47 protein-coding genes (1 of these 47 only partly in view) are annotated in these 57,671 nt (G+C 67.6%); 25 read left to right on the top strand and 22 right to left on the bottom strand.

Translation table 11 applies throughout. From position 1 onward, the window contains the following. A protein-coding gene (locus ASD66_RS19700) for a PA domain-containing protein (RefSeq protein WP_056891967.1) crosses the window boundary here: on the bottom strand, positions 1–2,282 show its 5' portion. 91 nt of this gene lie to the left of the window's left edge; 2,282 of the gene's 2,373 nt are visible here — the first part of the coding sequence; its start codon is at positions 2,280–2,282; the stop codon falls past the left edge of the window. A gap of 151 nt (positions 2,283–2,433) precedes the next feature. Between ASD66_RS19700 and ASD66_RS19695 the strand changes: the two genes are divergently transcribed. The 8 genes from ASD66_RS19695 to ASD66_RS19660 all read left to right on the top strand — a co-directional run bounded on the left by ASD66_RS19695 (position 2,434) and on the right by ASD66_RS19660 (position 11,129). Next, on the top strand, positions 2,434–3,192 hold the full coding sequence (locus ASD66_RS19695) for an ArsR family transcriptional regulator (protein WP_056891966.1): 759 nt from the start codon (positions 2,434–2,436) through the stop codon (positions 3,190–3,192). 13 nt (positions 3,193–3,205) lie between these two features. Further along, on the top strand, positions 3,206–3,613 hold the full coding sequence (locus ASD66_RS19690; RefSeq protein WP_056891965.1) for a VOC family protein: 408 nt from the start codon (positions 3,206–3,208) through the stop codon (positions 3,611–3,613). A gap of 39 nt (positions 3,614–3,652) precedes the next feature. Next, a complete protein-coding gene (locus tag ASD66_RS19685; RefSeq protein ID WP_056891964.1) occupies positions 3,653–5,512 on the top strand; it encodes a helix-turn-helix domain-containing protein in 1,860 nt (619 codons plus the stop codon). Positions 5,513–5,624: 112 nt separating this feature from the next. Then, a complete protein-coding gene (locus ASD66_RS19680) occupies positions 5,625–6,893 on the top strand; it encodes a hydroxymethylglutaryl-CoA reductase, degradative (protein WP_056891963.1) in 1,269 nt (422 codons plus the stop codon). Beyond that, positions 6,890–7,861, top strand: a complete 972-nt coding sequence (locus ASD66_RS19675; protein WP_056891962.1) for a hydroxymethylglutaryl-CoA lyase — start codon at positions 6,890–6,892, stop codon at positions 7,859–7,861. The genes ASD66_RS19680 and ASD66_RS19675 overlap by 4 nt, the downstream gene beginning before the upstream one ends. Then, the gene (locus tag ASD66_RS19670) at positions 7,861–8,277 is read left to right on the top strand and encodes a hypothetical protein (protein ID WP_056681929.1); all 417 of its coding nucleotides are present in this window, start codon (positions 7,861–7,863) and stop codon (positions 8,275–8,277) included. The genes ASD66_RS19675 and ASD66_RS19670 overlap by 1 nt, the downstream gene beginning before the upstream one ends. Further along, positions 8,274–9,644, top strand: a complete 1,371-nt coding sequence (locus ASD66_RS19665; protein ID WP_056891961.1) for a tripartite tricarboxylate transporter permease — start codon at positions 8,274–8,276, stop codon at positions 9,642–9,644. Before ASD66_RS19670 ends, ASD66_RS19665 begins: the two co-directional genes overlap by 4 nt. Before the next feature lie 243 nt (positions 9,645–9,887). Continuing rightward, on the top strand, positions 9,888–11,129 hold the full coding sequence (locus ASD66_RS19660; RefSeq protein WP_082599622.1) for a mechanosensitive ion channel: 1,242 nt from the start codon (positions 9,888–9,890) through the stop codon (positions 11,127–11,129). Positions 11,130–11,420: 291 nt separating this feature from the next. On the opposite strand, the gene ASD66_RS19655 is transcribed toward ASD66_RS19660, so the two are convergent. Then, positions 11,421–12,617: a DUF6895 family protein gene (locus ASD66_RS19655; RefSeq protein ID WP_156388803.1), complete on the bottom strand. Its 1,197-nt coding sequence runs from the start codon at positions 12,615–12,617 to the stop codon at positions 11,421–11,423. Beyond that, entirely contained in the window at positions 12,614–12,838 is a 225-nt protein-coding gene (locus tag ASD66_RS19650) for a hypothetical protein (protein ID WP_056681940.1), read from the bottom strand. The genes ASD66_RS19655 and ASD66_RS19650 overlap by 4 nt, the downstream gene beginning before the upstream one ends. A gap of 246 nt (positions 12,839–13,084) precedes the next feature. On the opposite strand from ASD66_RS19650, the gene ASD66_RS19645 reads away from it, so the two are divergent. Beyond that, a complete protein-coding gene (locus ASD66_RS19645; protein WP_056891959.1) occupies positions 13,085–13,786 on the top strand; it encodes a hypothetical protein in 702 nt (233 codons plus the stop codon). Further along, positions 13,783–14,178, top strand: a complete 396-nt coding sequence (locus tag ASD66_RS19640; RefSeq protein WP_056891958.1) for a hypothetical protein — start codon at positions 13,783–13,785, stop codon at positions 14,176–14,178. The genes ASD66_RS19645 and ASD66_RS19640 overlap by 4 nt, the downstream gene beginning before the upstream one ends. Positions 14,179–14,322: 144 nt before the next feature. On the opposite strand, the gene ASD66_RS19635 is transcribed toward ASD66_RS19640, so the two are convergent. The 8 genes from ASD66_RS19635 to ASD66_RS25650 all read right to left on the bottom strand — a co-directional run bounded on the left by ASD66_RS19635 (position 14,323) and on the right by ASD66_RS25650 (position 21,252). Further along, positions 14,323–14,721: a type II toxin-antitoxin system VapC family toxin gene (locus ASD66_RS19635; protein WP_056891957.1), complete on the bottom strand. Its 399-nt coding sequence runs from the start codon at positions 14,719–14,721 to the stop codon at positions 14,323–14,325. Next, on the bottom strand, positions 14,718–14,960 hold the full coding sequence (locus ASD66_RS19630) for a type II toxin-antitoxin system Phd/YefM family antitoxin (protein WP_056891956.1): 243 nt from the start codon (positions 14,958–14,960) through the stop codon (positions 14,718–14,720). Before ASD66_RS19630 ends, ASD66_RS19635 begins: the two co-directional genes overlap by 4 nt. Positions 14,961–15,005: 45 nt before the next feature. Beyond that, positions 15,006–15,995 (bottom strand): hypothetical protein, encoded by a 990-nt coding sequence (locus tag ASD66_RS19625; protein WP_056891955.1) that lies wholly within the window; start codon positions 15,993–15,995, stop codon positions 15,006–15,008. A 296-nt stretch (positions 15,996–16,291) separates the two neighbouring features. After that, entirely contained in the window at positions 16,292–16,846 is a 555-nt protein-coding gene (locus tag ASD66_RS19620) for a dihydrofolate reductase family protein (protein WP_056891954.1), read from the bottom strand. Positions 16,847–17,045: 199 nt separating this feature from the next. Then, on the bottom strand, positions 17,046–17,204 hold the full coding sequence (locus ASD66_RS24565; RefSeq protein WP_156388802.1) for a hypothetical protein: 159 nt from the start codon (positions 17,202–17,204) through the stop codon (positions 17,046–17,048). Continuing rightward, the gene (locus ASD66_RS19615; protein ID WP_056891953.1) at positions 17,192–18,241 is read right to left on the bottom strand and encodes a nuclease-related domain-containing protein; all 1,050 of its coding nucleotides are present in this window, start codon (positions 18,239–18,241) and stop codon (positions 17,192–17,194) included. Before ASD66_RS19615 ends, ASD66_RS24565 begins: the two co-directional genes overlap by 13 nt. Before the next feature lie 156 nt (positions 18,242–18,397). After that, on the bottom strand, positions 18,398–18,880 hold the full coding sequence (locus tag ASD66_RS19610) for a hypothetical protein (RefSeq protein WP_156388801.1): 483 nt from the start codon (positions 18,878–18,880) through the stop codon (positions 18,398–18,400). 119 nt (positions 18,881–18,999) lie between these two features. Next, a complete protein-coding gene (locus ASD66_RS25650; protein WP_162254296.1) occupies positions 19,000–21,252 on the bottom strand; it encodes a sigma factor-like helix-turn-helix DNA-binding protein in 2,253 nt (750 codons plus the stop codon). A gap of 115 nt (positions 21,253–21,367) precedes the next feature. Here ASD66_RS25650 and ASD66_RS19600 point away from each other — a divergent pair, with 115 nt between their 5' ends. Genes ASD66_RS19600 through ASD66_RS19585 form a run of 4 tightly spaced genes read left to right on the top strand, consistent with a single transcriptional unit; the run spans position 21,368 to position 28,726 of the window. Beyond that, positions 21,368–22,882 (top strand): ATP-binding protein, encoded by a 1,515-nt coding sequence (locus ASD66_RS19600; protein WP_056891950.1) that lies wholly within the window; start codon positions 21,368–21,370, stop codon positions 22,880–22,882. Then, the gene (locus ASD66_RS19595; RefSeq protein ID WP_082599620.1) at positions 22,879–25,704 is read left to right on the top strand and encodes a Z1 domain-containing protein; all 2,826 of its coding nucleotides are present in this window, start codon (positions 22,879–22,881) and stop codon (positions 25,702–25,704) included. The genes ASD66_RS19600 and ASD66_RS19595 overlap by 4 nt, the downstream gene beginning before the upstream one ends. Continuing rightward, the gene (locus ASD66_RS19590; protein ID WP_056891948.1) at positions 25,701–26,681 is read left to right on the top strand and encodes a PD-(D/E)XK motif protein; all 981 of its coding nucleotides are present in this window, start codon (positions 25,701–25,703) and stop codon (positions 26,679–26,681) included. Before ASD66_RS19595 ends, ASD66_RS19590 begins: the two co-directional genes overlap by 4 nt. Further along, positions 26,678–28,726 carry an AIPR family protein gene (locus tag ASD66_RS19585; RefSeq protein ID WP_056891947.1) on the top strand — a complete coding sequence of 683 codons (2,049 nt, stop codon included), beginning with the start codon at positions 26,678–26,680 and terminating at the stop codon, positions 28,724–28,726. The genes ASD66_RS19590 and ASD66_RS19585 overlap by 4 nt, the downstream gene beginning before the upstream one ends. Before the next feature lie 49 nt (positions 28,727–28,775). On the opposite strand, the gene ASD66_RS24255 is transcribed toward ASD66_RS19585, so the two are convergent. From ASD66_RS24255 to ASD66_RS19570, 4 genes are all read right to left on the bottom strand, one after another. Next, positions 28,776–29,186, bottom strand: a complete 411-nt coding sequence (locus tag ASD66_RS24255; protein WP_321163513.1) for a very short patch repair endonuclease — start codon at positions 29,184–29,186, stop codon at positions 28,776–28,778. A gap of 16 nt (positions 29,187–29,202) precedes the next feature. Continuing rightward, positions 29,203–30,678, bottom strand: a complete 1,476-nt coding sequence (locus tag ASD66_RS19580; protein ID WP_056891946.1) for a DNA cytosine methyltransferase — start codon at positions 30,676–30,678, stop codon at positions 29,203–29,205. 269 nt (positions 30,679–30,947) lie between these two features. Then, positions 30,948–31,481 carry a hypothetical protein gene (locus ASD66_RS19575; RefSeq protein WP_056891945.1) on the bottom strand — a complete coding sequence of 178 codons (534 nt, stop codon included), beginning with the start codon at positions 31,479–31,481 and terminating at the stop codon, positions 30,948–30,950. 50 nt (positions 31,482–31,531) lie between these two features. Further along, the gene (locus tag ASD66_RS19570) at positions 31,532–33,097 is read right to left on the bottom strand and encodes an HNH endonuclease signature motif containing protein (protein ID WP_056891944.1); all 1,566 of its coding nucleotides are present in this window, start codon (positions 33,095–33,097) and stop codon (positions 31,532–31,534) included. Positions 33,098–33,396: 299 nt separating this feature from the next. Between ASD66_RS19570 and ASD66_RS19565 the strand changes: the two genes are divergently transcribed. The 5 genes from ASD66_RS19565 (at position 33,397) to ASD66_RS19545 (ending at position 38,559) form a co-directional block, all read left to right on the top strand. Further along, positions 33,397–34,173 (top strand): DUF2182 domain-containing protein, encoded by a 777-nt coding sequence (locus ASD66_RS19565; RefSeq protein WP_056891943.1) that lies wholly within the window; start codon positions 33,397–33,399, stop codon positions 34,171–34,173. Between the two features lie 19 nt (positions 34,174–34,192). After that, positions 34,193–34,822, top strand: coding sequence for a DUF1326 domain-containing protein (locus tag ASD66_RS19560; protein WP_056681987.1), 630 nt, complete (start codon positions 34,193–34,195; stop codon positions 34,820–34,822). Positions 34,823–35,050: 228 nt separating this feature from the next. Further along, on the top strand, positions 35,051–35,845 hold the full coding sequence (locus ASD66_RS19555; protein ID WP_056891942.1) for an SDR family NAD(P)-dependent oxidoreductase: 795 nt from the start codon (positions 35,051–35,053) through the stop codon (positions 35,843–35,845). A gap of 57 nt (positions 35,846–35,902) precedes the next feature. Next, entirely contained in the window at positions 35,903–37,030 is a 1,128-nt protein-coding gene (locus tag ASD66_RS19550; protein ID WP_056681994.1) for a DUF5938 domain-containing protein, read from the top strand. Further along, positions 37,030–38,559: an acyl-CoA synthetase gene (locus tag ASD66_RS19545; protein WP_056891941.1), complete on the top strand. Its 1,530-nt coding sequence runs from the start codon at positions 37,030–37,032 to the stop codon at positions 38,557–38,559. Before ASD66_RS19550 ends, ASD66_RS19545 begins: the two co-directional genes overlap by 1 nt. 28 nt (positions 38,560–38,587) lie before the next feature. On the opposite strand, the gene ASD66_RS19540 is transcribed toward ASD66_RS19545, so the two are convergent. Next, positions 38,588–39,271 (bottom strand): DUF2848 domain-containing protein, encoded by a 684-nt coding sequence (locus tag ASD66_RS19540; protein ID WP_056891940.1) that lies wholly within the window; start codon positions 39,269–39,271, stop codon positions 38,588–38,590. Between the two features lie 100 nt (positions 39,272–39,371). On the opposite strand from ASD66_RS19540, the gene ASD66_RS19535 reads away from it, so the two are divergent. Then, positions 39,372–40,730: an MFS transporter gene (locus ASD66_RS19535; protein ID WP_056891939.1), complete on the top strand. Its 1,359-nt coding sequence runs from the start codon at positions 39,372–39,374 to the stop codon at positions 40,728–40,730. 6 nt (positions 40,731–40,736) lie between these two features. Here the strand turns inward: ASD66_RS19535 and ASD66_RS19530 are convergent, their stop codons facing one another. Then, complete coding sequence (locus ASD66_RS19530) at positions 40,737–41,384, bottom strand: GntR family transcriptional regulator (protein ID WP_056892339.1); 648 nt, start codon at positions 41,382–41,384, stop codon at positions 40,737–40,739. Positions 41,385–41,437: 53 nt separating this feature from the next. On the opposite strand from ASD66_RS19530, the gene ASD66_RS19525 reads away from it, so the two are divergent. After that, positions 41,438–42,223, top strand: coding sequence for a carbon-nitrogen hydrolase family protein (locus tag ASD66_RS19525; RefSeq protein WP_056891938.1), 786 nt, complete (start codon positions 41,438–41,440; stop codon positions 42,221–42,223). 153 nt (positions 42,224–42,376) lie between these two features. On the opposite strand, the gene ASD66_RS19520 is transcribed toward ASD66_RS19525, so the two are convergent. Then, positions 42,377–46,069: a S8 family serine peptidase gene (locus tag ASD66_RS19520; protein WP_056891937.1), complete on the bottom strand. Its 3,693-nt coding sequence runs from the start codon at positions 46,067–46,069 to the stop codon at positions 42,377–42,379. Between the two features lie 81 nt (positions 46,070–46,150). Here ASD66_RS19520 and ASD66_RS19515 point away from each other — a divergent pair, with 81 nt between their 5' ends. Then, a complete protein-coding gene (locus ASD66_RS19515; protein WP_056891936.1) occupies positions 46,151–47,188 on the top strand; it encodes a helix-turn-helix domain-containing protein in 1,038 nt (345 codons plus the stop codon). 94 nt (positions 47,189–47,282) lie between these two features. Next, complete coding sequence (locus ASD66_RS19510; RefSeq protein WP_056891935.1) at positions 47,283–47,807, top strand: DinB family protein; 525 nt, start codon at positions 47,283–47,285, stop codon at positions 47,805–47,807. 2 nt (positions 47,808–47,809) lie between these two features. On the opposite strand, the gene ASD66_RS19505 is transcribed toward ASD66_RS19510, so the two are convergent. Beyond that, on the bottom strand, positions 47,810–51,109 hold the full coding sequence (locus ASD66_RS19505) for a DEAD/DEAH box helicase (RefSeq protein WP_056891934.1): 3,300 nt from the start codon (positions 51,107–51,109) through the stop codon (positions 47,810–47,812). 129 nt (positions 51,110–51,238) lie between these two features. Further along, positions 51,239–51,412 (bottom strand): hypothetical protein, encoded by a 174-nt coding sequence (locus tag ASD66_RS24560; protein ID WP_156388799.1) that lies wholly within the window; start codon positions 51,410–51,412, stop codon positions 51,239–51,241. A 119-nt stretch (positions 51,413–51,531) separates the two neighbouring features. On the opposite strand from ASD66_RS24560, the gene ASD66_RS19500 reads away from it, so the two are divergent. Then, a complete protein-coding gene (locus ASD66_RS19500) occupies positions 51,532–53,613 on the top strand; it encodes an elongation factor G-like protein EF-G2 (RefSeq protein WP_056891933.1) in 2,082 nt (693 codons plus the stop codon). A 28-nt stretch (positions 53,614–53,641) separates the two neighbouring features. Beyond that, on the top strand, positions 53,642–53,908 hold the full coding sequence (locus tag ASD66_RS19495; RefSeq protein WP_056682029.1) for a hypothetical protein: 267 nt from the start codon (positions 53,642–53,644) through the stop codon (positions 53,906–53,908). A 94-nt stretch (positions 53,909–54,002) separates the two neighbouring features. Here ASD66_RS19495 and ASD66_RS19490 read toward each other — a convergent pair whose 3' ends face one another. Beyond that, positions 54,003–56,885, bottom strand: a complete 2,883-nt coding sequence (locus ASD66_RS19490) for a vitamin B12-dependent ribonucleotide reductase (protein ID WP_056891932.1) — start codon at positions 56,883–56,885, stop codon at positions 54,003–54,005. 140 nt (positions 56,886–57,025) lie between these two features. After that, a complete protein-coding gene (nrdR, locus tag ASD66_RS19485; RefSeq protein ID WP_056682035.1) occupies positions 57,026–57,505 on the bottom strand; it encodes a transcriptional regulator NrdR in 480 nt (159 codons plus the stop codon). Positions 57,506–57,671: the final 166 nt, after the last annotated feature.

Genomic DNA, 57,671 nt, shown 5'->3' with positions numbered 1-57,671 from the left:
GTGCCGCGTGGCAGCTCGACGTGCCAGCGTCCACCAGCACGCCCGGTCGCCCGGGCCGCGCGCCACGTGCGCCCGTCGTCGTACGACGCCTCGACGGTGAGGTCGCTGATCGGCGACGCCGCCGCGCCCGGCGCGTGGGCCAGCCGGACGTCGAACCCGACCGGTCGGGGACCGCGGGCGAGCACCCGGTTGCGCAGGTCGACATCGACGTCGTAGTCGGCCAGGATCACCGGCTGCGTCACGACCTCACCGGCCGGAACGGTCGTCGACGCGAACGTCCAGACCGACTCGGTGTGCGTGGAGAGCTCGGCCCACGGCTGCGGGTTGTCGGCGACGAACGACACCTCGACCCGTGAGTCACCCGCCGGCAGCACGGCGACTCCGGAGGGCAGGTTGTCGGTCTCCCCCACGAGCTCGCCGTCCGCACGGATCTGCAGCAGTGTGCTCATCCCGCTGTTGGTGGAGTACGACGTGCCGTGGTTGCCGTCGGCGTCGACGAAACCGTCGATCGCCACCCGCATCTGGTCGCCGGAGCGCTCCATGGGCCGGAACGTGCTCGGGGCCGCGGTGACCGGCGCCGTGCCGACCGGCTTGGTGGTGCGCCCGGCCGACTCGTAGGCGACCAGGTCCGGGTCACTGAGCGTCATCGGCAGCACCGGAGGGTGCGGGAAGAGCGCGTTGTACGTCGTCTGAGGCGTCACCGTCGCGTAGGTCCACCGGGTGTCCGGGTCGGGCACGCGGTGTTCGACGCGGTTCCGGGCACCGCCGCGGAACGGGTACATCGTCGAGATCGAGAAGGTGTCCTCGGGCTGGTACTGGTAGGCCGCCTCGGAGAACGTCGAGTCGACCGTCGGCTGCCCGTGGATCTCGCGCACCTGGGCGGCCAGGTCACGGTCCCGGAACACATGGGTGAGCTCCTTCGGGATGCTGCCCTGCTCCTTGAGCACGAGGTCGTAGAGGTAGGGACTGGCGGTCTCGCCGCGCACTTCGACCCGCCCACGTGCCGCCTTCAACGCCTCGCCCTCCGCACGGTCCAGTCGCAGCGTCGGCACCTGCAGCTTGGTGCCGGTGCCGTTGGGGTCGTCGTTGTCGCCCGGCCCGTCGTTGTGCACGACGACCAGCGCCGCACCCGCCACGGCGGCCGCGTTGGACTGCTCGGCGACGGAGAGGTCGTCCGTGCGCTCGGCGACCGCGATCGCCCCGCGCAGGTTCTTGCCGGCCAGGTCCGCCGGGGTGGCGTGGCCGACGTCGACGACGCGCAGGCGGTCGTGGCCGTCGTACATCGGGAAGTCGGTGATCACGTCGGAGAACCACACCTGGTCGTAGTACTCCGGGTGCAGCGCGCGGCCGGCCACCGTCAGCTCGATGTCGGGCGCCTCGAGGCGCAACCGGGTCAGGGTCTCGAGCGCGCCGTTGCGCACCGGTGCCGCGGCCTCCATGAAGAACTGCTGGTCGAGCATGGCGGAAGGCCGGTACTGCCGGACGATCTTCCTCCCGTTCGCCGCGGTCCGTGAGTAGCCGACCTGCATCGCGCCGTCCGCATTGACCTTGGTGCGGTGGTCGGGGGTGCGGACCTCGACCGGCCGCGCCCGGCGGGCATCGAAGGTGAAGTCACGCGACGCCTCGACCGCCACCTCCGGATCACCGACGAGCGACACGTTCTGCACCGTCCGCTCGCGCGCCGTGCCGGGGCGGGCGGCCGGCATCGTGTTCACGAACGCCATCACCGAGTAGGTGCCGGGCGGGACCAGCACGCAGGAGCTGTCCTCGAACGACTTGGTGCTGCAGGCCGCGTCAGGATCACCGGGGATCCGGCGCACAGCCTGGGTGGCGCCGGTGACCACGTCGTAGACGGTCACGTCGGCGCTGGCGGCGCGACCGTCGCGGGCGATGGCGTCGAGGTTGAGCTCGACCAGGTCGGCTGCGGTCGCCCGCGTCGTGGTCGGTGCGGTGCCGTCGACCAGGGTCGGCTCACCCGAGCCGTCCGTGGCCCGCAACGTGGTGCCGTGGTCGTCGGTGCTGACCAGCAGCCCCGGCGTCGTGCCGTCCTGGCTGCGCAACGGCTCGATGACCTGCCGACCGTCCTGGCCGAGCGGGGTCAGTCGGACCCGGTCGCCCTGACCGAGCCCGACGACGGCGCTGCGGGACGCGGGTCCGGTGAGCCGGTCGGAGCCCGCCACACCCGAGGCGCCGCTGGCACCCGAGAGTGGAAGCTGGCCGGCAGCGGACAGGGCGGCGCAGAGGGCCGCGACGCCGATCAGTCGAGGCGTACGTCGGTTCATGGGGACTCCCGGGAGAGATGAGAAGGGGCGCGTCCTCCCTTCGTAGTGGACCCGCCAGCCATCCGAACAGCCCTGGCCGTGGCGGTGTGCGGACATGGCGTGTGCACGACATGGACGATTCCAACAATCTGGATTGATGTAATATCGAAAGATGGCTCGAGCCGCGACCCTCACCCCACCGGTCACGGTGCCGGCGTTCCTGCGCCTGAGCGGGCATCCGGTCCGGTGGCAGCTGCTCAACGAGCTGGCCCGCGGCGACCGTCAGGTGCGGGAGCTCACCGCGTCGGTCGGCCAGCGGCAGAGCCTCACGTCGTACCACCTGAAGCTCCTGCGCGACGGCGGTCTCGTCACGATGCGGCGCAGCTCGGCCGACGGGCGCGACACCTACTACAGCCTCGACCTGTCCGCCTGCCGCGAGCTGCTCGGAGCGGCTGGCGGTGCCCTGCATCCCGGGCTGGCCCCGCCCGGGCCCCCGCCAACGAAGGGCAGGCGGAGGACGCCGGCCCGCGTGCTGTTCCTCTGCACCGGCAACAGCTCGCGCTCACAGATGGCCGAGGCGATCCTGCAACACCTCGGCGGCGCCGCGGTCGACGTGGCCAGCGCCGGGAGCCACCCCAAGCCGATCCACCCGTACGCCGTCCGCGTGATGTGCAAACGCGGACTCGACCTGAGCGACAAGCGCAGCAAGCACCTCGACGACTACGCCGGGCAGCGGTTCGACCACGTGATCAGCCTCTGCGACAAGGTGCGCGAGGTGTGCCCCGACTTCCCCGGAACTCCGTCGGTGGCGCACTGGAGCATCGCCGACCCGGCGGCCGAGGGCCACCCGGCGTTCGTGCGCACGGCGGAGGAGCTGGAGACCCGCATCCGGTTCCTGCTGTCGGCGCTCGGCTGCCAACCAACAGAATGAGAAGGGAATCGACATGCCTGGCACGACATCCACGCCGGACGTCGCCGATCTGGTGAGCGTCCGCTACATGGTCGACGACGTCGAGAAGTCGATCGCGTTCTACACCGAGCACCTCGGGTTCACCGTGCGCACGGACTTCGCGCCGGCCTTCGCCGACTTGGTGCGCGGCAACCTGCGGCTGCTGCTGAGCGGTCCCACGAGCTCGGCAGGCCGCCCCATGCCGGACGGCGCGCAGCCGGTGCCCGGCGGGTGGAACCGCATCCACCTGATCGTCGACGACCTCGTCGCCGAGGTGGAGCGGCTGGGCACTGCCGGGCTCACGTTCCGCAACGAGATCGTCTCCGGACCTGGCGGCCAGCAGATCCTGCTCGGGGACCCGTCCGGCAACATGGTCGAGCTGTTCCAGCCGGCCGCTCGCTGACCGTCCTCCCCGCCCCGGCCGGGCCGCTATCGTTCGCCCATGAGCACGCCGGACCTGCGGGCCCTCGCCGAGCTGGTCATCGCCGACCGGCCCGTCTCCGATGACCAGCTGCGTGACGCCGCTGCGGGGCTCGACGACGACACCACACGCACCCTGATCGCCGCCCGCGGCCGGCTCGACCGACTGCGGTCCCGCGACCGCGAGCTGTCGGCGCTGATGTCCAGCATCCGTGAGCTCGTCGGCGTGCGCGACGTACAACCCCTGCTGCAGAAGCTCGTCGACCGCGCACACGAGTTGATGGGCACCGACGTCACCTATCTCTCCGAGTACGACGCCGAGACCGACGAGCTCTTCGTGCGGGCGAACCGCGGCGCCGTCTCGGCCAACATGCGCGGCCTCCGCGTTCCCGCGGGAGTCGGCCTGGCCAGCAAGGTCGTGCAGACCCGCAGCCCCCAGTGGACCGACGAGTACGACGAGGGCGCGTTCCCCCGCGACTCGGAGGTGACCGCCGCGGTCCAGGCCGAGCACATGCGCTCGATCCTCGGCGTGCCCCTGATCTCCTCCGACCGGGTGTTGGGCGTCCTGTTCGCCGCCGACCGCTCCACCCACGGCTTCAGCACCGACCAGGTCGCCCTGCTGACCGCGTTCGCCAACCACGGCGCGGTGATCCTGCAGACGGCGCGGCTGCTCGAGGCCGAACGCACGGCCGCAGCGAAGGCCGCCACGGCCAGCGCCGAGGCCGAGCGTCGCGCGGCAGCCATGGAGGCGTCCGCCGCCTTCCACGAAGAGCTGACCCGGCTCGTGCTCGCGGGCGAAGGCTCGTCGGCGATCGTCGAGTCGCTGGCCCGCGCGCTGGGCCGGGAGGTCTCTGCCGCAGACCGCGACCTGGTGCGCGTCGCCGGCACCGGCCTCGACGCCTGGTGGGTCGACGACCAGCTGCGTCCCGAGATCGTCGCCGCGGTCGAGGAGAGCCGCAACACCGCGCACTGGGTCGGACTCGACTCCCCCGACCTTCCCGACGGCGTGGTCGCCGCGATGGCCGGGTCCACGCTCCTCGGCGCACTCCTCGTGGGTGGCGGCGACGAGCTCGACGACGTGCAACGCCGCACCATCGAGCGCGCGGCCCAGATCCACGCCCTGGTCACGATGCAACGCGACGCGATGGCCGACGCGGAGGAGCGGGTCCGCGGCGAGTTCGTGGGCGACCTCGTGTCCGGGCGGGCCGACTGGACGGCGCTGCAGCAACGCGCCAAGCAGCGCGGCGTGGTGCTCGACGGCGACTGGTTGCCGGTCTACGTCGACGGCTGGGACCGGCAGCGCTGGAGCCTGACCCGCTCGCTGGCCGCGATGGACACGCAGTGGCTGGTGGCCCAGCACGGCACCGGGGTGCTGGCCCTCGTGCGCTCCGACGAGGATGCGCAGGAGCTGGCCGACCGGGTGGCCCGGCGACTGACCGGCACCGAGTCGCCGGGGCTGGTCGTGGCCGGCGACCCCGTGCCGATGCGCGAGATGCCGGCCGAGGTCGACACCGTGACCTCCCTGGCCGAGGCGCTCCCGGGCATCGGCGTCACGAAGGGCGCGGTCACCGCCAGGGCCTACGCGCCGTACCTCGTGCTCTTCGGCGGCGGCGCGCAGCGCGCCAGCGGGTTCATCACCGACCAGTTGCAGCCGCTGATCGCCTGGGACTCCACGCACGCATCGGCCCTGGTCGCCACCCTGGCGACGTACCTCGAGCAGCACGCCAGCGTGACCCGGACGGCCGAGGCCCTCTTCGTGCACCCGAACACGGTCAAGCAGCGTCTCGAGCGCATCGGCACCCTGCTCGGCGACGACTGGCGCACCCCGGAGCGCCAGTTCCGGCTCGGCATCGCACTGCGCCTCCATCAGCTCAAACGCTGAACGGCCACACGAACCGCCCCAAGTGTGTCCAGTTCGGACATGTGCCTCACGATCAGGCCGGGCTTTCCTAGGAAGGTCGAAGAACTTGACCCCAACTTTCGAGGAGCAGCACGTGGCCACCAGCAGAATTTCCGGATTTCGCGACCTGACCGTCGACCAGCGCCGTGACGCGGTCGCCGAGGTCGCCGGCATCGACGTGACTGAGCTGGACGCGTTCGACGCCGCCGGGTTCTCGGTGGACGCTGCCTCCCACATGAGCGAGAACGTGATCGGCACCTTCTCGCTGCCGATCGGTGTCGCCGCGAACCTCACCGTCAACGGCCGCGACGTGCTCGTCCCGATGGTCACCGAAGAGGCCTCGGTGGTCGCCGCGGCCAGCAACGGCGCCCGGATGGCCCGCCCCCTCGGCGGCTTCCACACCAGCAGCACCGGTCCGATCATGCAGGCCCAGATCCAGGTCGTCGACGTGGTCGACCCCTCGGCCGCGCGCCTGCGCATCCTCGAGGCACGCCACGAGCTGATGGAGCTGGCCGCCGAGCAGGACCCGAAGCTGGCCGAGGTCGGCGGCGGCGTGAAGGACCTGATCGTGCGCACCGTCGAGTCGGTCGACGAGACGTACGTCGTCGCGCACCTCGTCGTCGACGTACGCGACGCGATGGGCGCCAACGCGGTGAACACGATGGCCGAGGCCGTCGCCGACCGCATCGCCGAGATCGCCCGCGGCCGGGTCGTGCTGCGCATCCTCACCAACAAGGCCGACCTGCGCCTGGCCCGGGCCCGCGCCGTGCTCGACGCCGAGTCGCTCGGTGGCGCGAAGGTCGTCGACGACATCGTGCATGCCTACCGGCTGGCCGCGGCCGACCCCTACCGCGCCGCCACCCACAACAAGGGCATCATGAACGGCATCTCCGCCGTCGTCCTCGCCACCGGCAACGACACCCGCGCCGTCGAGGCGGGCGCCCACTCCCACGCCGTCGGTCCCGACGGCCGCTACACCTCGCTGTCGACGTTCGAGAAGGATGCCGACGGCAACATCGTGGCCACTCTCGAGCTGCCGATGCCCGTCGGCCTGGTCGGCGGGGCCACCAAGACCCACGCCGGCGCCCGTGCCGCCGTCGCGATCACCGGTGTGCAGACCGCCGCCGAGCTGGCCGAGCTGGTCACCGCCGTCGGCCTGGCCCAGAACATCGCCGCCCTCCGGGTGCTGGCCAGCGAGGGCGTCCAGCGCGGCCACATGTCGCTCCACGCGAAGAACATCGCGATCGCCGTCGGCGCCACCTCGGACGAGATCGGCCCGCTCGTGGCCACGCTGATCGCCGAGAAGGCGTTCCGCCACGACCGTGCCGAGGCCGTGCTCGCCGAGATCCGGGGCGCCGGATGACCTCCACCGTCCATCTCGGACTGCCGATGGCGGTCCCGGATCCCGAGCTGCCGTCAGCGGTGCGCATCTACGAGGTGGGCCCGCGCGACGGACTGCAGGCCGAGAGGGTGCCGGTGCCCGTCGAGGTGAAGGCTGAGTTCGTACGCCGACTCGTCGGCGCCGGCCTGTCGACGGTCGAGCTGACCAGCTTCGTGTCACCCAAGCGCATCCCGCAGCTGGCCGACGCCCGCGAGCTCGCCGCCCTGACCGACTTCGACGCCGGCATCCGCCACCCCGTGCTGGTGCCGAACGCGCGTGGGCTCGAGGACGCGCTGGCCGCCGGGGCCCGTGAGGTCGCGGTCTTCGCCAGCGTCACCGAGTCGTTCTCGAAGGCCAACCTCGGCGCTCCTCGCTCCGACGTGGCTGCCGCCCAGGCCCTCGTCACGAAGGACGCGCTGGCCGCCGGGGTCGACGTACGCGGCTACCTGTCGATGGTCTTCGGTGACCCCTGGGAGGGTCCGGTGCCCGTCGACGCGGTGGTCGAGGCCTCGGTCGCGATGATGGAGACCGGCGTCCACTCACTCTCGCTCGGCGACACCATCGGCGTCGCGACCCCCGGCCACGTGCGCGCCGTCGTACGCGCCCTGGTCGACGCCGGCATCGCCGTCGACCGGATCGCCCTGCACGCACACGACACCTACGGCCAGGCACTGGCCAACGTGTACGCCGCACTCACCGCGGGCGTCACCGAGTTCGACGCCTCGACCGGCGGAGTCGGCGGGTGCCCGTTCGCGCTCAGCGCCACCGGCAACCTGGCCACCGAGGACCTCGTGTGGATGCTGCGCGGACTCGGCATCGACACGGGCGTCGACCTCACCGCACTGGTCGAGACCAGCACCTGGCTGGCCGGCCACCTCGGCCGCCCCTCTCCGTCGCGAGTCGTCACCGCGCTCGCGCCCAGCATCACTGACCGATCGGAGCTCACCTGATGTCCCGTCTCATCGAGGTGTGGGGCGACACCGTCGACTCCCGCCACATGACCGGCGCTATCGCCCTCGGGATCGGCATCGCCACCCCCACGTTCCTGCTGGGTCGGCGGATCTTCGAGAGCACCGTCGACGACCAGACCCTGGCGCAGTCCTACGCCCTGCTGGTCGGCCTCGGCGCCTGCCTGGTCGCGGCCGTCATCTCGGCGCGCCTGTTCAAGCCGAAGCGAGTCGTCACCGAGGTCGAGGCGACGCTCGAGGGTCGCCGCGCGGCGCTCGACGCGATCGCCGCCGAGGGTGGCGAGTGGACCGACCCTGCCGAGCTCGCTCGTGAGGTGCAGGAGGAGCTCCGCTCCCTCGGCCTGTACGACGTCCTCGTCGAGGCGCACCGTGACCGCCAGGAAGAGGTGACGGCATGATCGAGGCATTCCTCTGGGCCCTGGGCATGGGCCTGATCGGCGCCATCGCGTTCGCCGCCATCGGCCTGGTCTCCGGCACCGACGAGACCGCCGTCGTGGCACCCCTGACCCTGCTGGTCGTGCTCCTCGGAGTGCCGGCCTCAGGCGTGTTCAGCTTCTTCCTCGCCGGAGTCGTGGCCAAGCACATCACCCACGCCATCCCGACCACCCTGCTGGGAATCCCCGGCGACACGATGGCGGTGCCGATGCTCGCCGACGCGCAACAGCTGCGCGACCTGGGCGTGCCGCACATCGCGCTGCGCAAGGCGATCTCGGGCGGCGTGGTCTCGGCGTTCATCGCGGTGCCGTTCGCGGTGCTCTTCGCGACGCTGCTCTCCCCCATCGCCGACGAGATCGGCGACGCCGCACCGTGGATCTTCGCCGGTGCCGCACTGCTGATCGCGTTCACGTCGAAGGGCCGCTGGGCCGCGATGGCCGCACTGTTCCCGTTCGTGCTGCTCGTCGTCGGGCTGAACCTGTTCGTCACCCAGCAGCTCGGCCACGGGCTGAGCATCAGCTTCTTCCTCGGCATCGCCACCGGCCCGCTGATCGCGGACCTGTTCCTCGCGATGTCCCCGTCGGGCCGCAAGACCCTGGAGCGTTCGAAGCCGTCGGAGTTCGACCTCGCTCCCGACGTACGCACCTGGAAGGGCCGGATGCCCAACCCGCTGAAGGTCCTGGACCGCAAGCAGCTGGCCTACACCTCGGGTGCCGCGGTCGTCTCGAGTGCGACGTTCGTCTTCTCGCCGGTCGCGATGACCGTGATGATGGGCGAGTTCGCCGGGTCGCGGATCAAGAACGGCTACCACCGGCTCACCACGATGATGTCGGTGCGCAACGGCACCACCGAGTCGACGTACATCGCCGAGACGCTGATCCCGCTGATCGCCCTCGGCCTGCCGCTGTCGCCGATGGCGGCCGGGCCCGCGGCGCCGCTGTTCAACGCGCCGCCGGTCTACTCGGTCAACGCCGAGACCGGTGACACGCACAACCTGCACGACCTGCTCTCCACGTGGGAGTTCCTGGTCTTCGGGCTGCTCGCCGTGGCGATCGCCGCGCTGGTCGCCTACCCGTTCGCGATGACCAACGCCCACCGTGCGGCGTCCTGGGTGATGCGCAACGTCTCGCACGAGGCGATCATCGGCGCCTTCGCCGGGCTGATCCTGGTCATCTGCCTCTACGAGGGCGGGCTGCTGGCCGTGCTGGTCACCGTGACCGTCGGTCTCATCGGCGGGTTGATGAACCGTCTGCTCGGGGTCCACTCCGGTGTGCAGTTCATGGGCTACTACGCCGCCGTGCTCACCGTTCCGGCGCTGATCGCGCTGTAGCTCCACGCAGCATTCACACCGGTCCGCAGTCACCTCGTGGCTGCGGACCGGTGCTGTTTGTCGGGCTCTTTGTTGTGCTCTGCAAGGTGTCGTGCCGATCGTGAGACGGGGCTGGCGATTCGCTCGCGCTTCGACCACTTCGCGATAACGTCACAAAAAGGCGACGATCGTTGCGCCCGTCATCTCGGGCGGGCGCCGACCTCGATCGTCGTACGGATTCTCCGCTTGGGAGGAGATGTCGAAATGGATTCACTCAAGGAAAGTTTCGAGGACGTCGACTGGGCAGGGCTGGCCGGAAAGGTCGCCGCAGCCATCGTCATCCTGGTGGTCACCTGGTTGATTGCGAAGCTGGTGCAGGCCGCGTTCGTGAAGGCCACCCAGAAGGTCACCGTGCTGCAGAAGGCCGGGTCCGACGGCGAGAGCATCGGCGCCTCGTTGGGCACGATCGGCTCGTTGCTGGTCTGGATGTTCGGCCTGATGGCCCTGTTGCAGCTGTTCGGACTGACCCAGACCCTGGCGCCGATCCAGAACCTGCTCAACGGCGTCACCGGCTTCATCCCGAACCTGATCGGTGCGGCACTGATCTTCGTCGTCGGCTCTCTGTTGGCGAAGGTGGTGCGACAGCTCGTCGAGACCGCGCTGGGCGCGTTGCCCTTCGACAAGTGGCTCAACCGGGCGGGTGCCGACGAAGTCACCGGCAACACCTCGATCAGCAAGACGCTGGCCCTCGTGCTCTACGCACTGATCATGATCGTCGTCGCCATTGCTGCCTTGCAGGTCCTCGGCATCTCCTCGATCTCGGAGCCCGCTGAGCAGATGCTCAACACCATCTTCACCGCGATCCCGAACATCATCGCCGCGGCGCTGCTGCTCGGCATCGGCGTCGTGATCGCACGCTTCGCCGGCGACCTGCTCGAGGAACTGCTCAACGGCTTCGGCGTCGACCGTTCGCTGCACGCGATGGAGGTCCTCCCCGCCGACAAGAGCGCGACCCCGGCGATCGCCAAGATCGCCCAGGTCGGCATCGTGCTGTTCTTCGCCGTGATGGCCGCGCAGCTGCTGGAGTTCCCGCAGGTGACCGAGTTCCTCAGCGCGATCCTCGAGCTGGGTGGGCGCGTGATCTTCGGTGCCGCCGTGATCGCGGTCGGCGTACTCATCGCGAACCAGCTCGCCAGGCTGGCCACCGGCAGTGGTGGCACCATCATCAAGGGCGCCACGATCGTGCTGTTCGCGGCCATGGGCCTGAAGTTCATGGGCATCGCCGACTCGATCATCGAGCTGGGCTTCGGTGCCGTGGTCATCGGCGGCGCCCTGGCCGCAGCCCTGGCCTTCGGGCTCGGTGGCCGTGAAGCAGCCGCCCAGCAGCTGGCCAGGCTCCAGCAGTCGGCGGCGAACCCGTCGACCGGCGGCCCGGCTGGTGGCCCGGCCGGCGGCCCGACTGGTGGGACGCATTCCGGCGACCCGCTGGGAGGTCCGACCGTCTGACCTCACGCACGACACGACAGGGCCGCCGGCATCACGCCGGCGGCCCTGTCTTTCAGTGAAATCTCAGAGCAGCAGCGCGCTCGGCACGATCGTCACGTCGTACGGCGTCCGCGCGACCCAAGGTCGGTCACTCGCAAACGTCGGCAACCTCGACGAACCTGTCGTCGGATCAACCGTGACACGTCCGCGTCCTCCACCCAACAGACGTCGAACGGTGCCGCGAGCAAAGTAGTCACGGCCTCCATGGTGCCTCATCCACGCGGTGTCAGGCGCTCTTGCACGATGGCTGGCTCAGCTGCCGACACCTGTTGCTTGAGAGGCGTGCACGACGCGGGCGAGCAGGTCGCTGGCTTGTTGCACCGACGGCAGCTCGCTCCAGCCGTGCGCAGCGGCCCACGCCAGCACTCGGCGTACGCCGACCAGGTCGCGACGCGCAACGCACAGCCGGAGCTCGGCGCCGAGGACCAGCGGTGTGCAGGCAGCTCTCTCGCGGACCGGCAGCGCACGCAGGCGATCGGCCCACGATCCGTCAGCGTGGTGCAGCACCGGCATCGGGTCGGCGTACGACGACAGGTCTGCGGGCATGCACGATGCGCCGGCCAGCAGGCCCGTCGCGAGGACACCCCACACGATTCCGGTGTGATAGCTGGACTGGATCAGGTGGTCGTCGCCGACTCGACTATGGACGGCCGGATCGTGTTCCGGCCCGGGCAGGAAGCCGTGCTCCGCGTGCCGCGCGGCCAGCGTGTCGAGCACGAACGCGGCCGACGGCGAGAACGGCGTCCCGGTCATGGGCCAGGTCCAGAGCAGCTCTGCGGCGACGTCGTGGTTCTCGGCGGCCAGGGCCTGACCGAGCAGGGCGTCGGCTTCGTCGATCAGTGCTCCCAGTGGCCGTCCGTACGACGCGCGGCGCGTGCCCAGGTCGGTGGCGTGCGCGATGGCGTGGGTGAAGGAGTAGGCAGCGGTCAGATCGCCGTGCAGGAGGTCGGCGCCACGGGAGAGGACGGACCCGCAGATCGTTGTGGGTGCAGGCGATTCGTCGTACGCCATCGCGCGCAGCCAGCGGCGCTCGAGGCGGTCGAAGGCGGAGGGCTCGTCACCGGAATCGACGCCGTCGACCAGTGCGCACAGGTCTAGGGCGACCGCACGCAGTCGTTCGTCTCGCGTGCCCAGCAAGGCGAAGGGGAAGACCTGGTCGACGAACGTGCCGGGATCGACCGCCACCATGAGGCGTGCCTTGTCGGCATCCAGGGCGTCTGCGATCCGCTGCCTGAGCTGTTCGTCGGCCGCCACCAGTGGTGAGTCGGTGGGGTCGATGACCAGGCCCGTGCACCGGCTGAGCAGCGCAGCCTCGGCGTAGACCTTGACCGGCCGCAGAGGCCGCAGCCCTTCCACTCCCGGCAGGTCCCACCCGGCCGCGCCGACGCTGGCCGTGCACAGCTCGAGGCTGTGCAACAGCCAGCGCCGCGCTTCAGCTGCTGGGTTCACCCGCGTCCCTGGAACTGGCCGAGGTCCAGCTCCGGGCCGGGCCAGCCGCAGTTGATGAGGAAGTTCTTGTTGATGATGAGAGTCAGGTCCTCCCGGGAGAGAACTGCCTCCTCGGCGAACTCCTGGAAGACCGTCGTCATCTGCTTCAGGTCGATCGCTCCGCTGTTGATGAGCGTCTCGGCGACCTTCTGGTGGAAGTCGGACCGCTTGAACTCGGACATGGTGGTGCTCCCTTGAGCTCGGGCCACCCCGCTGGAGGCCTCGTTGCCGGTGAGGAGCCGCAGCTGGGGAGCCGGATACCGCCGGGACGCGACCTCCCCAATTTTCGGCCGCGACGTCCGACGGAGGCCGCGGTCTCCGTCGGCGTAGCAAGCCGAAGGTCGCGGTGGTCTAGACGGATCGGCGTCGTTGTCGGTGGTGCCGTGGACAGTCCGAGTTGTCCAGAGCAACTCAAACCGGGGGTCGACATGAACGACAACATCGCGCCGTACGGCGCACAGCAGCAGCCGTCGTACGACGGAACGCAGGGCACGCACACCATGGGCCAGCAGTGGATGCAGCCGCAGCCGGCGAAGAAGCCGGCTTGGTACAAACGGACCTGGGTGATCGCCCTGGCGGTCGGGTTCGTCTGCCTCGGCCTCGGTGCGGCCAGTGCCGGCACGACCGACGTCACCACCACCTCGGAGTACAAGTCGGTCGTCGACCAGCGCGACGCCGCGCGGTCGGACCTGTCCGACACCGAGACCGAGCTCGCCACGTCGAAGACAGACCTCAGGACGGCTCAGGCCGACCTCGAGACGATCGCCGGCGAGATCCCGGCTCGCGAGGCGGCAGTCACCGAGGCCGAGGCCTCCGTGAAGGCTCGGGAGGCCGCCGTCACGAAGAAGGAGAAGTCCGTCGGCAAGCGCGAGAAGGCGGTCGGCCTGGTCGAGCAGACCATCGCGAACAACACGCTGTCCGGCGACGGAATCTGGGAGGTCGGCGCAGACATCAAGGCCGGCACCTACAAGACGATCGGCGGCTCGCAGTGCTACTACGCGGTGCTCAACAGCACCGACACCAGCGACATCGCAGACAACAACAACGTCTCAGGTCCGGCAATCCTGAGCGTGTCTGACGGCCAGTACCTGGAACTGTCGGGCTGCGGCGACTGGGTGTGGCAGCGATGAGCATCGTGCGCAGGGTCGGCGGACTCGTCCTGGCGATCGCGGCCGCGGTCGTATGGTTCGTGGCCGCGCCTGACGACGTCAGCGCGGCCGACCACAAGGACGACATCGCGTCCGCGCTCAGCGATGACGACGCCAACAACCTGTTGACGGAAGGAGCTCCGCAGCAGACCGTGGTGAACGGGTGGACCGCCAAGAACCTACTGACGATCCAGGCCCAGCAGAACAACGATCTGCTCGAGGCAGCCAGCGACCAGCGTCCGGGCCTGCTCATGATGCTCGCCGTTCTCGGGATCGCACTGATCGCCCTGACCACCGAGAGCAGGCAACCGCGGGCACCGCGATTCAGTCAGGCGCTGCCGCTCCCACCGGGTCCGGGTCATCCGGCGGCCTGACCACAAGCTCGGGGTCCGCCGACCGGGGGGACCGGCGGATCCCGCTCTCAAGCGACTTCACCAACTGGGGTTACGACTCAGTTGGTGAAGTCGCGCGGCTGTTGGGTCAGCGACTGCCCGCCTGAGCCCGGGCCAGGGCAGAGGTCAGGAGGAGCGGCCAGGCATATGGACCGGCAGTCCGAGCCTCTCGGCGGACTCCTGCATCCGGAGGTCATAGGTGCACACTCCGTCGACACCGATGCGGACCGCAGCGGCGAGGTGCAAGGCATCCAGTGATCGGAGACTGTCGCCGGGGAGGAGGCCGGCCTCCCGGTAGAGCGACGCCGGCATCTCGTAGAGGTCGAACTCATCGAGGAGGTCAGTGACCATCGACTGCGTCAGCGCAGGAATGCGACCGGCAGCGCGACGGAGTTCCGTCTCGACCAACCAGGTGCCGGCCAGCGCGATCTCACCCGGTTCGACAGCGGCGACGAGGGCTGCCGACTCTCGCTCCTCGACCAGCAACTTGAGCGCCGCGGACGTGTCGACGTACCAGGTGGTCAACGATCGCCCCGGAGGTCGTCAAGAACGCCGGCGGTGGAGAGCGAGGAGCGCACCCGAGGCAAGGCAGCCAACGCGTTGCGTCGTCTCGCCGGACGCGACGCGAGATCGGTCGCACGGACCGGACCGATCACCGCGACCGGAACCCCCCGCCTCGTGACGAGGAAGGACTCACCCCGCTCCACACTCCGCAGCACCTCGGCACTGTCGTTGCGCAGCTCTCGCTGGCTGATGCTCTTCACGTCCTCGAATGTAGCACTTTGTAGCACTTCGATCTTCCACGTTGCTCAGGCTGTCTTACGGACCATCGAGGCCAGGTCGGCGCAGAGGTTCGAGACCGGCCCGTCGAGCCGTTCGGAGAGAAACGCCAACCCCCGTGCGTGCTCCGGTCCCAACTGGCCAGCAACTTCCACGCACGACTCGAAGCACAACAGGGCCGCGCCGATCAAGTGCGGGTCAATCACGTCATCATTGGGGTGGCGGAGCTGGGACAGGATGTCGTCGGCGGTCAGGTCGGCCCAGACATGCTCGGGGACATCGGTCAACAGAGGTGCGTCCTGTCCGGCGGCGAGCACTCCCACCATCTCTGGATCCTCACTGTGCTTGATCGCATCGAGCCAGTGCCGCGGGCTCGCGGAAACCGCCCGGGCCAGGGACTCGGTGACAGGGCAGGGCGCGGTGTCGAAGAGGCGTAGCTCGTCACTCTCCACGATCCGACCAATGACGAACCCGTCGGCCGAGACACACGCCGACGTGCCGAGGTTGATGGTGGTCACCTCGACGTCTGCGGCCAGCTCCCTCCACACCAGTTCATGATCGGTCTCCCCCACCAATCGGTAGCCGCGCATAGGCGTGCCGACCCAGGAGTGGACGTCCCCCGCCAGGTTGGCGACGGCCGGACCGCTCGCCAGGAACTCGGCCAGCCCACCGAGATCGTGCACGGCCAATTGCATGGCGATCCAGTCACGGTCGCCGATGCGCGTGATTCGGCCGATAGACAGGTCGGCCGGGGACCCTCTCCGCGACTCGACGGTCATCTCCACGGCCCGGGCGGTGCGCTCGATTGAGGTACGGGTCATCTGGTTCGCTGACTGCCGCACGATCCAGCGCCCGAAGGCCCAGGGCGGCAACCACCGCCTGAACACCGCGATCTGCCCCAGTCGGTCGATGCGCCACGGGCTCCACATCGGTTCGCTCGAAGGATCTGTCGGGTGGTCCGCGATCACGTGGATGGCCGCACCTGCGTCACCAGCGGCTTCGCGCTCATTGGCGGCCATGACCGCTCTCATGTCGGACGTGAGCTCGCTCGGCGGGGAGACCCTGACACGCGATCTGGCCTGTCCGCGCGGGGACCGGACGTTCTGGCTGGGACGGTTACGGCGACCCTGTCGCCCTCGGGACTTCGGCATGGCATGAGTGAACGCCGGAAGGGAAACCAGCGCCAGACCGAATTTTCAACCTGTGGAGAACACGTCGGCGAGGAAGGACCAAGCCGGAGCGAGAGACGCCGGTCATGCCAATTTCCGCGGGCAATTGACCACATCGGTGTGGACCGATGCGGTCAACTGCACGATCAGTCCTGCGGCTTGAGGCGGTAGTTCAGGAACACGTTGCCCAGGCTCGACGTACCGGAGTCGACCAGCTCGAGACGGGTGAGCGGCGTGGAGTCGTCGAAGAGCCGGCGGCCTTCGCCGGTGACCGCGGGGTGCATGGTCAGGGTGAGGACGTCGATCGCGCCGCCGAGGAACATCGAGCGCACGGTCTCGACTCCGCCGACGACGGAGATGTCGCCGCCCTCGCCGTCTTTGAGCTTCTTGACGTAGTCGACGGGGTCGCCGGAGATGCGCGTCGAGTTCCAGTCGAGATCATCGCCCAGCGTCGAGCTGATCACGTGCTTGGGGATCGGGTTGATGAAGTTGCCGAACTCGTCACCGGCTCCCGGACCCTGCCAGTAGTCGCGCCACTCCTCCCAGAGCTTGCGGCCGATCACGATCTCCTTGACCGGAGCCAGGGCCGCGCCCATGCGCTCGCCCTCCTCCTGGCCGAAGGCGTCGAACTGGAACAGGTTGGGCGACTCGACCACGCCGTTGACCGAGTAGAAGAGGTGAGCACTGACGTTGCGAGACATCGCTGGGGCCTTCCGTAGTCGGTGGATGCCGGAGAAGACCAGCCTGTACGGCGAAAGTCATCGGCCGCCACTGTTTATCCCACGGGTACAGAGCAACCTGGGACAGGGACCCCTGGGTGCTGCGGGTTGGCCAGCACCTCGGCCGGGTCACCCTCCTCGAGGATCACGCCGCCGTCCAGGTTGCAGGCCGCGGCTCGCGTCACCCCGTGAACGAGCGCACTTCTCTCAATTGTCGGACCCAGCGGACCGTGCCGCTGTTCGCGTCCAGAGTCACCGTGACCGCCTTCGTCTTCGCGCTCAGGGGTACGACGACGATCGCGCGACGGGTCATCGACGCGCCGGGCTTCAGGCGTGGCATTCCTGGAACACCTCTCCCCCGGGGTTCGTCGAGAAGCGCGGAGCTGCGTCGTAGGTGCGGCCGTCGGTGGTCTCGACCGAGATGTCCGGCCCGCGCCCGGCGACCCAGCGCGTCGACCCGGTGTTCTCGATGCGCAGCCGTACGGCGACCAGGCGCTCGCCCTTCGCCGGCTTCTTCCCGCCGGCCTTGGCCACGTCGTCGACCGACTTCACCGTCAACGAGAGATCGGGCCTGCTCCCGGCACCTTCGAGGTCGACCGACTCCCCGACCTTCACCTCAGCGGACTCCATTCCGCTGGTGAACACGTCCATGAGGGTCGGAGCGATCCGGGGTGCGACGAAGGCCATGGCGCCGATGAACCCGAGCGTGATCGCGCCGCCGACCAGCGCCGTACGCAGGCGACGGGTCGAGCTCCTGCGGAGGACGACGCGTCGGGTCGGCGTACCCTCCAGCGCGTCGGCCACGCTCTTCGGCAACGTGCCCCTGGGCTCGGTCGTCGCGGGCAGGGCGATGATCGCGCGCCGCACGAACCTCTCCACCGCCTCGTCGTGCAGCGTCGGCGGCCGCGTGGTCAGCAGCTCCGCGACGTTGCCGGTGGAGCAGACCAGGACGTCGTCGACCCAGCCCTCCAGCGCGGCGTCGCCGGTGAAGCACAGCACGTCGGTGACGGGTACACCGCCGAGCGCCTCCGAGACCGCCCGGGCCGCCTCCGCAGCGGCCTCGACCGTGCTCTCGCGGGAGCGGCCCTTCTGCCGCAGCCCCCGGTCGCGTACGACGACGTCGCCGGACCAGTTCTTGCTGTCGATGACATACACACCACCCGGTCCGATCGCGACGTGATCAATGTTGGCCCGCGGCCGGCCCGGCCAGGCGACGTCGTGCCGCACCACCCAGCCTTGGGCCTCCAGAGGCTCGAGCACCTCGGCCGTGGCGAGCTCGCCGTCCGCGCCGCGCTCGTAGCGCTCGGCGGTCTGCTTGTGGCGCGCTGCCTTCTCGTGCTGCTGGCGTGCTTGGTCGCGCGCGGACTCCCCGGCCATTCGCACCCCCGGTGCTTGTTTCCAGGAAGCTAGAACGAGTTCTCCCCTGACGGGAGTGGAATGCAGGAACTCGTGCGGTTCAGTCGTTGCCGCGGTGCGGTCTGGTCCAGTTCACCCGATCAGGCATCGCCGAGGCATCTGAGCGCAGAGGCCCTGTCAGGATCGTGAACTGGCAGCCCAATCCGTCAGCGATCCACTCAATCGGTGCCGATGCCCTGTTTCAACCGAGACCGATGCGCTGTCCATCGACAAGATGAGCCTGTCGCCGTCTGTGGGTGCAACCAGTTGCGATATCGCCTCGCACAACAGATTGAACCTGTCCAGCGACGCATCGTCGTCCCCGAAATCAACCGACAGAGCCATGTCGCCTGCCTCGGAGGAGAAGCGAGCAGCTGCGTGTTCGTATACATTCATGTCGCCGAGGTTCACCAAAGGTCCGGCTGAGAACTGAACTGTGGCCACGGACTCGTGTCCAATCTTTCTATGAGCCAACTCCTCTCCGAGCGCATCCCGGAGATCCACAGCCAGCCTCCGCAAGAGCGCGTCGGTAATGAATGCGCGTACCTCAACCAGCGCGCTCGGGTGAGCGTCATCCAAGTTCAACTCAAGCACCGCGGCAAGTGCCTCTGCAGGGCTCACGGTCACTCCATTCTCTTGGTAGATGGGGAACCTGATGCAAATTCATGTCGGCGCTGCGTCATCCAATCGCTTCACGCAGAGATACCACCGGCTCAGGCAGACACGGTGTCCTCTTTGAGTCAACCTGAGATACGCAGGGCGGCTACCGCGGCGACCTCTGAATCGCCGCGCTCGTCCAAGGCAGCGACGACCTCAAACTCGCTGGACCATGACGCCCACGCGACGCCAGCCAAGCCCACGCACGCATTCAGTTCAAGCCCCGTCAGTCTGTGCAGCATTTGCTCACGTGACTCCCTTGCTGTGGGCTCGCTTGGGCGTCGCGCTTCAATCGTGAAGTACTCCCGATCAAGAACGAGGTGCACTCGCTCTCCTTGACTCACGCCGGCGTCCTCAACGAGAGCCTTGAGTGAACCCATCTGGGGGCCAATGTTGGAGCGCTCGCGCCAACTTAATTGAACGTCCTTGATGTCCGAGTGCAAAGTCAGAGAGGAGCCGGGCAGGACTCCCATGAATGTTGCAACCTCGTGAGCGACGCTTCGGCCACTACCACGCACGACATCTCGATCTACGACCAAGGACAGCAGGATCTGATCCTCGCTGATGCGGTACAACCCGGTCACACGTTCGGGCTGGTTCCTTGGCTCATACGGGTGCGATGAGGTTCGAAGTTCGACCTGTTGACCTCGCATCAGAAACGCCGGTGCCCGGCTGTATAGCCTCACGGAAGCCGCCGAGACTCCGTGTGAGTCAAAGAGCGTCTGAACCAAGTCCTCGAGCAGCATCGGGCCTTGTTCCAACCGAGCAACCATCAGATCCGCGATCGACGTGTACTCCTCCCCGCCCCAATTTGCGAGCGCAACAAAGTCTTTCGAGACACGCCGCAATCGCTGGTCGCTGAACAAACGCTGCCGGAAGCTACGCGGGGACAACTCCCCGACCACCGGACCGAGCTCATCTGGGTCCATGGGCATGCCTCGAACGGTGAGAACGGATATCGCTCTTTCGACCTGGCTCGTGGGCCACAGCACCAACCGTTCATCAATCCGCCGCAAACCAACGATTCGGTCGGTGGCAAATGCCGTCCATTTTTCGGCAACTCCACTCCCCCGAAGCATCTCGGCCAGTGCCGGTTCGTCAACCATTGCCTCTTCTTCGGCCCTGGGAACCTGCGGGATCTCGGGCAACTTGAAGCCGCGACGAATCAGCACGTCGTCCTTTGCCTCCAGCTCAGCCAACCACCGCACCAACTGCTGACCCCTGGTTGCCACTTGCAATTGGTCGCCTGGGCAGTAGGCACCACAGCGATCGCGGACCCGTTCCACTGCCCAGCGGACCGAACGCCACTCCGACGAGTCACGAAACTCCGTTTGGATGGCACTCAGCAGCTTGGACTCGAGCTGACGAACGCGCTCACGGGTCACCCCTAGGTGTCCCCCCAACTCATCCAAAGTAGCCGGCTTGTCAGCCAAGACTCGCCGGTCCAAAATTTCGAGATCCCTCGGGCCACGACTGACGGTCCATGCATCCAAGAAAGTCCGCGCGTCGGGCTGGAGGACGGCGGGAAGTGGCCGTTCGGCCAACTCGGCAAAGGTGGGCTTGACATCATCAGGCAGGGGGCGAGACATCAGGCATTCCAGAAGCCCGCCCCAGGTTCGATCGTCGGACATCTCTCGAGCCCACTCGATCATCGTCGATACGGCCTCATCATCGAGATCCCAGTCGACCTGTACTTCGTCCGGTCCCAGATCGTCGAGATCCCAACCTTTTCCCAACGCGGACGCAGGCACCATTCGGACGGGGGCATCGGCCTTGGACTCATCCACGTCGTCCGAGAGTCGCTGGAGCAACGCGACGATGGACACGAGTTTCGTTGCGCCGATCCCTCGCAGACTGTGAACCTCGGCTTCTGTCGATGCCAAAAGGTCTCCGACGGTGGAGTAGCCGACTCGTCCAAGAAGGTCACGCAAGGCGGTCTGCCCCATGAACACGGAGTTCAACAGAGTCGAATTCAACGCAAGATCCGCTTTGGGCCGAAGACTTGGAAAGCGGTCACCGAAGGTTGGCGCATAGATTTCAGACCTTGAGTCGCTTTGACCTGCGGCGGTGTGACCACTCAGCCGCTCAAGTAGCGCGACCATGTAATCAGCCTTCTTGGTGCCGACCATGGGCAGCCTCATCAGGTCGCTCCGGCTCAAGGTCAGAAGATCCCCCACGCTCGTGATCCTGTACCGCACGAACATACGCCGGAGCTGCTCGAAGTGACCCACAAATAGGTAGTCAAGGTCAGGGGAATCCAGTCGTTTCTCGGCGATCCCGTGGAGCGCCACGAATCGATCACCCAAGGTGCGCGACTCCTCGTCATACATGTGCATGGCTTGCATGCTAGGTGGCGCCACTGACAGCCCGCTGGGAATCTGGGTCGATTCATCCCTCCCGCCCTGGCTGTTTCAGTTAGGGTCGGACCATCGGGAAAGCAGGTGGACACCTATGTCGTCGAACGAGATCGACAGCCCACTAGTCGAAGACGGCGACGACCAGTGGGACATCGCGGAACCGCGAGCTGACGCACTCATAGAGTCGCTCCGCTCATTCGGGTACTCTCCCGAAACCGCGATCGCCGATCTACTCGACAACAGCATCTCGGCCGGAGCCCGCAGCGTCGACGTCACCTTCACATGGAACGGCTCCGACTCCTCCATCTCGGTTGCCGACGACGGCCGCGGGATGTCAGCACATGCGCTCTATTCCGCGATGCGGCTCGGCAGTACCAGCCCTTTGGCGGCCCGTGCAGAATCTGATCTCGGCCGGTTCGGGCTCGGCCTCAAGACGGCTTCGTTCTCACAGGCGCGAGAGCTCACAGTCCAGAGTCGCGCATCGGACGGCGAACTTGCGGTGCGTCGTTGGGATCTTGATTTCGTCGCTGCGAACAACAGGTGGCAGCTGCTGCGCACCGCTCCGGACCAGCTCGATGCCGGAGCGCTGCCGAAGTCCCGAGGCACAGTCGTCACTTGGACCAAGTGCGACCGGCTTGTGGGCGCAGCCGACGTTACTGATCACAAGGCACAGACTCGCTTCAACGAGACCGCTCGGCGCGTCGGCCATCACTTGGCCGCGACGTTCCACCGGTTCATGGTGGGCAGAGGGAAGATCACAATTCGCCTGAATGGCGTCCAACTCGAGCCGTGGGATCCGTTCCTGGAGGTGCATCCCGCCACGCAGAATCTAGGAAGCGAGGTCCTGCCCCTAGCCGGCCGTGTTGTCGTCGTCACTCCGTTCGTCCTTCCGCACCGCTCTAAACTGAACGCTTCTGAGCAGGACACCGGGGCGGGAGCCCGCGGTTGGAATCAACAGCAGGGCTTCTATCTCTACCGAGGGAATCGGCTGCTGGTCCAAGGGGATTGGCTGGGACTCGGGTTTGCTCGGGACGAGCACGCCAAACTCGCGAGAATTCGAATTGATTTCCCATCGGCGCTCGATCACGAGTGGCAGGTGGACGTGAAAAAGTCTTCGGCCCGCGCTCCGGGCTCTCTGGCGCCTGATCTGAAACGCATTGCATCCGCCGCGCGAAGACAAGCCGAGGAAGTCTATCGGCATCGGGGCAAAGTGATGGTCAGAAGGACTTCGCAGGAGTTCGTGCTGGCTTGGCACCAAGTAAAGACGCGCGACGGCGAGATCCGATACCAGATCAACCGCAAGCACCCAGCCATTCTCGGCTTGTTAGAGATGACCGAGAACGTGAAGGTCGTGGAGAGAGCGCTGCGCTTCATCGAGGAAACGATCCCGACCACACTGATTGGCGTCTCGATCGCGGACGCTCTGGATCAACAGCCGGCCCCGTTCTCCCACAGCCGACCTGAGCTCGGGTCCCTACTCGAGTTGATGTTGGAGGGCCTTCTCGGCGATGGGATGGACCGAGACGAAGCCGTCGGACGGATTGCTGCAGCTGAGCCGTTCATCAACTACCCCGAAGTGATCCAAGCGTTCAGAGAGAAGATCGCATGAGTGAGACCCTGCGCGAAGTCCGTGCCATGACCATCGTCAAATTGGACTCCGCGGCTCGCTCCCACACCCAACTGACAACGGAACTGATCAACGAGTGGGTGACAAAGATTGCGGAACTGCTCGGGGTGGGCGGTCCAGAGTTCGCCGACGATCTCGAGACCTTGGTCAGGGCACTCGAGGCAGACTACAACGTTCACATCGGCAGTTGGACCTCACTTGCGGATGATGGTGACCACGTGCCTTGGCTTGCGGAGGCCAGCGACGAGATCGAGTGGAAGTTCTGGGAACGCTACGAGCGATACCTGCGCGACGATCAGGGCTTCCCGGCCGCCAGCACACAGCGGTTGGGCGAGATCACTGAGGACACCCTCGGTCGTTTGGAGGCCCCCGAACGGCCGGGCGCCTGGGACCGTCGCGGACTTGTTTCCGGCCAGGTTCAGTCCGGAAAGACCGCGAACTACGCCGGTCTCATCGCGAAGGCTCTCGACAGCGGATACAAGCTGGTCGTTGTCTTGGCGGGTGTTCACAACAGTCTGCGAAGCCAGACCCAGGCGCGAATCGATGAGGCCATCCTGGGCTTCGACACACGTAACGCACTGAGGTTCGACCAGACGAACGGAAACCGGATTGGCGTCGGCAAACTTGCCGGCTCGTTCCTGCCGGTGAATTCGTTCACGTCGTCCAGCGAGAAGGGTGACTTCAATCTGAGCGTCGCCAAGAACATAGGTGTCGCAGTCGGTGGGAACGACCCGATCGTCCTCGTCGTGAAGAAGAACAAGTCGATCCTCACCAACCTGTACAAGTGGGCGACGGCGCTGAAGCAAGAGATTGACCCGGACACGGGAAAAGCCATCGTTCGCGGCGTCCCCGTGCTGGTGATCGATGACGAAGCTGATCACGCCTCCGTCGACACAAACGGTCCAAAGCGGGGGCAGGACCCCGATGAGGTCGACCCCAGCGCAATCAACCGCCTGATCCGACAGTTCTTGACGACATTCGAGAAGTCGGCGTACGTCGCCTACACGGCGACCCCGTTCGCCAACATCTTCATCTCGCCCGACAAGGAACACGACGAGGCCGGGAAGGACTTGTTCCCGGAGAGCTTCATCGTCAATCTCCCGACACCGTCCACCTACATCGGACCGGCAAGGGTGTTCGGCCTCGCGCAGAACGTCCAGAGCAACATCGATGAGGTCAGGGGCCTGCCGATTGTCCGCCCCGTCGCTGATTACACGGGATGGCTACCCGACAAGCACAAGTCCACGGCGACCATTGGTCCGGACCTACCTCCGAGTCTTCGCCAGGCCATGCTTTCGTTCCTGATCGCCAGCGCAGTGCGACGACTGCGCGGTCAAGTGAAGAAACACAACTCGATGCTGGTCCACGTCACTCACTTCACCTTGGTGCAACAACAAGTCGCTGCACAGATCATGGACGAATTGTCGGACATGCGCGATCGCATCACCTTCGGTGAAGGTGCCAACCCGGTGCTACGCACAGCCGCGGAAGAACTCTTCGCCAGCGACCACGCACGGACAACAAACAAAATCCTCGCCATGGAGGACGTCGCGCATCTGGCCGGGCCCGTTCCCGAGTTTGCTGCTGTCTGGGAGGAAATGAAGACCGTCGCGAACGAAGCCGTTGTGAACACCGTCAACGGGACATCAGAGGATGCGCTCGCCTACGTCGACAACCCGGACGGTCTGACCGTAATCGCGGTCGGTGGAAACAAGCTCTCCCGTGGTCTGACGCTCGAGGGCCTGTCGGTTAGTTACTACCTAAGAGCCAGCCGGATGTACGACACACTGATGCAGATGGGGCGGTGGTTCGGCTATCGCCCAAACTACGTCGACGTCTGCCGGCTCTACACCACGGACACCCTAGTCAAGTGGTACACCGACATCACCTCCGCCGCAGAGGAACTGCAAGCAGAGTTCGACGTAATGTCCGCGACTGGCCGCACACCTCGGGACTTCGGCCTACGAGTGCGCCAGCACCCAGACGGTCTCATCATCTCGTCACCGAGCAAACTTCGAAACGCGACCTCGGTGGCGATCAGTTACTCAGGGGCACTGGCGGAGACCATCACCTTCACATCCAAGGGATTGCAGCCCAATCTCGATGCCTTGGCAAACCTCATCACGTCGATTGGCCCAGAAAACGCCACGGAGACGAACACACACGATCTCTGGTCAGGGGTCCCTGCTACCGAAGTCCTCGCGTTCCTGAATGCGTACGAGCCGGATCCCGCCGCGATCAGGACTCAACCCAAGGTGCTTGCCGACTACATCGCGCGAGCTGTCGTTGAGGATGAACTGACCAGTTGGACGGTTGCAGTAGCCAACAAGCAAGATCCCAATGACTCCCAAGAGATCGCGTCTCGCTTGTATGGGCTGACCACTCGCGAAGCTTTGGAAAGCTCCACGGCCCGGTTTGCCATACGCCGATTGGTCAGCCCTAGGCACGAGTTGGTGACCCTTCAGACAGGCAGCCCGGAGTGGACGCGCCTCTTGGCCAAGACCTTGGAGATCTGGAAGGCCAAGAACAAGGGCAACACCCTCGCTAAACCGCCCACGACACCGAGCCCCATCGTGGCCCGTCATGCGCGAGACGCTAGGCATGGCCTGATCCTGATCTACCCACTTGATCCGGCCGGGCCGGCGACCGGCGAATTCAAGAACGAGGACGGCCTCCCCGCAATCGGGTACGCAGTCTCCTTCCCGCGAGCCATCAATGATGTTCCCATCGCCTACAAGGTCAACCAGGTCTTCTGGGATGAGCAGTACGGCTTCGACTTCGACGACGAAGGAGGCGACGAATGATCAACTACGAGAAGATCTGGTCGGAGATTAGCCGCGACCCGGCCCCTGCCCTCGCCGTGGTCAGACGAGTACTTCCTGAGTTGTCGCATGACCTCCATCTTGGAGAGGAACGACCGAAGAAGGTGCGCTTCCTGAGGATGCACCTCGTGGGGGCCATCGGCGATGTTCCCCACGGAACCCCATCCACCAAGGGGGTCGAAGTCAAGGTCATTCTCGAAACCAAGACAAAGGCGACCATCCAGGTCACCGAGACCGCACCACGTTCCGAACAGTTCGAAGAACTCGTCGAGAATCTCATCGATCTACTCACGACCGATCCGGGTGATGGAGCTGCGGCTCGAGTCTTGGAACGCCTCTTGGCCTGGCAGGCCTTCTTCGCTAGAAAGACTGCTCTGAGCACGGACGAGGCCGCCGGGCTGTTCGGCGAGCTTCTCGTCCTGACGGAATTGATGGCGCCGACGCTCGGTGCCCCGGCCGCGGTCCAGTACTGGACCGGACCTGACCGCAAGTTGCAGGACTTCCAGTTGCCGAACGTCGCAGTGGAGGTGAAGACGTGGCGCGGCGCAGCTGCTGGCGAGCTCAAGATCTCTTCAGAGCGACAACTGGACTCCACAGGTCTTGCCCATCTGATCATTGCGTGGGTGCACCTTGATGAGCGACTGGACGGTACCGGCGAAACCTTGGCGGATCGGGTGCAGGCAGCCCGCGACGCGGTTGCGGCCTCTGCCTCCGCCAGCGCGGAACTGGAGACCAAGTTGTTGAAGGCCCGCTGGCGCGACGACCTCGCAGAAGTGCGCACGGAGAGGTATTCAGTTCTCGTCCAGGAGCACTTCCGTGTGGAAGACGGCTTTCCCCGGTTGACCCCATCGTCCTTGTCGACCGGAATCGGCTCGGTCTCCTACCGCATCGACAGAGGCGCGATCGACCCATTCTTCATCGACCAAGAGTTGGTCGTTTCGTTGTTGGAGGCGAAGTGACCGACGAGCTCGAACAGTTCAACGAACAGCTGCAACAGGAAGTCGTCCTGTTCGCATCGGAGGAGGGGCAGGAGGAGAGCCTTCACTCACGCTTCACCAGGTACATGCTCGACATCCTCGCCGAGGCCGGCGAGGTCGACGACGCAGCCGTGGCGATGTACGAAGCACGCGGAGCCCGCGCATCCGCCTTCGAGGTCAGCGAAGACGAAGGCACCTTGCACGTCTTCCTTTCTGACTACCGGTCGACTGCCGGCGCACAGCCAATCGGCAAGACCGAGATTGATGCGCACGTCCGCCGACTGGGTGGGTTCGTCAGCAAGGCCGCCGATGGGCTCTGGAAAAGCTTGGAAGAGACCTCCTCAGGCTGGGACATGGCGCAGCGGATTGATGAGGTCTGGCAGCGGGTCGCCGAAGTCCGGATGACAGTTTTGACCAACGCCGAACTCAAGACGTCCGTTCCCCAGCAGTTCGAACTGGACGGCAGACCCGTGCACGTCGGCGTATGGGACCTGGACAGACTCTACAAGCTGGCATCCAGCAGCCGGGCACAAGAACCGATCCACATTGACCTCACTGATCTCTGGGAAGCTCCCCTTCCTTGCTTGGGTCCACACGGCGACCCCGGCTACTACGACGCGTACCTCCTCACCATCCCAGGTGAACTGCTTGCACGCATCTACGAAATCCACGGTCCGAGGTTGCTGGAACTCAACGTGCGTTCGTTCCTCCAGTCACGCGGCAAGGTCAACCGGGGAATCCAGGAAACCATCCGAGACGAACCTGCGCGCTTCCTCGCGTACAACAACGGGGTGTCGATGACGGCCTCGCGAGTCGAAGTCATTGACCACGCGATGACTGGTCGAGCAATCACACACATTCATGACCTCCAGATCGTCAACGGAGGCCAGACAACAGCGTCACTGCACTACGCAAAAGTCAAGAACAAGGCAGACCTGAGCAACCTGCACGTACAGGCCAAACTGTCTGTGGTGGAGCCGGCGCAGCTGGACGAACTGGTGCCACGCATCAGTCAGTACGCGAACAGCCAGAACCGCGTGAACATGGCTGACTTCAGTGCAAACGACCCGTTCCATGTCGAGTTGGAGAAGTTGTCACGAACTGTCTGGGCTCCTGCACCATCAGGTGGCACGCAGATGACGCGATGGTTCTACGAGAGAGCTCGCGGCCAGTACGCCGATGCTCATGCCAGCGAACGGACGCCTGCCCGTCAGCGAGACTTCAAGAAGGTTCACCCACTGAACCAGAAGTTCACCAAGACCGATGTGGCCAAGTTTGAGAACACGTGGGACCAGCTTCCCGCGACCGTTTCGATGGGTGCCGAGAAGAACTTCCGCGAATTCATGCTGAGGCTGGCCAAACGCGGCGCTTTCACCCCAGACGTTCCCTATTTCGAAAACTTGATCGCCAAGGCCATTCTGTTCCGTTCGGCCGAGAAGCTGGTCGGCGGGCTACAGCTCGGCGGGTACAGGGCTCAGACCGTCACGTACACCCTCGCGAAGTTGTTGCATACCACCGGCCAACGCATCGACCTCGGTGCAATCTATCGGGCACAGGGGTTGTCGGAGAGTTTGCAGAGCGCCGTGATGGACCTCGCTCCGGTCATCCACGCTGCTCTCGTGCGGACCGCCGGTGTTCGCAACGTGTCGGAATGGGCCAAGAAGCAAGACTGCTGGACGGCGATCCAGGCAATTGACTGGCGCCCAGGAGACGGCTTGGCCGATGACCTGATCAAGGGCGGACAGCGGACGAAAACAACCACGTCCTCAAGCGTCGGCGAGGTGCTCAGCAAGGAGGAAGAGGCAGCCATGGAGGCCGTCAAACAGGTGCCTGCGGACACGTGGTTCCAGATCAGCCAGTGGGCGAAGGAGACAGGCAACATGCAGGCGTGGCAGCGCGGTCTTGCGTTCAGCCTGGGGCGAATTGCGTCCAGCGACAAGGAACCGTCACGCAAGCAAGCCAATCAAGGACAGAAGATCTTCGAGGAGGCCACTCGTTTGGGTTTCGCCGCAAGTAACGGATCCTGATCATCAAGACCTTGCGACCAAGGCCGTAGGTGCCTGCGATTCTTGAAACTTAGGTTCTGAGTTCGTTGAGCACCCGAGTCACTGTGTCAGCGGCTGCAACGGCGCCCTCGTGCTCCCAGATGCGGAGAACGGCCCACCCTGCATCACCCAGGAGCTGATTGGTCTCCTGATCACGCTCATGGTTTCGCTGAAGTTTGCTGGCCCACCACTCGCCGTTGTTCTTGGCTGGCACAGAATGGATGGGACACCGATGCCAGTAGCAGCCGTCCACGAACACGGCAAGCCTGACGCGGGTGAAGGCGATGTCGATCGTGCGGCGCGGCACGCCCGGAACGGGATGGCCGACACGGTAGCGAAGACCGCGTCGGTGGAGTTCGCGTCGGAGCTCCATCTCTGGCTTGGTGTCTGCCCTGCGTTGAGTCCGCATCCTTGCGCGGACAGTTTCATCAATTGGCTCCACTCACGACCACCGCTTGTTACGAAGAAGTGCCAAGAATCTCTGAGACCACTTCCGCCAACTGATGCGCCAAGTATGGCGGGACTGCGTTCCCAACCTGGTGATACTGCTGTGTCCGATTCCCCATGAAGAAGTAGTTGTCGGGGAAGGTCTGCAACCTGGCAGCCTCCCTGACAGAGAGGCTACGCATCTGCTTCGGGTCATAGTGAATGTAGTAGTGCCCATCCTTGGCGATGTGCGAAGTGACGGTTGAACTCGGATTGTGCTTCAACTGGACCCTGAAGCGGTCAGCGAAGGGAGCGTCGACCCTCTGCGCGTTCGCGTGCTGCGGCTGGAGTCGTTTCGGAAGCTCTTGAACTCTAGGCCGCTCGCCCAGTCGTCCCTTCTCCGCCAAAAACACGTATCTAGACAAGTCTTTCAACATGTGCCGCCTGCTCGTGTGCTGCAGGACGCCCGGTCCCGCGTCCGCCCGTAGCCAGTCTGCGAGGTCACCTGTGATCTGTCGTCGATAGCCGCTGAGGTAGGCAGCCCCCAAGTCCAATTCTTTAGGCAGCTTCTTGAGTTCAGAATCCTCGAGGTTCAGTTCTTGGCGTCCCTCCAAGTAAGCGGTCAACCATGCTTCCCAAGCGTCACCGCCGCTTCGCGTGCTGACTCCAGATCTGATCGGCGGCAGGTCTCGGATTGCATCCCAAACCGAGACCTTCGGCCTGACCTTCAAGATGGAGGGTTGCCCAGGGTCCAAATCACTTCGTACGCCCAGCAGGATGACCCGATGCCGAGCTTGCGGTACGCCGTACCGCTCGGCTCGAATGATGTAGTCAGCCGGGTCCAGCTCATCCGGATCCCCTTCCACCACGAAGGAACGCACTTGGTACGTGAGACCGGGTTCGGGCTCAGTCAGGTCCCGCCAGATCGACTGAAAGATCCCCCCGCCGTCGTGCTGCGATGACAGGATCCCCTTGACGTTCTCCATGACGAAAACCGGCGGACGGAACTCCCTGATGATGTTCAGGTACTCCCGGTACAAGGTGTGCTTGTGATCGTCCTTGAATGCCACGTCGTGCTTGCGCCGGGAGCGACCGGCCAAGGAGTACGCCTGACACGGAGGGCCTCCGACGAGCACCCATGGCGCCTTCGACTCCAACGTTTCTGCGAGGGCAGCGCGGATGATGTCGTTTGATGCGGCGCGCGTCTTCTCTGCCAACTCGTGTTGGTGAACCTCTGACAGCGCATGTTTCCAATGTGAAGCAAACTCAGGTGCCGACACGAGCTCAAAAAGCGGAAGCCGACCAGCTACGAAGTCGAAGTAGACGTCCGGAATCTTTCCTTCGTGCCGCCGAGCCTGACGCACCGCCGCACGAAGGCGGAGGGTCTCACAGGCAACCGGATCCATCTCGATCGAAGCCACAGTCCCGAAGACCTCGCGATCACCAAACGACGAGAAGCCTTCGTTCAAACCGCCGGGACCCGCGAATACATCTACAACCGGGATCATTCCCTGTCCTCGTCCTTCGTTTGCGCCATGAGCCCAGGCTACCAGGAGGAACCGACAACCGACTCCTGAATCCGCGGTTCGACGGATGCACCCACCGGTCAGGAATGCCAAGACCCACGTCGTGTACTGGAGATCCAAGCCCCCGGAATCGGGAACGCGATGCTGACTCTGATCGACTGCTTCGCGACGGAGGCTGGACCGTCATCCCCATCTCGGAGCATGAGGATCCCCAATGAGGTATCACGCCGGGTCATCGAGGTGACTAGCCGCTAGTCGTCGAGCACGGCGGCGACCGCGGGCCGCACGCCGGCCGGCACGTTGGAGCGCGGGCGGTAGCTCGACAACGGCGTAATGCCGTGCTCCTGGATCACGTGCGAGATGTTGGCCAGCATCCTCTCCAGCTGATCACTAGTGCGGCCCGTCTTCGCCTCGATGTCGGCAAGCACCTGACGCTGACGGATCGGCTGACCCGAGTGCTCGGCGTGGAGCATCGCGACGTACCCCTCGACGACGGCGAGGATCTCATCCTCGCTCCACGTGCGACGTGCGGGAGCCGGAGCCGCCGTACCGGCGGGCAGCGTCCAGTCGCCCGACTCCTCGACCAAGAGCCGACCGTCGGCGACCATCTCCGCAGCCATCGAGCGCAGGTCGAGCTGCCAGGTGAACAGCAGGTCGCCGGCCGAGCGCAGGTCCTGCTCGTGGCGAGCCCAGACCAGCTTGGCCACCGCCAGCGGAGACGCGCGGCGACCGGAGACACCGAGAGCCTCGAGGATCCAGGAGCCCAGAAGCGAGTCAGAAGTCACCGGCCCAGCCTGCCATGACCTGAGCGCCGCCCAACTCAGAAGCCTGCAACTCAGAAGCCGGGCTCCGTCGAGCACTCGGATGCGTGCGGGTCGGGGACTCCGGCCCAGTCGCGGGGGTCGAGGTCGGTGGGGTCGTAGTCGGGATCGAGCCAGGGCCAACCACTGTTCTGGCTGGTCACCGCGATCCGTTCGTCGATCTGGTTCATGATCTGGTCTCGCCACCGTTGCATCGGCGGATCGCCGGGGTCGTCGGGTGGCCCCGGGTCGTCCGGGGGCCGCGTGTGCAGGCATCCGTCGAAGTCACCGGCGACGTCACCGGGCCGAGTCACCTCACTCGTGCCCGTGGAGTCGCGCAGGTAGCGGTGCCCATGCGGCGAGGTCCACAACCACGTGCCGGCCTCAACAGCGTGATAGCCCCACCCGGTATGAGTCTTGAGGCGATGGTGACGCCGACACAACGGCGCCAGATTGCAGGAACAGGTGCGCCCACCCGCCCCGTGCGGGACCACGTGGTCGCAGTCGCACGCCCGTGCCGGGCGGGTGCAGAACGGAAACACACAGCACCCGTTGACTCCCGCGACCTGCGCCTTGAGCCGCTCGGGCACCTCGTAGGAACCCACCATCTCGTGATCAGCCAGGTCAACGACCGGGCGCACCGTCACCCGGGTGTCGCCGCGTCCGGCCCACTCGGCCACCATCGCCGCCGCCACCGGCTGATCACCCCGCTCGAACCGACCCACCGGACCGATCCCGTGCACCGCATCAGCGGAGAGGTGCATCACGATGGTCATCTGCTTGCGCCGCGGCCTCGGTGCCTCCTCGCCCTCCAACAGGGCCAACGCCCGGGCCGGGTCGGCCAGGATGCCGACCGCCAACGCCCGGCGTACGTCCAGCGGCTCCTCACAACCCCCGTCGCCCAGGGCTTGGGCGAGGGCGGTGACGGTGTCATTGAAGTCGTAGGCGTCCTTGAGGTCCGCCGAGATCAAGATCGTCGCGACCCCACCGGCCGAGACACCCTCCAGGAGCCGCACCTGACGCTGGTCGAGGGCCGCGGCCCGCTGCTTCTCCCGCTCGAGCGGGTAGAGCTTCAACAACGCCTCGTCGAGCAGCCTCTCCAGCTTGATGAACCCGACCTTGTGCACGATCGGGTACACGTGCTCGTCAACGAACACAGCCACGTCGTCGGGCTGACCGATCGTGGTCGCCGCGACCCGACGGGCCCGCCACGCGGTCACCTCCCCGGCCAGCAGCCGCGACCAGGTGCGCTCGCAGCGGTGCCGCAGCTCCAGCGCCTCATGGATCATCCGCTCACCCGCCGCGGTCGACAACCCGAGGGCCGCAGCGAACTCCGCGACCGCGGCCCAGTGCACCAGGGGCAGGCACTCGGCCGCCTCGTCACCGAACGCCGCCTCCGCCAGGACGTCGGTGGGGTGCGTGTCGGCCCACTGCACCGCACGCAGCAGCAGCACCCGCTCCGCCTCATCGGCCAGCCCTCGCGCCCGCACCGCATCGGCCAGCACCGCACCCGCACCCCCATCGCCGGGCAACGCCTGCGAGAGCGCGCCCAACCCGTGACCGGCGGTGGCCGGGAACGGGGTGTCGAAGGTGGTGGTCATGGCAGCAATTCTTCCCGAGATCGNAACTATTTCCGCAGGTCAGACCCACAATTGCCGTCCCACAGGCTTCTGTGGAGAACCCACTCCGAACACCCCCTCACGTCACACCAGACCCAGGTTCTCCACACTCGATCCACAGCCTCCGACGCGCATGCCGACCCGTCAAATGCCCCGGCCGGGCTATGGAGTCCGGAACCGTGGCGGCGTAGGTTGCGAAGGGAGCCTTGCGCCGACAACCGCACGTCCGACCGCACGTCCAATCGCCCTCTCGGGGAGCCCTCAGCAGGGACTGCCGAGAGATGAGCCACCTCAGATCGAGCACCCCTCGCATCAGCGGCGAGATCCTGACGCTGACCTTGGTCGCCTGCGCCGCGGCCGCATGGTGGCTGACGTCGATGCTCTCGGCCGACATGACCAGCGACATGAGCAGCGACATGAGCGGCGAGATGGGCGACACCAAGACCGTCATGGCCCTCGGCCCGTTCCTGGTCGCGTGGACGTTGATGATGGCGGCCATGATGCTGCCGGCGGTCACCCCGGTGGTTCGGCTCTACCAGCGGGCAGCCGCCGCGGGAAAGGTCGCGCCGACGGGATGGTTCGTCACTGCCTACCTCATCGTGTGGGCACTCACGGGGCTGCCGGCGTACCTGCTGTGGCGGGAACTGGCGATGCCTCTCCAGGACGGCGAGGGGTGGGCGCTCCGGCTGGCCGGCGCCACCTTGGTGTTCGCCGGCGCCTACCAGCTCACTCCGTTGAAGCGGGCCTGCCTGCGGCACTGTCGCTCCCCGATGTCCTACTTCATGCGACTTCGCGGATCGCTCGAGCGACCCGTCGGGGCATTCCGCGCCGGATTGCTGCACGCGGGCTACTGCTGCGGGTGCTGTGTCGCCCTGATGCTCGTGCTCGTCGCGACGGCTGCCATGAACCCGTGGTGGGCCGTGTTGATCGCCGTCGGCGTCTTCGTCGAACGCAACCTTCGATGGGGAGCCACGTTCGCCACCTGGCTCGGGGTGGCCCTACTGGGCCTGGGAACAGTCGTCGTGCTGAGCCCGACCCTGCTGTCCGATCTGATCTGAAGAAGAAGGAAGGCACACCATGACAACCACCGAAGCAGGGCCCACGACGCGCTGGAACCTGTCTGGCGTCGGCTACGAATACTGCAACTGCAACCCCGGCTGCACCTGCAACTTCAGCGGCTTCCCGTCGTCCTCCGACGGCAGCTGCAAGGCGCTCGTCGCCAACGTCATCCGCGAGGGCCGGTGTGGGGACGTCGACCTCGCCGGGGTCTCCGCGGTCGCGATCATCGACTGGCCGCACGCCATCCACGACGGCAACGGACGCGCGGTCTTCGTGGTGGCGCCCGAGACCACCGACGACCAGATCGGGGCCCTGAGCCAGATCTACACCGGTGCACTCGGCGGTATGCCGTGGGAGATCCTCGGGACGACGTACGACGTGGTCGGGCTGGTCAAGTCTCAGATCAACATCACCGAGGCCGGCATCGACTCCGCCGTGGAGATCGAGGGGGTCGGTCGCGCCGAGGGACGGTCGATGCGGAACCCGGTGACCGACGAGCCGCACGAGGCCCACATCACCCTGCCCGACGGCTTCATCTGGACCGACGGCAACTGCGGAGTCGGCTCTTTCAACGCCTCTGCCGAGGGCGTCTCCCTCGACTTCTCCGACACCAACTGGATCCACTACGACTTCAGCTGGAGCAACTGACGCACCGGTCACCAGCTCGCCCATCACGCCACGGTCACTGTGATGGGCGACCTTCCCGTGCGCGCCCACATCCAGGCCGACGGGCGAGCGCTTCTGGCTGGACCGGGGGCCGGACGACGACCAAATGGGGGAAATCCTGACCTCTCTTCGCGAAACTCTTGACAGTTGTCAAGAGAATGAGGAGCGTGTGACCTGAGCCACACCACCCCTCTCGCGAAGGAGCAACAGATGAGCGTGTTCGACCTGACCGGGCGCACAGCCCTGGTGACCGGAGGTGCCCAGGGACTCGGCGAGGGCATGGCGCAGGCGCTCGCGGCAGCGGGGGCGAAGGTGATGATCGGCGACCTCCAGGAGGAGTCCGGCCAAGCGGTGGCCAAGGCACTCGGCGACGGGCACGGCTTCGTCCGGCTCGACGTGACCGACGAAGCGAGCTGGGAGGCGGCGGTCGCCGAGACCGTCTCGACGCTCGGCGGGCTCGACATCCTGGTCAACAACGCGGGCATCGAGATCACCAGCCTGATCACCGAGCTCGACCCCGACGCCGTACGCCGCATGCTCGAGGTCAACGTGCTCGGCACCGCCCTCGGCCTCAAGCACGGGCTGCGCACCATGCGCCCCGGCGGCGCGGCCGGCAACGGCGGCAGCATCATCAACGTCTCGTCCGTCGCGGCGACCATCGCCTTCCCGGGCATCTCGGTCTACTCCGCGACGAAGTCCGCGGTCGACCGGCTCACCCGGGTGGCCGCCATGGAGGCCGGCAAGCTCGGCGCCGGCGTACGCGTCAACTGCATCTACCCCGGCCTCGTGCCCACCGCGATGGGCGCCGGACTGGCCAACGACGTCGCAGCGCTGGGCCTCTTCGGCTCGCCGGAGGAGGCAGTGGGCGCGGTCATCGAACTCACCCCCGCAGGACGCCTCGGCGAGGTCGGCGACATGGCCGACGCCGTCGTCTTCCTCGCCTCCGACGCTGCCCGCTTCGTCACCGGGGCCGGCCTGCCGGTCGACGGCGGCATGGGCATGTGACAGCGCCTTCCCACCCAGCTCCCTCCCTCTCCGAAGCACCTCCCGAAAGGCATCCCCATGAGTGACAAGCCCGTCATCGTCTACGGCGCATCCGGCTACACCGGCCGACTCGTCTGCGAGTACCTCCGCGAGTACAACGTCCCCTTCGTCGCCGCCGGCCGCAGCCAGGACAAGCTCGAGTCGTCGATGGGCAGCAACGTCGCCGGCATCGAGACCGCCGACTACGAGGTCCAGACCGTCGACCACGACGTCGAGTCGCTGACCAAGCTCTTCCAGGGCGCGCAGGTCGTGCTCAACACGGTCGGTCCGTTCAGCGTCCACGGCCCCGAGGTGGTCGAGGCCAGCCTGGCCGCCGGCGTCCACTACACCGACACCACAGGCGAGCAGGACTGGCTGATCACCTGCGAGGAGCAGTACGGCGCCGACTTCGCCGCGGCCGGTCTCCTGCTCTCCCCCGGCCTCGCCCAGATGTACACCACCGGCGAGATCGCCGCCCAGCTCTGCCTCGAGACCCCCGGGCTCGACACCCTCGACATCGCGGTCTTCTGGGGTGGCAGCCCGACGATCGCCTCGACCCGCACGATCCTGGTCAACGCCGCCACGTCCGCGGCGCACTACCTCGAGCAGAACCAGTACGTCGCCTTCGATCCCGGCCAGGGCCTCGTGCCGCTCGTCGTACCGGGCCAGCACGAGCTGGCCCTCTCCCTGCCCTGGGGCGGTACGTCGCACCCGGTGTGGTTCAAGCGCGATCCGCGGGTGGCCAACGTGAAGGCGCAGGGCGGCGTCTTCAACGCGGCGCTGATGAACGGCGTACCCCAGATCGTCGCGGCCGCCCTCGAGGCCACCAAGGACATGAACGACGCCGACCGCGACGCCGCGCTGACCGCGACCGCCGCCCAGGTGATGAACGAGATGCCGCCGCGCGAGAACCCGCGGGTCAACAAGTCCCTCGACTCCGTGCACGCCTCCGGGCCGTTGGGTCGCGCGCACTGCGTGATCCACGGCAACAGCAACTACAAGCAGACCGGGCTGCTGCAGGCGTACGCCGCGTACTCGCTGCTGCAGACCCCGCCCAAGCAGGTCGGGTTCGCCTCGGGCTGCCAGGCGTTCGGCCACCGCGAGCTGCTCGGCGTCCTCCGCTCCTTCGGCCTGGTCGCGGAGCCGCAGCTGACGGTCCTGCGCTGATGCGACTGGTCGACTACCTCGACAAGGGCGCGTCGCTCGGGCCGGAACGTCCGTGCCTGACCACCGACGGCGAGTCCTTGTCGTACGCCGAGGTGCAGGAGTTGTCCGACCGGGTGGCCTCGGCGTTGTCCGCGTACGGCGTCGAGCCCGGCGACAAGGTGGCGATCCTGTCGGCCAACGACCCGATCGCGTTCACCTGCGTGTTCGGGATCAGCCGGGCCGGCGCGGTGTGGTGCCCGATCAACCCACGCAACGAGGCCGCGGAGAACCGGGAGCTGCTCGAGCTCTTCGACTGCGTCGCCTCGGTTTTCCAGGAGTCTTTCGCGCCACTCGTCGAGGCGATCCGGCACGACCTGCCACAGCTGAAGACCCTGGTCTGCCTCGACGGCGAGGTCCCGGGAGCCCTGTCCTGGCAGGCGTTCCTGGATGCCGCCACGAGCGAACCCACCAGACCCGCCGGTGCCGACGACCTCGCGATGATCGTCGGCACCGGCGGCACCACCGGCCGGCCCAAGGGCGTGATGCTGACCGACCACAACCTCGAGACGATGACGGCACTCACGCTGATGGGCTACCCGTTCACCGGCCGACCGGTCTACCTCGCGCTGGCCCCGTTGACGCATGCCGCCGGTGTGCTCACCTTTCCGGTGCTGGCCAGTGGCGGCGAGGTGGTGATCATGCGCGCCCCCGACGTCGGCGGCTTCCTGTCCCTGGTCGAGCGGCACAACGTGACGCACACCTTCCTGCCGCCGACGCTGATCTACATGGTGCTCGCCCACCCTGACCTCGACACGACGGACCTCTCGTCACTCGAGTGCTTCTGGTACGGCGCGGCGCCGATGTCCGCGACTCGACTCGAGGAGGCGCTGACCCGCATCGGACCGGTGATGGCGCAGTTGTTCGGACAGACCGAGGCGCCGATGATGATCGCGATGATGCCGCCGGCCGACCACTTCAGACCCGACGGATCGGTGGCGACCGAGCGACTCTCCGCCGCGGGACGCCCGGCCCCGCTGGTCACCGTGGCGATCCTCGACGACTCCGGCCGCCAGCTCCGGCAGGGCGAGTCCGGCGAGATCTGCGTGCGCGGCTCGCTGGTGATGGCCGGCTACTACAAGAACCCGGACGCGACGGCCGAGGCGTCGGCGCACGGCTGGCACCACACCGGCGACATCGGCTTCGTCGACGACGAGGGCTTCCTGCACATCGTCGACCGCGCGAAGGACATGATCATCACCGGCGGGTTCAACGTCTACTCCACCGAGGTCGAGCAGGCCGTCCTCGCACACCCCGACGTACAGGACTGCGGCGTGATCGGCCTGCCCGACGAGAAGTGGGGCGAGCGGGTGGTCGCGGTCGTGCAGCCCCAGCCCGGACACACGGTCGACCCGGCGGAGCTGACCGCGTTCGTGAAGGCGCGGATCGGCAGCGTGAAGGCGCCCAAGCAGGTCGAGGTCTGGCCCGACCTGCCCCGGTCGAAGGTCGGCAAGGTGCTGAAGACCGAGATCAAGTCGACCCTCTCCCCCTGACCCGAACCGCCGGCCGAACCGGCTCGGCTCAGCCGATCGGCTGGGCCATCGCACGGACGTCGTACGCCTGTGAGATCGCGCGACCGGTGACCGCGTCGGAGAGCTCGACCTCCCAGCGCTCGGCGAACTGGTCGACGCCCTCGATCATCTGCACGGTGCCGGAGAGCAGCACGGTGCCGGGGCGGTGCAGGCCGCGGTCGCGGAGCACCTCGAGCCAGTAGTCCGGCGTGAGCAGGTCGCCGAGCGTTCCGTCCTGGATCAGGCGTCGGTCGTCACCCTCACCGACCCAGCCACGCAGACGCACGTCGTCGAGGTGGTCGGCCACGTCGGCAAGGCGCCACGCCTGGTTGCCGAGGACGTCCGGGCCGGCGTTCTTGCTCCACGCGACGCCGTGCACCTCGAGATCACGGTCGGTGTGGTCGCAGGCGACGGTGAGCAGCACGTCGTCGTCGGTGATCACCAGCGCCCACTCGGCTTCACCGGAGGTCCTGGCGTGCTGGACGTCGACCTCGCTCGCCTGCCGGGCGAGGTACGGGGAGACCGGGTAGAGCGTCGGCGTCGTCGACGGAGCCGGCACACCGAGCTCGGCGAGCTCGTCGATGTGGGCCTGCACCTTGCCCTGGTCCCGCCCGGCGTACCCGGCATTGAGCAGCTGGCTGATCGTCACCTGGACGGGAGCGCGGTCGGCGACCTCAAAGGTCAGAGTGGTCATGGGGGCCTCCGGTGAGTTGGAAAAAGTTGGACTCAAGGGGTTGCGTATATGAAATGTATACAGGAAGTATGTGAGGCAGACAACACAGGAGGCTCTTCCCATGAACGACTCACCGACGACATTCCGCGCCGGAGACCTCGAGGTCGACCGGCGCTCCCTGGCCAAGGCGTACGCCGCCAGCCTGGCGGGGACGTCCCTGGAGTGGTACGACTTCGCGGTCTACTCGGCCGCCGCCGCGCTGGTCTTCCCCCAGCTCTTCTTCCCGAACAACGACCCCCTGACCGGCGCCCTGCTGTCGTTCTCGACGTACGCCGTCGGCTACGTCTCGCGACCGATCGGCGGCATCGTCTTCGGCCGGCTCGGCGACAAGATCGGCCGCAAGAAGGTCCTGGTCATCACGCTGGTGCTGATCGGTGTCGCCACGTTCCTGATCGGCCTGCTGCCGACGTACACCAGCATCGGCGTGGCCGCGCCGACAATCCTCGTGCTGCTGCGCTTCGCCCAGGGCGTCGGCGTCGGCGGCGAGTGGGGCGGAGCTGTCCTCCTGTCCAGCGAGTTCGGCACCCCCGAGAAGCGGGGGCTCTGGGCCTCGGCGGCGCAGATCGGTCCCCCGGCCGGCAACCTGATGGCCAACGGCATGCTCTTCCTGCTCACCGCGATGCTCACCGAGGACCAGTTCCTGTCCTGGGGTTGGCGGGTGGCCTTCCTGATGTCGGCGGCGCTGGTCGCCTTCGGCCTGTGGATCCGCCTGAAGCTCGAGGACACCCCCATCTTCAAGGCGCTCTCCGAGAAGGAGGACCGCCCGACCGCACCCGTGAAGGAGGTCTTCACGACCGAGCTGCGGCCGCTGATCTCCGCGATCATGTCGCGCCTGGCGCCCGACATCCTCTACGCCCTGATGACGGTCTTCACGATCACCTACGGCACCACCCAGCTCGACCTCTCCAAGGGGCAGGTGCTCACCGCGGTCCTGGTCGCCTCGGGCTTCCAGCTCTTCCTGATCCCCTTCGCCGGCGCGCTCTCCGACCGCTACAACCGGCGCCTGGTCTACGGCATCGCCGCCGCCCTCGCCTCACTGTGGCCGGTGCTGTTCTTCCTCTTCACCCAGAACGGCTCCCCCGCCGCCCTGATCGCCTGCGTGGTGGTCGGACTGGGCATCCACTCGTTCATGTACGGCCCGCAGGCCGCGTTCGTGATCGAGCAGTTCTCGCCGCGCCTTCGCTACACGGGTTCGTCGCTGGCCTACACGATCGCCGGTGTCTTCGGCGGCGCACTCGCGCCGTTGGCGTTCACCTGGCTGCTCGACGTCTCCGGTGGCTGGCAGGCCCCCGCGGCGTACGTCGCCGTGGCCGGTGTCCTTACGATCATCGGCCTGCTCCTGGGCCGCAACCCCGACTTCGCCGAGGACGAGGCACTGCTCGCCGGGCCGACCCCGGCCCCTGCGCCAGCGCCGGCGTGACGGAGGTCAGGCCGAGAGCAGTGCGGCCAGGGTCTTCTCGAGATGGGCGTTGATGGCCTTGTGCGCAGCGGCAGCCTTACCGCTGCGCACGGCCTTCACGATCGCGTCGTGCTCGGTGCAGACCGAGCTGCGGCGTTCGCGCTCGGCGTCGAGGGCCGCGACTCCGACGCGCACCTGGCGTTCACGCAGTCCGTCGTACGTCCGGGAGAGCAGGGAGCTGCCGGCCGCGTCGACCAGGACCTGGTGGAACTTGCGGTCGAGGTCGATGAAGTCGCGGCCGGTGCTGGCGACGTCGGCGACGAGAGCGCGTTGCTCGTCGAGAACCGCCTGCATCACCTCGGCGGTCTCGGCCCCCGACTTGAGAGTGTCGGCCGCATGGCGCTCGATCACCCCACGCAGCTGCATCAGCTCGCGGATCTCCCGCGACGACAGGGGCGGGACGTAGCCGCCCTTCTGCGGCACCAGCTGGAGCAGCCCCTCGGACGACAGGATCAGCAGCGCCTCGCGGACCGGCGTGCGGGAGACCCCGACCTCAGTCGCGATCGCCTGCTCGTTGATGAACTGACCTTCGACGGTCGGGTCACTCAGCACCACGGTGCGCAGGTAGTCGAGGGCGCGTTCGCGGCCGGATCGTCGTTCTTCCCCAGTAGTCACGAACACAATGTATACAACAGGCGTGCAGAGTCACGCCGGAAACGGGATCTGTCATGAGAGTCGCCCTTGCCCAGGTCAGCAGCAGCGCGGACCTCGAGGCCAACCTCGCACTCATCGCCCGGACGTCAGCGCAGGCAGCACGTCAGGGAGCCGAGCTGGTCGTCTTCCCCGAGGCGATGATGCGCTCGTTCGGCAACCCGCTGCATCCGGTCGCGGAGGGCCTCGACGGGCCGTGGGCGGAGCGGGTGCGGGAGATCGCTGCAGAGCACGGCGTCACCGTGGTCGCCGGCATGTTCACGCCTGCCGACGGCGAACGGGTCCGCAACACGTTGCTGGTCACTGGGCCCGACGTCGAGGCGTCGTACGACAAGGTCCACCTCTTCGACGCCTTCGGCTTCGCCGAGTCCGACTCCGTCGCACCCGGCTCCTCCCCCGTCGTCGTCAAGATCGCGGGAGCGACGCTCGGGCTGGCCACCTGCTACGACGTACGGTTCCCGGGCCTGTTCACCGAGCTGGCCCGCCAGGGTGCGCAGGCAGTCGTGATCTGCGCGTCCTGGGGAGCCGGTGACGGCAAGGTCGAGCAGTGGCAGCTGCTCACCAGCGCGCGGGCGCTGGACTCGACGAGCTTCGTGGTGGCCGTCGACCAGGCGCTGCCGGCCGACGCCGACCCGGGCTCCACCGCGCCGACCGGGGTCGGGCACAGTGCGGTCGTCTCACCTTGGGGCACGGTCGTCGACGAGCTCGGTGCGGAGCCGGGGCTGCTCGTGGTGGACCTCGACCTCGCCGAGGTGGACCGCGCCCGGGCTGCGATTCCGGTGCTGGCCAACGCCCGTTGGTAGCCACTCGGGCCCGGGCGATCGAGGGGTCGTGTCTTCGCCGGCGCGGGCCGCACACGACGCCAGCTGCGTCGCGCAAGCCCGCAGCGCACCAGTCGCAGCGACGGCCGACGCCACACCCCCAGGGTGGACGCCGGCCGTCGACCGGGTGCGGGATCAGCGAACGATCACCGCGCGGATCACCTCCTGGTCGATGCCGTTGCCGGCGTCGTCCGTGGCGGTGATGCGGAAGGACGCGAAGTCGGCCTTTTTCGGCACGTTCAGCATCCCGGTCCAGGAACCGCCCGAGCCCTTCAGCTTGACGGGCGACCAGGTCGCTCCGTCGTCGTAGGAGACCTTCAACGTGGCCGCGTCGACCTTGCCGGCGCCCTCGACGTCGTCGAGGTGGAACGCCTCGATGCCGATTGCGCGACGACCCGACTTCACCGCGCCCTGCAGGTCGGTGTCGAGCAGGTAGTCGGCCTGCACCAGCGGCAGGTACGTCCAGCCTTCGGTGTCACCGGTGCGGGCCCGGAAGTCCCAGGCCGTGGTGGTGCGAGTGGAGGTCGTCCACGTCTCACCCGAGCGGGCGGTCTCCATCTCGAACCGGTAGTCGGCCCAGTCCGCGGTGGTGGGCACCGTGGTCTGGATCGCCTGGAACGGGCTGGTGTCGACTTCCTCGCCGTTCTGCAACAGCGTGGTCTGCACCGTCGAGTCGTCGTCCATGCTTCCGGTGTAGCCCTGGCTCCCGCTGCTCGTCGTCGGCACGTTCACCGCGAAGAAGTCACCGGAGCGTCGCGGGTGCCAGTAGCCCTCGCCGACGCGCGGCCGGGCCACCGGGTCGAACCAGGACGCCGTGACCCGTGCGCCCGGCCGGTAGCTGAGCCGGTTGCCGCGCAGGCCCCAACCGGCCGGGTGCTGGGCGGAGGTGTACCACTCGGTGCCCTTCTCCGTGGAGACGTAGTCGACGCGGGTGGTGCCCAGGTGGACCGGCTCGCCCACCTGCAGGCAGGGCGGCCAGTTCCACGAACGGCAGTCCGCCCGGGAGTCGAACGCGAGGGTGCCCTTCGGGCCGACGAACCTGTTCGTCACCGTGGCGAGGTCGCTCAGGGCGGGTGCGTTGGACAGGTCCTCGGGGATCGCACCGCCGTACGCCTTGACCAGGTCGTAGAGGTACGGCGGAGCCTCGGTGCCGGTCACGTCGATCCGCACCTTGCGGCCACGGTCGAGTGCCGCGATGAGCGGCCGGCCCTCGGCGGCGGTCAGGGTGACCACCGGCAGGTCCGTGCCGCCGGCCCACTCCCAGACCTCGCCGGGCCGGTCGTTGACCAGCACCAGCATCCGGGCGCCGGCATCCTGCGCGGCCTGCGCACGGGTGGCCGGGTCGACCGTGTCGTCACGGGTGACCAGGACGGCCTTGCCGCGCGCATCGATGCCGGCATAGTCGGCGGGGGTTCCGCTGCCGACGTGCACCGCGGAGAGCTTGGCCGTGCCGTCCCAACGCTTCGCGGTCGGATGCACGAGCGGGTGCAGGGGCGCGCCGTCCACCGTCATCGACAGCAGCGGGGCGGTCTTGCGCCAGCGGGTGAGGAACTCGTACTCCCCGCCGGCGACCTGGCCGGTGGGTGCGGCGTACACGTCGTCGACGTTGCCGGGCACGTCGTACTGGTTGACGAACGAGGCGTACTGGCCACCGATGCCGGAGTCGTGGAAGTAGCCCGGACGCCGGTAGGTGTCGACGCTCTCCTTCGGGGTGCGCGCGGTGAGGGGGTTGGCGTCACGTGCGTCGAGGGTGAGCTGGGTGTCGCGCCCGATGACCAGGTGCGGGTTGCCGACCAGCGCCACACCCTCGTCGCCGTCCACCGGCAGCCAGCTGGTGACGGTGTAGACGCCGGGCAGGAGCCGCTGCGACGCGACCGTGCCGGTGGCCGGGTCGATGGCGAGCGTGCTGACGAACTGGTCGCCGTAGCGGTAGAGCGTCACGTAGCCGCCCGCGGGCTGGCCCGAGCGGTCGATCGCGTTCACGTCGAGGTTGTAGCGCTCTTCCTCCTTGACCAGGCCGACCGCGGTCTGCGCCACCTGCTCGCCGGCGAGGCTCGCGGTGACCGTTCCCGAGTAGTTCTTGCCGCCGGCACCGAGGTTCGGCGTCGACGTCACGGTCACCTCAGCGGTGCCCTTGGCGGGCACGGTGACCTGCGCGGCGGAGAGAGTGACCAGGCCCTCGGGCGCCGCGGCCAGGTCCTGGTCCGTGACGTGTGCGGCGAGGTCGAGGGTGACCTCCGTGTCCCCGAGGTTGGTGTAGGTGATCGTGCGGGTGGCCGGGGCGTCGTCGCCGTGCGGCCAGGCGTAGTAGCCGAGCTCGCGCGTGGCGGTGGCGACGATGTCGCCGAAGACCGCGGCCGGCACGTCGAGTCGACCGCCGCCGACCTGGTACGCCGTCTCGCCCTCGAGCGGCTTCGCGGTGCTGACCAGCGCGTCCTTGAGCTGGGCAGCGGTCCAGTCGGGGTGCTCCTGGACGAGCAGTGCTGCGGCACCGGCGACGTGCGGGGTCGCCATCGACGTGCCGCTGATCGACTTGTAGGAGCCGCTGCCGGGGGACTTCGAGGCACGGGCGGCGAGGATGTCGACGCCGGGTGCGACGATCTCGGGCTTGACGACGGCGTCGCCCAGGCGCGGGCCCATGTCCTGGAAGTAGGCGCGCTCGTCCTGGTTGTCGACGGCGCCGACGGTCAGGGCGGACTCGGCCGCGCCGGGCGAACCGATGCCGCTGACCCGTCCGTAGTTGCCGGCCGCGATCACGAACAGGGCGCCGGTGCTCTCGCTGAGCTCGTCGACGGCCAGGGCCATCGGGTCGGTGCCGTCGCTGGGCTCGGTGCTGCCCAGGCTCATGCTGACGACGTCGGCGTTGGCGGCGCCCCACTCCATCCCCTCGATGATCCAGGAGGCGACGCCGGAGCCGGAGTCGCTGAGCACCTTGCCGACCGCGAGGTCGGCCCCGGGGGCCACGCCCTTCTCCGTGCCGCCGGCTGCAGCTCCGGTGCCGGCGACGGTCGAGGCCACATGGGTCCCGTGACCGTTGACGTCCTCGACGGTCTCGCCGGGGACGAAGCTCCTGGTCGTGGCGATCTGGCCGGCGAAGTCGGGGTGCGTCTCGTCGATGCCGGTGTCGAGCACCGCGACGGTGACACCCTCGCCCTTGCGTCCCTGGGCCCAGGCCTCGGGGGCTCCGATCTGCTCCACGCTCTCGACCAGGCTGGCCTCGACCTTCTCGTCGAGGTGGATCTTCGCGATGCCGGCGGCGAACTGGCCGGACGGCCCGGACCGCGCCTGCGAGGCGGTGACGCCGTCCCAGAACTTCTCGGCCTTCGACTTGCTGGCGGCCATGGCCGCGCCGTGGATGCTCTCCAGCGCAGGCCCGCGGTCGGCGTACTTCGGGGTGGTCGGCTGGCTGCGCAGGCCGGCGCGGTACTGCACGATCAGCGGGATCTTCGTGACCGAGGCGTCGTCGTAGCCCTGCTCGATCAGGTCGGTCACGTTGAACAGGTCTGCGTCGAGCCGGCCGGAGGCGAGGAACGGCAGCGCCTCGTCGGGCACGACGTGCAGGTCCTTGCCGACCGACTGGATCTGGATGCCGCCGGTGTTGCCGGGTGCCCGCCGGACCGAGGCGGTGCCCGGTCCCTGGCCCGTGTCGGTGACGGTGACGACGTCGCCCGTGATCAACGTGACGACGTGGGAGCTGCCGGTGGCGGTGGCCGGTGCGCCAGGAGTCGGGGCTGGTTCGTCGGCGTACGACGGGGCCGTGGCCAGCAGTGCGGTGGCGACCACCGTGGCGGTGAGACCGCCGACTGCCGAGCGAGTGGATCTGGACATGGTGTGCCCTTCCGAGTGGGACTGTGGGGTAGGCATGAACATGCCACGGTGGAGTACCGTGCGCCATGGCGGAGAAGTGCCATGACACGTGCCCGCCAGCAGCTCCCCGGTTCCGCCCACTCCATCGGAGGCACGATGCTCGACGTGCTCGGACTCAACGCGATCGAAGAAGGCGCCTATCGCCGACTGGTGGAACTGCCGTCGGGGTCGGCGGAGGCGCTGGCCGCTGCCATGGGCACCGAGGTCGCGCCGCTGATCGAGGCGCTCGACTCCCTGGAGCACAAGGGCCTGGTCGCCCGGTCGACCTCCGCACAGGGCCACTTCGTCGCGTCTCCCCCGGACCTGGCCATCGGGTCGCTGATCGTGCAGCGGCAGGAGGACATCCGGCGCGCGAAGCTCGAGCTCGGGGCGCTCACCGAGCAGTACCGCGGCAGCATCGCGGAGCGCACCGACACCGACGTGATCGACGTCGTGCGTGGCGAGCAGGCGGTCGCCCAGCGCTTCGCCCAGCTGCAGCGGGGTGCCAGCGAGGAGGTGCTGGCGTTGGTGAAGTCGACCGTGGCCGTCGTGTCCGCGGAGGAGAACGTCGACGAGGAGGTGGCCCTGTCGCGAGGCGTGACGTATCGCGTGGTCGTGGAGCGGGTGGCCTTCGAGAAGCCCGGCTTCCTCGACCTCGTCGCCGAGTCCGCCCGAGCCGGCGAGCTCATCCGCGTCACCGACACCCTCCCCCTGCGCCTGGTCGTCGCGGATCGCCAGCTCGCGTTGCTGCCCCTCGCGCCGACAGCGACCAACAGTGGCGGTGGTGCCCTGCTGGTCCACCGCAGCGGACTGCTCGACGCGCTCCTGCACCTCTTCGACCTGGTCTGGGGCAGCGCGAACGAAGTGATGCCCACCGACGCCGGCATCGAGGAGCTCGCCTCGTCACGCATCGACGAGGTCGACGCGCGCATCCTCACCCTGCTGCTGGCCGGGTTGACCGACCAGGCGATCGGCGGGCAGCTCGGCATCTCGCTGCGCACCGTGCAACGACGCGTGCACCAGCTGATGGACCGGGCCCAGGTGGTGACCCGGTTCCAGCTCGGCCACGAGGCCTGCCGACGGGGCTGGGTGGGTGTGTGAGGCTCGTTGGGACCACGAGCCAGCAGACCGAGTGCACGTCGGAGCCGCGGGAATCCGCTGGCGATGACCTCGCACGCGTGTATACGTTGCCGCAATGACCTGGACCGCACCCGACGTCGAGCGCTCGGAGGACTACCCGGAGCGCCGCAACGAAACGGAACAGGTCCTGCTGCGGGACTGGCTCGACTGGCACCGCGCCACCCTGTTGCGCAAGTGCGCCGGGCTCGACGCCGTCCAACTGGCCACGCGGGCCGTGCCGCCGTCGAAGCTCTCGCTGCTGGGACTGGTGCGGCACATGAGCGACACCGAGCGCGGGTGGGTGAGGCAGACCTTCCGCGGTGAGCAGGTCCCCGACCTCTACTACCGACCCGAGAGACCTGACGCGGACTTCGCGGAGGCCGAGCCGGACGGGGCTGAGGACGACCTTTCGACCTACCGCGCCGAGTGCCGGGCCGTGGACGCCGCGCTCGAGGGTGCGAGCCTGAACGACACCTTCCTCTTCCGGGATCGAGCCCACTCGGTGCGCTGGATGTGGCAGCACCTCGTCGAGGAGTACGCACGACACAACGGACACGCCGACATAATCCGCGAAGCGATGGACGGCGACGTCGGCCTCTGAGCTCACTCGTCGAAGAGGGACCTGACGTCGTCGGCGTCGATGCCCTTGCCCATCGCGGCGTCCCCCTCGAAGACCGAGGCGAAGAGCGCGGCCTTGCGCTCCTTGAGCTCCATCACCTTCTCCTCGATGGTGCCCGTCGCGACCAGCCGGTAGACCATCACCGGCCGCCGTTGCCCGATGCGGTGTGCCCGGTCGACGGCCTGCGCCTCGCTGGCCGGGTTCCACCACGGGTCGAGGACGAAGACGTAGTCGGCCTCGGTCAGGGTGAGGCCGACGCCGCCGGCCTTGAGGCTGATCAGGAACGCGTCGGCTTCACCCTCCTTGAAGCCGTCGATCTCGGCGCGCCGGTCACGCGTCGCGCCGTCGAGGTAGCGGGTGGTGATGCCCTGCTCCTCGAGCCGGGCGCGGGCGCGCTTGAGGAACCCGGTGAACTGGCTGAACACCAGGGCGCGGTGGCCCTCGGCGGCGACCTCGACGAGGTGCTCGACCAGCGCATCGAGCTTGGCCGACCCGACCTCCTCGTGCTCGGGGTCGACCAGTGCGGCGTCGAGGCTGAGCTGGCGCAGCTTGGTCAGCGAGCTGAAGATCGCCACCCGGTTGCGGTCGAAGTCGTCGACCAGCCCGAGGATCGCCTGTCGTTCGCGCTGCAGGTGGGTGTCGTAGATGCGTTGGTGCCTGGCGCCGAGCGCCACCTCGAGCACCTGCTCCTGCTTGGCCGGCAGGTCGGCTGCGACGAGGTCCTTGGTGCGCCGCAGGATGAACGGGCGGATCCGGGTGCGGAACCGGTCGAGCGCCTGCTGGTCGCCGTCCTTCTCGACCGGCTTGACCACCAGGTCGGTGAACCGCCGCGGCCACGGGTAGAGGCCGGGCGCCACCACCGACAGCAGGGCCCACAGCTCCATCAACCTGTTCTCGAACGGGGTGCCGGTCACCGCGAGCCGGAACGGCACGTCGAGCTTGCGGACCGCTTGGTAGGTCTTGCCCTGGTGGTTCTTGATCGCCTGGGCCTCGTCGAGGACCAGGCCGCCCCACGGCAGGGCGGCGTACGCCTCGGCCTCGAGACGGAACAGCGTGTAGGAGGTGACCACCAGGTCGGCACCGGCCACCGCATCGGCCAGGGTGCAGCCACGTCGTGCCGCCGAGGCGTCGATGATGCGTACGTCGAGACCGGGCGTGTGCGTGGCGGCTTCGTGGGCCCAGGCCGTCATCACGCTGGTGGGTGCGACGACGAGGAAGGGTGCGGCACCGGAGGCCCGCGCATGGCCGATCAGGGCGAGGGTCTGCAGTGTCTTGCCGAGGCCCATGTCGTCGGCGAGGATGCCGCCCAGCCCGGACTGCCACAGCTGCACGAGCCAGCGGAACCCGTCGCGCTGATAGCTGCGCAGCTCACTCTTGAGCCCGATCGGCTCGACGTCGGGCAGCCCCTCGAGCCGGGTGAGCGCCTTCGCCGCGGCCACCCACTGCTCGGCCTGCGCGTCAACGATGCCGATCTCTGCCAGCTCGGCCCACAGGCCCAGGTCGTGACGGCCGACGCGGACGCCGTCCGACTCCTTGTCCTGGATCTCGGCGGCCGCGGCGACCAGCTTCGCCAGCCGCTCGAACTCGGGACGGTCGAGCGAGATGTGCAGCCCGGTGGGGAGGATCAGGCGCTCCTTGCCGGCGGTGAGCGCGGCCAGCACGAACGGCAGCGGGACCTGCTCGCCGTCGACCTGGATGACCACCTCGAGGTCGAGCCAGTCGGTGTGATCGGGGTCGGCGTCGCCCGGTTCGGGCTCGGTCAGCGCGAACTCGATCTCCGGCTCGCCGACCGCCTCGCGGTAGTCGGGTCGCGCTCCCACCTCGACGATCTCGACCTGGCCGCCCGCGCGCAGCGCCGGCAGCACTGCCTCGGCGAACATCAGCACCCACAGGTCGTCGAGCACCTGCCGGGCAGCCAGCGCGCCGTCGGGCCCGCGCAGCAGGTTTCCAGAAACCTCGTCGAGGGTCAGGTCGTCGAGCACGCGGGCCTCGGCACCCGGTCGGCGTACGGCGCGGGCCGGGTCGGGGCTGTCGAGGTCGAAGACCCACTCCTCGTCGTGGCGGCGGTAGACCCAGCTCCAGTGCACCGCCACCTCGGTCGCCGTACGCCAGTCGACGGTCAACCGCAGGCGCGGCGGCACCTCGTCGGGCAACGGGATCGAGCCGTCGGACGACGTGATCGGCAGACTGTTGCGCAGCCGCGGGAGGTAGTCGCGCTCGAACGTTGCACGCTCCTTTGCCGGCACGTTGAGCAGGCCGCCGCGTTCGTGGAGGCGCTGCAATGCGTCGGGGATGCGCCGGGCCAGCGGCGCCAGCAGGAGTCGCTGCATCGGGACCTGAGCCGTGGAGTTCGGCTGGGTGGGCACAGTCAGGGCCAGGCCGTGCGGGTGTCGACCGATCAGGTGCACGGAGTCTCCGGTGACCAGCCGGTCGCCGTGCCAGACCCCGAGCGTCAGGCGGCTCCCCTGCTCGGCCCCAGTGAGGTCGCCAGCGAGGTCGCCAGTGAGATCGCCAGTGACGTCGGCGGTCAGGTCGAGCGGTTCGTCGAGCAGCTCGATCGACGAGAGCCGGCCGTGCGGGATGAACGGCACGCCGACCTCGATGGCCCGACGGAGCAGGGCCCACAGCTGCGGGCCGACGTCGCGGAGGTGGGCGCTGTCGCCGGAGACCGGGCCGATGGCGGCGGCCAGGGAGCTGAGCACGGCCACCTGCTCAGGGTCGAACTCGTCGCGGAGGTGGGCGTAGTGCAGCTGCGGCCAGCCGATGCCGGTCTTGATGAACTTCGTGCGCGCGCCCTTGCGCAGCGGACGCAAGGTGACGGCCGGCGGGAGGTGCCCGGCGTACCGGCTCCGGGACGGTCGCGGCAGGTTGAACCGCAACGCCAGCCCGGGGCGGCGCGCGGGTTCGGGCGGGGTGTCCTCGAGATCGTCGAGCAGGGCGTCGAGGTCGCGGCGCCAGGTCGGCGTCGAGGGCAACGGTGGGACCCGGGCCACGGACTCACGGACGGCGAGGAACAGGGCGACCGCGTGCTTGCAGTTGACTCCCACGAAGCAGCTGCAGTCGGACGACACCCTCGGCGAGGCGGCCGGTGGCGTGATGAGCACGGCGACGGAGTAGGGACTCGCCTCGTTGCCGGCGACCCGGCCGACGATCTCGATCATCTCGCCGATCTCGTTGACCTCGAAGTCGAGCACCATGCCCTGGGCGGCATAGCTGCGGCCGCGCGCGAGGGCGCCCAGGTCGAATACCCCGGACAGGGTCACGCCGGTGATCGCGTCCAACATCTGGTGCAACGTGTGTCTCCGCTTCCCGACCCCTCGAGTCCTTCGTGGCGCCAACGGTACGGCCCCGGACCCACGTCCGCACGGCCGTCCGCCGCGCCTGTGGATGACCGCTCAGGACGGCGCGGGTCGTCAGGCGAGCAGGGCGCTCGGCACGACGGTGACGCCGTACGGCGACTGCGCGGTCCACGACTCGTCGCCCGCCACGTCGGCGACCTCGACGTATGCCCCGGCGCGGAGCTCCCACACGGTCAGCAGCGGAGCGGCCGGCAGGTTCTTCTCCGTGAAGTCCGCGCGAGGGGCCACAGCTCGCCGCTGACGATCTGGTGGCGAACACTCGGCGCAGGCGTCACGAGCAGCGCTCGGTCGATGAGCTCGTCCACAGGGCCTTGTGCGCGGCACCCATCTGGAGTTTCGTGGGAGCCATGGCCGAGCGGCAGCCGCACAAGGACTCCCGACCGTTGGACCCGCCCACGCCCGACCGGATCCGCAACATCGTCCTGGTCGGGCCCTCCTCGGCGGGCAAGACCACCCTGCTGGAAGGGCTGCTGAAGGAAGCCGGTGCGATCACCCGGGTGGGCACGGTCGAGGACGGCACCACGGTCTCCGACTTCGAGGAGGGCGAGCACGAGCACGGACGTTCGATGTCGCTCGCCGTGGCGCCGGTGCTGTACGACGGCGCGAAGCTCAACTTCCTCGACACCCCCGGCTACGCCGATTTCGTGGGCGAGCTGCGCGCGGGACTTCGTGCCGCTGACTGTGCGCTCTTCGTGGTCGCGGCGAACGAGCAGGTCGACCGCGGCACGGTGCAGCTGTGGCGCGAGTGCGACCGGGTCGGCATGCCCCGCGCCCTCGTGGTCACCAAGCTGGACCACGCCCGCGCCGACGTGGATGCCGTCGTACGCGCGGCACAGGACGCCTTCGGCGACAAGGTGCTGCCGGTCCACCTCCAGAAGGGCGACCGGCTGGTCGGGCTCATCTCGGGCGATCCGGACGACGACCGGGCCCAGCAGCTGCGCGGGGAGCTCATCGAGGGCGTGATCGAGGAGTCCGAGGACGAGTCGCTGATGGACCGCTACCTCGCCGGCGAGAAGATCGACGAGGACCTGCTGGTCGCCGACCTCGAGAAGGCAGTGGCCAGGGCCGCGCTCTTTCCGGTCATTCCGGTGGGCGCGACGACCGGTGTCGGCCTGCGCGAGCTGCTCGACCTGTGCGTGCGTGCCTTCCCCTCCCCCGCCGAGCACCCTGCCCGCGAGGTGTTCACGCCGGCCGGCAAGAAGGCGGACGCCCTGACCTCTGACCCGTCGGCCCCACTGGTCGCCGAGGTGATCAAGACGACCAGCGACCCCTACCTGGGCCGGGTCAGCCTGATCCGGGTGTTCTCCGGATCGTTCGACGCCGACGCCGACGTGCACGTCTCCGGGCACTTCTCGTCGTTCTTCGGGTCTGCGACCAGCCACGCCGACCATGACGACGACGAGCGGATCGGCGGGCTGTCCTACCCGTTCGGCAAACAGCTGGTCACCGCCCGCAAGGTGGTGGCCGGCGACATCGCCGCGATCGGCCGGCTCACCAGCGCGGAGACCGGAGACACGCTGTCGTCGGTGGAACAGCCGCGGGTCCTCGAGCCCTGGCAGCTTCCCGAACCCCTGCTGCCGGTGGCGATCGAGGCGGCCACGAAGTCCGACGAGGACAAGCTCCCCGCAGCCCTGGCCCGGCTGGCCGCCGAGGACCCGTCCCTGAAGGTCGAGAACAACACCGAGACCCGGCAGCTCGTGCTGTGGGTGCTGGGCGAGGCGCACGCCGACGCGGCCCTCGACCGGCTGCAGCGGCGCTTCGGCGTCACCGTCGAGCAGCGTGACCTGGTCGTGCCGCTGCGTGAGGCGTTCACCGTTGCCGCCAAGGGTCACGGTCGCCACGTCAAGCAGTCCGGAGGCCACGGGCAGTACGCCATCTGCGACATCGAGGTGGAGCCGTTGCCGGAGCCTGTGGGCTTCGAGTTCGTCGACAAGGTCGTCGGGGGCGCCGTACCCCGGCAGTTCATCGGCAGCGTCGAGAAGGGCGTCCGGGCGCAGATGGAGCGCGGCGTCCGCAACGGTTATCCGGTGGTGGGGCTGCGGGTGACGCTCACCGACGGGAAGTCGCACAGCGTCGACTCGTCCGACGCGGCGTTCCAGAGCGCCGGCGCGCTGGCCCTGCGTGAGGCCGCCGAGGACGGCCGGGTCGCCATGCTGGAGCCGTACGACGAGGTCTCGGTCTCGGTACCGGATGACTTCGTGGGCGCCGTGATGAGCGACCTCTCCGCACGTCACGGCCGGGTGCTGGGCACGGACAAGGTGGGCGACGACGGCACCCTGATCCGGGCACTGGTGCCGCAGCGCGAGCTGGCCCGCTACGCGATCGAGCTGCGGTCGACCACCCACGGCACCGGCAGCTTCACCCGCACCTTCGCGCACCACGAACCGATGGCCGAGGAGCACGCCCGCGACGTCACACCCCGCACGTGAGGGTCGCTGCGCCGTGCAGGATGGAGGCATGAATGTGTACCTCGCCTGGACCTCGGAGGCTCCCGAGGACCTGGCCGGACCGTGGCACGAAGCGCGACCGATCGCTCCCGGCCTGCTGCTCCTGGAGAGTGCCGAGACGCTCTCGGTCGTCTATCACGCCCTGAAGTGGGCACTGCCCCAGGAGGCGTCGCTCATCGTGTCTCCTGTGCACCAGACGCCGAAGTCGCGCGGGATGGCACCCGGCACCACGTCCTGGTTGCGGAGCCGCACCACGTCAGGCGGCGACCGGGCTTAACGATGAGTCAGCCGATCGACTGACCCACTCCCCACCGACAATGCGAACGGGCCCGACACCCGGAGGTGTCGAGCCCGTTCAGTCGTTCAGTCGATCAGCTGCAGCCGGAGGTGCTTCCGCAGCCCTCGCACACGTGGCACGAGCCGGCGGGACGCATCTTGGTGCCGCAGGTGAAGCAGAGCGGGCTGTCGATCGCCGTACCGCTGATCTTCTCGAGGAGCTCGGCGGTCGTGTGCGCACCCTGGGGGGCCTCGACCACGGTCGCCTCGATCGGGGTCTCGACAGGCTCCACCACCGAGGAGGAGGTCTCGACCACCGAGTCGGTGACGAGCTCGCCGGCGGAGCCGGTCTCCTCGGCCGGCTCGTAGGACCCCGTCTCGAGGTGACGCTGACGCTCGTCGGCGGAGTAGATGCCGAGCGCGGAGCGGTCCTCGAAGGACAGGTAGTCCAGGGCCAGGCGACGGAAGATGTAGTCCATGATCGACTGCGCCATCCGCACGTCGGGGTCGTCGGTCATGCCGGCCGGCTCGAAGCGCAGGTTGGTGAACTTCGAGACGTAGGTCTCGAGCGGGACGCCGTACTGCAGGCCGATCGAGACAGCGATCGAGAAGGCGTCCATCACACCGGCCAGGGTCGAGCCCTGCTTGCCCAGCTTGAGGAAGACCTCGCCGAGCTCGCCGTCGTCGTGGGCACCCGAGGTCATGTAGCCCTCGGCACCGCCGACGGTGAACGACGTGGTGCGCGAGACCCGCGACTTCGGCAGGCGCTTGCGGGTGGGGGCGTAGACGACCTTCTCCACGACCTTCTCGACAACCTCGGTCGCGGCGTTGGAGTCCTTGCCCTTGTTCTCACCCTTGCCCTCGGACAGTGGCTGGCCGACCTTCGCGTTGTCGCGGTAGATCGCGGTCGCCTTGAGACCGAGCTTCCAGGACTGCAGGTAGACGTCCTCGACGTCCTCGATCGTGGCGCTCTCCGGGAGGTTCACGGTCTTCGAGATTGCGCCCGAAAGGAACGGCTGAGCGGCGGCCATCATGCGCACGTGGCCCATCGGCTTGAGCGACCGGGCACCCATCGCGCAGTCGAAGACCTCGTAGTGCTCCTGACGGAGACCGGGTGCGTCGATCACGTGACCGTGCTCGGCGATGTGAGCGACGATCGCCTCGATCTGCTCCGGCTGGTAGCCGAGCTTCTTCAGCGCCCGCGGGATCGTCTGGTTGACGATCTGCATCGAGCCGCCGCCGACGAGCTTCTTGAACTTGACCAGCGAGAAGTCGGGCTCGATGCCGGTGGTGTCGCAGTCCATCATGAAGCCGATGGTTCCGGTCGGTGCGAGCACCGAGGCCTGCGCGTTGCGGAAGCCGTTGGCCTCACCGGTGGCGAGCACGTCGGCCCACGCCTGGGTGGCCAGCTTGTGCACGGCGAGGTCCTCGGTGTGCAGGGTGCGCACCGCGTCGTTGGCGGCCTGGTGCTTGCGCATGACCCGCTTGTGCGCGTCGGAGTTGCGGGCGTAGCCGGCGTAGGGGCCGACGATGCCGGCCAGCTCGGCCGAGCGCTTGTACGACGTGCCGGTCATCAGCGACGTGATCGCGGCAGCCATCGAGCGGCCGCCGTCGGAGTCGTAGCCGAGACCCATCGCCATCAGCAGGGCACCGAGGTTGGCGTAGCCGATGCCGAGCTGGCGGTAGTTGCGGGTGGTCTCGCCGATCGGCTCCGTCGGGAAGTCGGCGAAGCAGATCGAGATGTCCATCGCGGTGATGATGAACTCGACGGCCTTCGCGAAGAGCTCACCGTCGAAGGTGTCGTCGTCGCGGAGGAACTTCAGCAGGTTCAGCGAGGCCAGGTTGCACGACGAGTTGTCGAGCGACATGTATTCCGAGCACGGGTTGGACGCGGTGATGCGGCCGGTCTCGGGGTTGGTGTGCCAGTCGTTGATCGTGTCGTCGTACTGGAGACCCGGGTCGGCGCAGGACCAGGCGGCCTCGGAGATCTTGCGGAACAGGCCACGGGCGTCGACGGACTCGATGACCTCGCCGGTGCCGCGGGACTTCAGGCCGAACTCGGTGCCGTCCTCGACCGCGCGCATGAACTCGTCGGTGACGCGCACCGAGTTGTTGGCGTTCTGGTACTGGACGGAGGTGATGTCCTTGCCGCCGAGGTCCATGTCGAACCCGGCGTCACGAAGGGCACGGATCTTGTGCTCCTCGTTCATCTTGGTCTCGACGAACTCCTCGATGTCGGGGTGGTCGACGTCGAGCACGACCATCTTGGCCGCACGACGCGTGGCGCCGCCCGACTTGATGGTGCCGGCCGAGGCGTCGGCGCCGCGCATGAAGGAGACCGGGCCGGACGCCGTACCGCCGGAGGAGAGGAGTTCCTTCGACGAACGGATGCGGGAGAGGTTGAGGCCGGCGCCGGAGCCGCCCTTGAAGATGAAGCCCTCTTCCTTGTACCAGTTGAGGATTGAGTCCATCGAGTCATCCACGGAGAGGATGAAGCAGGCGGAGACCTGCTGCGGGCTCGGCGTACCGACGTTGAACCAGACCGGGGAGTTGAACGAGAAGTACTGGTGCACCAGCAGCCAGGTCAGCTCGTGCTCGAAGAGCTCGGCGTCAGCCTCGGTCTCGAAGTAGCCGTGCTCCTGGCCGGCGTCGGTGTAGGTGTTCACGACGCGGTCGATGAGCTGCTTGAGGCTCCACTCACGCGCGTCGGTGCCGACGGCGCCGCGGAAGTACTTGGTGGTGACGATCGTGGAGGCGTTGACGCTCCAGAAGTCGGGGTACTCGACACCGCGCTGCTCGAAGACCGTCTCGCCGGTCTTCCAGTTCGTCTGTACGACGTCGCGCCGCTCCCAGTTGAGCTCGTCGTAGGGGTGCACGCCCTCGGTGCTGAAGACCCGCTCGATCTTCAGGCCCTTGCTGCCGTTCCCCGTAGCGTCAGTCTGCTTCTTTGCAGTTCCGCCGCTGACCGTCTCCGTCATGTCTCCTCTTTCCCGAACTCCGGCTGGTGTCTTCTGATGGTGCTGATGGTGCAGATGTGACTGGTGTTTCCGAAGTCTGCGCTTCTCGTGAAGGTGCGCCCGGCACGCAGCTTCCCCACTACGTGCCGGGCGGTTCTTGGTCAGCCCGTGGGCTGGGGCTCCGACGCGGAGGCTGGACGCTCCGCGCGAAGCATGGCGATCTCGGCCTCGAAGTCGTCAGCCGACTCGAAGGCCCGGTAGACGCTCGCGAACCGCAGGTAGGCCACCTCGTCGAGCTCGCGCAGCGGGCCCAGGATGGCGAGGCCGACCTCGTTGGCGGGCACTTCGGCCCACCCCTCGGTGCGGAGCGCGTCTTCGACCGCCTGGCCCAGACAGGCCAGCTGGTCCTCGGTGACCGGTCGACCCTTGCAGGCCTTGCGGGCACCACTGATCGCCTTGTCGCGGGTGAACGGCTCGGTCGCGCCACTGCGCTTGAGCACGGTCAACTGCATCTGCTCGACCGTGCTGAACCGCTTGTTGCACGACGGGCAGGTGCGGCGGCGGCGGATCGAGCCGCCGTCGTCGGCGACGCGGGAGTCGAGCACGCGGGTGTCGGTGCTGCGGCAGTACGGGCAGTGCATGTCTGGCAGCCTCCTTCACGCGTCATGATCGACTCGACGTTGTGGATGACGAGTCGTTTCCTGTGGACAACTTGCGGTCACATGTGGGTTCAGCACCCGGCCCCTGTGGACTAGATGTGGAAAACCACAACGGTGTAACTACTAGATGTAGTGGTAACCGTACGTC

Origin of the sequence: Nocardioides sp. Root151 (genome assembly GCF_001427925.1) — a bacterium.
Lineage (GTDB): Bacteria > Actinomycetota > Actinomycetes > Propionibacteriales > Nocardioidaceae > Nocardioides.
This window is presented reverse-complemented; position numbering and strand designations above follow the sequence as displayed.

Bases quoted from the DNA above. Each gene is read 5' to 3' on its own strand.
- ASD66_RS19640 (WP_056891958.1), top strand. From the start codon at position 13,783: ATGAGCATCGTGCGCAGGGTCGGCGGACTCGTCCTGGCGATCGCGGCC.
- ASD66_RS19490 (WP_056891932.1), bottom strand. From the start codon at position 56,885: ATGACGGAGACGGTCAGCGGCGGAACTGCAAAGAAGCAGACTGACGCT.
- ASD66_RS19565 (WP_056891943.1), top strand. From the start codon at position 33,397: ATGAGCCACCTCAGATCGAGCACCCCTCGCATCAGCGGCGAGATCCTG.
- ASD66_RS19525 (WP_056891938.1), top strand. From the start codon at position 41,438: ATGAGAGTCGCCCTTGCCCAGGTCAGCAGCAGCGCGGACCTCGAGGCC.
- ASD66_RS19620 (WP_056891954.1), bottom strand. From the start codon at position 16,846: ATGTCTCGCAACGTCAGTGCTCACCTCTTCTACTCGGTCAACGGCGTG.
- ASD66_RS19560 (WP_056681987.1), top strand. From the start codon at position 34,193: ATGACAACCACCGAAGCAGGGCCCACGACGCGCTGGAACCTGTCTGGC.
- ASD66_RS19650 (WP_056681940.1), bottom strand. From the start codon at position 12,838: ATGTCCGAGTTCAAGCGGTCCGACTTCCACCAGAAGGTCGCCGAGACG.
- ASD66_RS24565 (WP_156388802.1), bottom strand. From the start codon at position 17,204: ATGCCACGCCTGAAGCCCGGCGCGTCGATGACCCGTCGCGCGATCGTC.
- ASD66_RS19570 (WP_056891944.1), bottom strand. From the start codon at position 33,097: ATGACCACCACCTTCGACACCCCGTTCCCGGCCACCGCCGGTCACGGG.
- ASD66_RS19615 (WP_056891953.1), bottom strand. From the start codon at position 18,241: ATGGCCGGGGAGTCCGCGCGCGACCAAGCACGCCAGCAGCACGAGAAG.
- ASD66_RS19510 (WP_056891935.1), top strand. From the start codon at position 47,283: ATGACCTGGACCGCACCCGACGTCGAGCGCTCGGAGGACTACCCGGAG.
- ASD66_RS19520 (WP_056891937.1), bottom strand. From the start codon at position 46,069: ATGTCCAGATCCACTCGCTCGGCAGTCGGCGGTCTCACCGCCACGGTG.
- ASD66_RS19495 (WP_056682029.1), top strand. From the start codon at position 53,642: ATGAATGTGTACCTCGCCTGGACCTCGGAGGCTCCCGAGGACCTGGCC.
- ASD66_RS19685 (WP_056891964.1), top strand. From the start codon at position 3,653: ATGAGCACGCCGGACCTGCGGGCCCTCGCCGAGCTGGTCATCGCCGAC.
- ASD66_RS19515 (WP_056891936.1), top strand. From the start codon at position 46,151: ATGACACGTGCCCGCCAGCAGCTCCCCGGTTCCGCCCACTCCATCGGA.
- ASD66_RS19545 (WP_056891941.1), top strand. From the start codon at position 37,030: ATGCGACTGGTCGACTACCTCGACAAGGGCGCGTCGCTCGGGCCGGAA.
- ASD66_RS19555 (WP_056891942.1), top strand. From the start codon at position 35,051: ATGAGCGTGTTCGACCTGACCGGGCGCACAGCCCTGGTGACCGGAGGT.
- ASD66_RS19695 (WP_056891966.1), top strand. From the start codon at position 2,434: ATGGCTCGAGCCGCGACCCTCACCCCACCGGTCACGGTGCCGGCGTTC.
- ASD66_RS19645 (WP_056891959.1), top strand. From the start codon at position 13,085: ATGAACGACAACATCGCGCCGTACGGCGCACAGCAGCAGCCGTCGTAC.
- ASD66_RS25650 (WP_162254296.1), bottom strand. From the start codon at position 21,252: ATGCACATGTATGACGAGGAGTCGCGCACCTTGGGTGATCGATTCGTG.
- nrdR (WP_056682035.1), bottom strand. From the start codon at position 57,505: ATGCACTGCCCGTACTGCCGCAGCACCGACACCCGCGTGCTCGACTCC.
- ASD66_RS19660 (WP_082599622.1), top strand. From the start codon at position 9,888: ATGGATTCACTCAAGGAAAGTTTCGAGGACGTCGACTGGGCAGGGCTG.
- ASD66_RS19670 (WP_056681929.1), top strand. From the start codon at position 7,861: ATGTCCCGTCTCATCGAGGTGTGGGGCGACACCGTCGACTCCCGCCAC.
- ASD66_RS19625 (WP_056891955.1), bottom strand. From the start codon at position 15,995: ATGGCCGCCAATGAGCGCGAAGCCGCTGGTGACGCAGGTGCGGCCATC.
- ASD66_RS19505 (WP_056891934.1), bottom strand. From the start codon at position 51,109: ATGTTGGACGCGATCACCGGCGTGACCCTGTCCGGGGTATTCGACCTG.
- ASD66_RS19580 (WP_056891946.1), bottom strand. From the start codon at position 30,678: ATGATCCCGGTTGTAGATGTATTCGCGGGTCCCGGCGGTTTGAACGAA.
- ASD66_RS19690 (WP_056891965.1), top strand. From the start codon at position 3,206: ATGCCTGGCACGACATCCACGCCGGACGTCGCCGATCTGGTGAGCGTC.
- ASD66_RS19590 (WP_056891948.1), top strand. From the start codon at position 25,701: ATGATCAACTACGAGAAGATCTGGTCGGAGATTAGCCGCGACCCGGCC.
- ASD66_RS19500 (WP_056891933.1), top strand. From the start codon at position 51,532: ATGGCCGAGCGGCAGCCGCACAAGGACTCCCGACCGTTGGACCCGCCC.
- ASD66_RS19595 (WP_082599620.1), top strand. From the start codon at position 22,879: ATGAGTGAGACCCTGCGCGAAGTCCGTGCCATGACCATCGTCAAATTG.
- ASD66_RS19675 (WP_056891962.1), top strand. From the start codon at position 6,890: ATGACCTCCACCGTCCATCTCGGACTGCCGATGGCGGTCCCGGATCCC.
- ASD66_RS19535 (WP_056891939.1), top strand. From the start codon at position 39,372: ATGAACGACTCACCGACGACATTCCGCGCCGGAGACCTCGAGGTCGAC.
- ASD66_RS19600 (WP_056891950.1), top strand. From the start codon at position 21,368: ATGTCGTCGAACGAGATCGACAGCCCACTAGTCGAAGACGGCGACGAC.
- ASD66_RS19550 (WP_056681994.1), top strand. From the start codon at position 35,903: ATGAGTGACAAGCCCGTCATCGTCTACGGCGCATCCGGCTACACCGGC.
- ASD66_RS19665 (WP_056891961.1), top strand. From the start codon at position 8,274: ATGATCGAGGCATTCCTCTGGGCCCTGGGCATGGGCCTGATCGGCGCC.
- ASD66_RS19540 (WP_056891940.1), bottom strand. From the start codon at position 39,271: ATGACCACTCTGACCTTTGAGGTCGCCGACCGCGCTCCCGTCCAGGTG.